This is a genomic window from Mucilaginibacter pedocola (assembly GCF_002013915.1).
GTDB classification, from domain to species: Bacteria; Bacteroidota; Bacteroidia; order Sphingobacteriales; family Sphingobacteriaceae; genus Mucilaginibacter; species Mucilaginibacter pedocola.
Map to the genome: position 1 here is coordinate 1 of NZ_MBTF01000008.1, position 57671 is coordinate 57671.

The following is a 57671-nucleotide window of genomic DNA, read 5'->3' on the forward strand; positions in this document are numbered from 1 at the left end:
CGGCGAGTTGACTCACCCCGACACCGCTATCGCTTGTCGACCCTCCTATGTTTGCTGTTAGAATATAAGCAAATAGATTTGTATTCGAAAGTGAGGAGGGATGAGAGCAGATGACGACCCAAACAACCTGTTGGTATGTTGACAGAGAGAAGCTGCCTCATTCCTTTTTACCCATTGGCGCTTGAACAGAATGTAAGGAATATTGCATAGCGGTATATCCAGGATATCCAGCAGGAGAAAAGGCGAAGTTGGGTTTTCACTTTTAATAATTTATTAAAAGGAAACGATGGCAAACATTTTAAAACAGGTTGTAGGGATAGACGTAGCACAAAACGAACTAGTAGTTTCCCTTGGCAGGATGGATGAAACTGCGGAGAAAGAAGTTTATGCATTCAGGCAGTTCGCAAATAAGCCCTCCGGCTTTAAAGCGCTGGAGTCATGGGTAAAGCAAAGGGCAAACAAAGAAGTCCCGGTACGTTATGTTATGGAAGCGACAGGCGTTTACCACGAGAAACTGGCTTACCATCTATCAGGGCAAGGGCATGAGGTAAGCATATTGCTGCCGAACAAGGTGAGCAACTATATGAAGAGCCTTGACCTGAAGACCGTTACTGATAAAACGGCATCGCAGGCTATCTGCCAGTTCGGGCTGGAGAGGAAGTACGAACTATGGCAACAGCCAAAAAAGGTATACCGCGACTTAAAGCAGTTGACGCGCGAACGGGACCAAATAGTAGCAGAGCGTACAGTAAGCAAGAACCAACTGCATGCAGAGCAAGCCGAAGCTTTCCCGAATGAGAATAGCATTGCCAGGCTTGAACAGCGAATCGGGCTATGCAACATTCAGGAAAAAGAGATAAAGGTAGAGATAGCAGGATTGATAAAACAAGATAAGGAACTGGCAGCAAGGATAAAGAACGTTGCTACAGCGCCGGGAATAGGCTGGCTTACCGTGGTAATAGCAGTAGCCGAAACGAATGGGTTCGACCTGGTACGGAACAAAAAGCAATTGATAGGCTACAGTGGGTTGGATGTGGAAGAAAAGGAGTCGGGGACATCTGTAAAGAAGAAGCCTAAGATATCAAAAAAGGGGAACCGTCATTTGCGTAAAGCAATGCATATGCCTGCTTTAACAGCCATTCGTGTAGATGAACGCTTTAAAGCTATCTATGTAAGGCTGGTATCGAAACATGGGATAAAAATGAAAGCAGCAGTAGCGGTCCAAAGACGGCTATTGGAACTCGTTTATACGCTATGGGTTACCAACAAGCCTTATGATAAAAAACACGTACACCGGTCTGTTGAAAATATCAAAACCCTATAAATGGGTTAGGGCAGCCATCAATGACGGACTGCCCTAAACAGGCTGGCATAAAGCCGCCTTAATGAAACAAAATTAAAAAGAATACTTGACAGTTAACACAGAATCTCTCTGCTTCGCAAAGAGGGTTTTAGAAAGAGAATGCAACTCACCTTCTTTTCCGCAGGAAGAGAGGGTCGGGCAGCGATAGCGAACCCGGGGTGAGTAAAATAGCGACGCGGGGCGCGATGTGAAGCTTCGCCCTGTAATGACGTAGAATTTTAATAAAGTAAATAATAATATATGAGCATAACATGGAAAGGGGTTTTCCCGGCGGTAACAACCAAGTTTACCGATAACGACGAATTGGATTTTGACGCATTTGATGCAAACATTGAGGCGCAGATTGAGGCAGGTGTAGACGGTATCGTACTGGGCGGTTCGCTTGGTGAAGCAAGTGTGCTAAGTGATACTGAAAAAGATGCCCTGCTGGCACATGCTGTAAAACTGGTTAACAAGCGTGTTTATGTGATCATGAACATTGCTGAGCAAACTACCAAAGCTGCCTTGCAATGCGCTGCCAATGCCGAAAAATTGGGTGCCGATGGTTTGATGATGCTGCCGCCGCTGCGTTATAAAGCAGATGATGCCGAAACCGTGAAATACTTTACCGATGTGGCTAAAAGCACCAAGCTGCCTATCATGATATACAACAACCCTTACGATTACAAAATTGAGGTTACGTTGGATATGTTCGAGGAACTTGCCAAATACGAGAACATACAGGCGGTAAAAGAATCAACCCGCGATGTAAGCAACGTTACCCGTATGATAAACCGCTTCGGCAACAGGTTCGCTATCATGACAGGTGTAGATACCCTGGCGCTGGAAAGCTTGTTTATGGGTGCCGATGGCTGGATAGCCGGTTTGGTTGATGCCTTCCCGAAAGAGACCGTTGCTGTTTACCGTTTGGCTAAAGCCGAGCGCATGAAAGAGGCTTTGGCTATTTACCGCTGGTTTTTACCGGTGCTGGAGCTGGATATCCACCCTAAACTGGTACAATACATTAAATTGGCGGAAAGCGTAACCGGCTTAGGTACCGAAACCGTTCGCCTGCCACGCCTTAAAATTACCGGCGAAGAGCGCGATAGGGTATTAGGCGTTATCAAACACGCTGTAAAACATCGCCCGGAATTGCCTGTTGGTAGCTGGGGTGTAGAGGTTGAGGCCGAAGTGGATGTAACCGGCGTTAGTTAAGCTTTAGCTTCAGAGTCAAGAGATAAGAATCAAGAGACAAGAGGCGCTCTGCCCAATACCACAAAACTTAACCATCATGTCATTTCGAACGAACAGAGGGGGAGGCATAGCGGGAAAGGGTGAGGAGAAATCTTGTTCAGTATGAAAGGCGGTCGCGCAAAGTCGTTACGCATAGGCACAATGCGTAACTGCTCATCGCTCGTACAAGATTTATCTTCGCCCCCTCGCTCATTTTCCTACCCGCATGCTCATCGAAATGACATGGCGGGTTATTGTTATTAGATCAACCATATGAACACACAAAACATAATAGGCTACAGCTTTTTGCCGGCGACAGGCAAAAGCTTTAAAGCGGTAAACCCGTCTACGAACGGCCAACTGGATGGCGATTTTGCTGTTGCCACCGTTGCTGATGCTGATGCAGCCATGCAATTGGCCGCAAAGGCATTTGAAACCTACCGCCATACCGATGCCAAAACAAAAGCCGCCTTTTTACGCAGCATCGCGGAGGGTATTACCGCCCTGGGCGACGAGCTGCTTAACCGTTGCTCTGCAGAGAGTGGTTTACCTATTCCGCGCTTAACGGGCGAACGGGGCCGCACCACAGGCCAGCTAAATATGTACGCCAACCTGCTGGAAGAAGGCAGTTGGGTAGAGGCTGTAATAGATACCGCTATTCCCGACCGCACGCCGCTGCCACGTATAGATATCCGCAAAATGATGGTGCCAATTGGTCCGGCAGTTGTTTTTGGGGCGAGTAATTTCCCTATGGCGTTCTCGGTTGCCGGTGGCGATACCGTTTCTGCGTTAGCTGCAGGTTGCCCCGTGGTGGTAAAAGCACACCCTGCGCACCCGGGTGCCAGCGCATTGGTTGCCGAAGTAATTATGCAGGCCGCTAAAAAGCACAATTTGCCCGAAGGTGTTTTCTCGCATTTATTCGACGATGGTTACGCCGTTGGCGAAGCATTGGTGAAACACCCTCAAACTAAAATAGTAACCTTTACCGGTTCGCTTAAAGGCGGTATGGCATTGGTGAAAATGGCGCGCGAACGCGATGAGCCAATCCCCGTATTTGCCGAAATGGGCAGCATAAACCCCGTGGTACTATTACCGCAAGCATTGCAGAACCGCGCCGAAGAATTGGCCAAAACCTACGCCGAATCTATCACCATTAGCGCAGGGCAGTTTTGCACCAATCCGGGCTTGCTGCTGGCGGTTAAGTCGGAAGGTTTGGATAGGTTTAAGGAAGCCCTGGCGCAAGGTATTGCTAATGTTGGCTCTGCCACTATGCTTACCGCGGGTATATGCAATAATTACCAAAAACTGGCTACTGAAAGGCTGGGCGATGAGGCGGTTACCGTTATCCGTAAATCGGACAAACTGAATACCGAAAACGTTAACCAAGCTTTAGCGGCTGTCAGCGAGATATCTGCTGCCGATTTCCTTGCTGACGAGAAATTTAAAGAGGAAGTGTTCGGCCCATTCAGCATACTGGTAGTGGCCGATGATATAGCGCAACTGGAGCAGGTGCTTGATAGTTTGCAAGGGCAACTTACCGCTACTATTATGGCGGAGAAAGAGGAACTGGCTTTATATGGTGAGGTCATCAATAAGCTATCATTCAGAGCCGGCCGCGTTATACTGAACGGCCCGCCAACGGGTGTAGAGGTAGGTAATGCTATCCAGCATGGTGGCCCATTCCCGGCAACATCTGATAGTCGTTTCACATCGGTAGGTACCGGCGCTATCAAGCGTTTTGTACGCCCGCTGGCCTGGCAAAACTGGGATAACGCCCTGCTGCCCGATGCCCTGAAAGAGGGTAATCCGCTTGGTATTTGGCGCTTATTTAATAATGAATGGACGAAATAGTGAGTGGTGATTGGAGAGTGGTGAATGGTTGTAAAATCGCATATCATTCACCACCACACCAACCACTCACCACTTAACCATTTACTACTCACCAACCATGAATAAAACATTCTTCTGTATAGATGCACACACTTGCGGTAACCCCGTGAGGCTGGTTGCCGGTGGCGGCCCCAATTTAACGGGTGCCAACATGAGCGAAAAACGCCAGCACTTTTTAAAAGAGTACGATTGGATACGCAAAGGCCTGATGTTTGAGCCGCGCGGGCACGATATGATGAGCGGCAGTATACTGTACCCGCCGCACGACCCTGCTAATGACGTTGCGGTATTGTTCATCGAAACCAGCGGGTGCCTGCCAATGTGCGGGCATGGTACCATAGGCACCATCACTATCGCGGTAGAAGAAGGGCTCATCACTCCAAAAACTCCCGGTATTATCCGTATGGAAGCGCCGGCGGGTTTGGTACTCATCTCGTATAAACAGGAGGGTAAAAAGGTAAAGTCGGTAAAGCTGGTGAATGTACCTGCTTATCTCGATTCGGAAGGTTTAGAGGTAGAATGCCCCGACTTAGGTACCTTAACCGTAGACGTTGCTTACGGCGGTAATTTCTACGCCATAGTTGACCCACAGGAGAATTTCGGCGGGTTAGAAAACTACACTGCCGACCAGCTCATCTCCTGGAGCAGGGAATTGCGCAAGCGTATCAACGAGAAATATACTTTCGTTCACCCCGAAAACCCAACTATCAATACCTGCACACACATCCTTTGGGCAGGCAAAACCATATCGCCGGATGCCACTGCTCGTAACGCGGTGTTCTATGGCGACAAGGCGATAGATAGGTCGCCCTGCGGTACAGGTACATCGGCACGTATGGCGCAATGGCATGCTAAAGGTAAACTAAAGAAGGGCGATCAGTTCGTTCACGAAAGTATCATCGGCAGCCAGTTCATCGGCACGGTAGAGGATGAGGTAACATTAGGCGGCAAGCCCGCCATCATCCCCGGCATAGAAGGCTGGGCGAAAGTATACGGCTACAATACTATCAAAATTGATGACGAAGACGATCCGTATGCGTTTGGGTTCCAGGTGATATAAAGGCGCAAGCCCCACCCAAACCCTCTCCGCTGGCTAGCGGAAGGGCTTTAATAATAAGCAACATAATTAATAAGTAAATCAAAAAGTTCCCCCTTAAGGGGGGAGGGGGCTGAGCATGAGATCGATCATCATAGGCGGAGGAATAATTGGGCTGTTTTCGGCGTATTACCTTAAAAAAGCAGGTTGGGAAATAGAGATTTTAGACCAGGGCGATATGCAGGATAACTGCTCGTTCGGTAATGCGGGGATGATAGTGCCGAGCCATTTTGTGCCCTTGGCAGCGCCGGGCATGATAGAGCAGGGCATCCGCTGGATGTTCGATAGCAAGAGCCCTTTTTATGTAAAGCCATCACTAAACAGCGAACTAATAGGCTGGGGACTGAAGTTTTTAAAAGCAGCCAATAAAAAGCATGTAGAGCGTTCGGCAACCGTGCTGCGCGATCTTTCGCTGCTTAGTAAACAACTCTACAACGATTTCAACCAAACAGCAGGCTTCGATTTCGAACTGGCAGAAAAAGGCATTATGATGCTTTACAAAACTGCTAAGGTAGAGGAAGAGGAACACCATACCGCCGATAAAGCACGTTCTCTGGGGCTGGATGTACAAAACCTTACTGCTGCCGAATGCCGCGCCCTGCAACCCGATGTAGAACTGGATGTATTAGGTGCCGTGCTTTACCATTGCGATGCACACCTCTACCCAAACAAGCTGATGCCGGGGCTTACCAAATACCTCGAGGCAGCAGGTGTCAAAATTCACCGCAACACCCCTGTAACCAATATCGAACGTGAGAATAGTAAGGTAACTTCGGTATATAGCAACGATAAGCAATTTAAGGCGGATAAATTTGTATTAGCAACAGGTTCCTGGTCGCCGGCGGTAGCTAAACTGGCAGGCGTAAATGTACCGCTGATGCCGGGTAAAGGCTACTCGTTCATGTTTCCCGAGCCGCAGGGGCGCCTTACTATACCCGCCCTGCTTTGCGAGGCAAGGGTATCGGTAACGCCTATGGGTAACAACATCCGCTTTGGTGGTACTATGGAAATAGGCAAAATGAACGACAAAATAAACATGAACCGTGTAGCGGGTATAGTAGAATCTATCCCGAAATACTTCCCCGGCTTTCAACCAGCTTTGCCGCAGCAAAAGGATATCTGGTACGGTTTCCGCCCATGCTCGCCCGATGGTTTGCCTTATATAGGGCAGTCGGCAAAGTACAGCAACCTCACTGTAGCCACCGGCCACGGCATGATGGGGCTGAGCCTTGCACCGGCCACAGGTAAGCTGGTAGAAGAAGTGCTGAATGAGAAACCAGTATCAACGGATATCAATTTATTTTCGCCAAACAGATATTAAGCAACAAAACTAACCTCTGCTCACCACTCACTAATCTCTAATTGAAAGTCCTCCCATTTACCATACCGGTGCCGCATGGGCAAACTATTATAGTGCAGGAGGAACTGTTGCCGCATTTTTACCCGCACCTGCATCGCCATGCCGAAATACAGGTTACTTGGGTGCAGGAGGGTGAGGGCACTTTGCTGGCGGGTAACAGCATGCATCCTTTCAGTGGGGGCGAGGTGTTTTTATTGGGTGCCAATCAGCCGCACTTGTTTAAAAGCAGCCCCGAGTATTTTGCTGAAGGAAGCGAGAAGCAGGTAAGAGCCGTTAGTGTGTTTTTTAACCCTAACGGTAAATTGTTATCGCTTTTTAACCTGCCCGAGATGCAAGGCGTGCAGGCGTTTATATCCCAATGGAAGAACGGGTTTAAAATCCCCGACGCTGCGGCAGAAGCATTTGCCAAAAAAATAGAACAGGTGCAACATGCCACAGGTGCCGGGCAGTTAGCTTTGCTGATAGATATGCTGAACGCCATGAGCAGTACCGAAGACCAGGTACCCTTATCGGCAGATAGCCTAACTTACTCTATGACTGACCCAGAGGGGGCACGCATTGCGTCGGTATATAATTATATCATGCACCACTACAGTAGCGCGCTCACCTTGGATGAAGTTGCACGGCTGGCGCATTTAACCCCCAATGCATTTTGCCGCTATTTTAAAAAGCACACCCGCACTACCTTTGTGGCTTTTGTAAACAAGGTGAGGGTGAATGAGGCTTGCAAAATGCTGTTGAACGGTAACCTCAATAACATAGCCGATGTGGCCTACAGCTGCGGTTTCAGCAGCATCACCAACTTTAATTACGTGTTCAAAAATGTGGCGGGGAAATCGCCGAGGGATTATATTAGCCAGTACTCGGGCGCGGTAAAAGCTACGCGGTAGGTTAATTAGGTGTTGGGTAGTAATAAATAGGAGCGAACACGCCCTCACTGGTGGTGTAGTAACCTTTTCCATCGGGCGTAAAGCCTATAGCTTCGCCTTGTTTCTCCTGTTTGTAGGGCAATTCGCGCGCGGGGCGTTGCATGGCCTGCCAGGCATGCTCGTTAGGCTGGCGGTTCCAGTAATAAACTTTCTCGTAGCTTTTCAGCAGTATTTTCGAGCCGTCTTTTGATATATCGCCGGCGGTTACCCATTTAAACGGCTTTATGCCTTTAAAATAAAGTTTGGCTCTAAAGGTCATGGTAACGGTATCGTCGTACTTGTATTTCAATGGCGAGGTGAAAACTTCTACCGTATCGCGGCGTTTGGTTACAATGTAAAATAGCTTTTCAATAGGGTCGATCATTAATGTCTCACAATCCTTGGCACCGTCGGGGTATTGCAGGTTAATGGGCCATGTTTTGGTATTGGCCACACTGTCGCGCCCCCATGCCTTGCTTTCTTCGGCGCGGTACACGGTTATAAATTTCCGTTGCGAACCGTTATCGCCTACATCGCCTATATAAACATAGCTTTTGCCTTTAGCAGGGCCGGGGCCAACAGCAATGTCCTCAACATCCAGCGCGCCGAGGTGCTGCTTATGCCCCTGGTAATATATAGTGGTGCGTAATTTACCATCAGGTGTAATGGCAAAAAAACGGCTGGTGTCGCCGCTATCGTTATGTACGTAGTAAATGCCGTTGTTTAAGGTAGATGCTGTAATGCCCGATGTTTCGTCCATTTCCTTATCCTGCAGGCGGCCTTCAGGTTGTTCCTTCCTGTCAATAAGCCGGTGCTTGGCATAAGCGCCCACAAACATCAGCACAACCACGGGTATCAGTATATTTAATTTTCGTCGTCGGCTCATGTCTTTTTCGGCATTATTAACAGCTGGTTGCTTCATTTATTATCAAGTTAGTAGCAAATGTTGCAATATGTTAACAAAAATAGCATAAAAATGCCAATGTTATGCAAAGTGCTACGCATAGCGTACTTGTGCTTCAATAAAAAAGCCGTCCGCAGGGTAGCGAACGGCTTTCGAATATTTGGATGCAAAAGCGACCGTTTAGGCTACTGCCGGCGTGTCTGTTTTTACGTTTTGAGTCATTTCAATATCCGGTTTGCTGGTATCGGTAATAGCAACTTTACCACGGTCGCGGCGCAGGATACGGTTGAATAACGATATCTCCCTGTCGAACAAAAACTGGAAGAACAGCTTGGTCCACGAGGTGTGGTAGTACAAAGTATCGTAGAACTCCGGAGCAGCCTTTTTAATTTCCGGCAACTTGTTCCATGGGATAGAAGGGAAATCGTGGTGCTCGTTGTGGAAGCCTACGTTGAAGGCCACTGTGTTCAATGGGCCGTAGTAGCTGTAAGTTTCTTGTTCAACGCTATGGGTAAGGTAATGCTCCTGTATCCAGCGGGCGCCAAGCGGGTGCAAACCAACCGAGAATGAGAAGCTTAGCAGCAGGAAAACCAACGAATGCGCACCCATAAAGTACACAATGGCGGTAGTAAATGCTGCTTGCAGCAACCAGTTGGTTAATATCCAGCCATCAAAAGGGTGAATTTCGCGCAGGCGCGATAAACGGAACAACTGGAAAATAGGGAAGAACAACAACCAAATGGCTTTGCCGAAAAATGAATTGCTGATGAGTTTTGCTTCCCAGCGGTTTGGTAAGTCGGCATCCAGTTCGTGTACGCCCTGGAACGAGTGGTGTTTAATGTGGTATTTCTCGAAAGAGATAGCGCTTGGCAATATTTGCGGCAAGTTGGCAAACATGGAGGCCCAGCGGTTGGCATTGCGGTTTTTGAATAGCAGTTGGTGAGTACATTCGTGTATCATCACAAACAGGGCATGGTCGGCAAAGGCGCCAAGGAAATAGGCGGCTCCAACTACCAGCCACCACGACTGATCGCGCAGGAACCAGGCCAGTATCACCTGGAAAGCTACCAGCCCAATAATGGCAAATATGGTGTTAGGGTTTTTACCTATAAGCTTCCGCAGTTCGGGAAACTTCTTTAGTATTTTTTTCGTTCGGATGCGGTGCGGTTCAGACTCGCTCGAATAAACAAAATCGGTTTTCTTCATGTTAGGGTTAAAACGATGAAGATAGGCAAATCGTGCCATAAAAAACATTTTATTGTAAAATTTTTATCGCTTTAAATTTCCGAAAAGTAATTTTTATTTCGTACGGGGAAAATTTCTACTTCAGTTTTTTCACAGTTTTCCCTGAGATATTTGTATTAACCCGATAATAACAGTTTGTAAAGTTTTAAATTATGTGGTGGATATACGCCCTCTTATCAGCCCTGTTCGCTGCCCTCACAGCCATATTTGCCAAAGTTGGCATAAAAGGAGTAGATACCGACCTGGCCACGGCCATACGCACAGTAGTGATATTGCTGATAGCCTGGGCAATAGTTTTATACAAAGGCGCAGGTGCCGGAATGAACGGCTTAACCAAGCAAAACTGGATATTCCTTTGCCTTTCGGGATGCGCCACGGGGCTATCGTGGATATTTTATTTTAAGGCACTGCAAGCGGGCAAGGTATCACAGGTGGCACCTGTCGATAAGCTGAGTGTGGCGATCGCCATAGCTCTTTCGGTAATTTTCCTGGGCGAGCCATTAACCCTTAAATCTGCATCGGGCGCAGCGCTTATTATAGCAGGCACGCTGGTGTTGATATTTTGATGAAGAAAATGTAGTTGTTCTTAAATTCCCTCCTTGGGGAGGGGTGGGGGAGAAATGTGCGCAAATGCAGGGAGGGGTTTAGCCACAAAGCATAACCGTTGCATTGTTCGCTAAACCCCTTCCTACACCTTCCCCAGGGAAGGAATCGCACATTTCCCCTGCACTTTGCTCGTTTGTAATTTACGCCGTCAATTCCTCATACGCCGCCGTTAAACTGCGTTGTATGCCATCGCCCTGCCAAAGTGTTACGCCGGGGATAGCTTTTGCTGCTAATACTTCATCCTTTGTTTTACCGGCTTTTATGCTGCTTTCTACAAAGGCTACCAGTTTCTCCATGTAGTCCTGCATTTGCTTAACATCTTCGGTGGTACCAATAACCTTTAATGGTTCAAAAGCGTGGCCGAAAACGTATTGCGTGTTTTTGTCGAAATGTTTGGTAGCGGCTTCCAGCGCCAGCGGCCAGTGTTTGCAGGATGCACCTGCCGAGCGGTCGATGTACGGGTGCATTTTGTTGAACACCATATCGCCGGTGTGTACTATGTTGGCATGTTCAAAATGTATAAAGGCATCGCCATTGGTATGCCCCGCGCCAAAGTAATTGCCGCTGATGGTTTCATCACCTACTTTTACTTTCCATTTATCGGTAAAGGTAGTGTCGGGGTAAAGTTGCTGGTCGGCCTTGCCTTGTTTTTCGGCTGCAGCTTTTTGGTTTGTTAACGAGTTGGCATGCGCGGCCACATTTTTGGCAATAACTTTAAAGGCGATGTTGCCGCTGGTATGGTCGCCGTGGTGATGGGTGTTCACCAGCCATTGAAAAGGCTTGTCGCTTTTCTTTTGCATTTCGGCTATCAGGTGCGGCGCCGTGTTCGGGAACTGCGCATCAACCACCACAATACCTTCTTTATTCACCATCCAGGCAATGGTGCCGCCCTGTTCAATAAATATCCCAACGTTGTTGCGTAGGGGGATGATTTGGTAAGCCGGGTCGGCCAGTAAAGCAGCAAAACTGCGGTTGCCAAAAAGCGCCAACGCGCCGGCGGTGAAAGCGGTGTTCTTTAAAAAGTGTCTTCTTTGCATTTTTTGAGTGCTGTTTTTTAGTCCATGGTCCATAGTCGATGGTCCATGGTAAGATATGATGAAAGTTATGGTCCTGCCATGGTCTATGGACCATCGACTATGGACTCACTAATACTGATGAAACGCCTGCGACACAAACTCCAGTACTACAGGCAGCGATGCACGCCAGTAGGTCCAGTTATGGGCGCCGTCGCGTATGCGGTACTCGTGCGGGATGTCTTTCTTACGCATCAGGTTATGCACCAGTCCATTCCCTTCGTACAAAAAGTCGTCGTCGCCGCAATCAATAAACCAGCGAACGGCTTTCTTGTTGGCATCCGTCATGTTGTTTATCAAAGGCAATACGCTGTACTTGTTATAATAGTTGCTTACGGTGCTATCGGCAAGCGTAACATTTGGGTTCATTTTGGTGATCGCTCCCTTGGCATCCTCCAAAGTAAGGAAACCGGTAGCCGCGCTCAGCGGACAAGCAGACGAAAACAATTCCGGGTGGTGCAAGGCGTAAACAAAGCTACCGCCGCCGCCCATACTCAGGCCGGCTATGGCACGGAAACGTTTCTCAGCTTTTACATGGTATTTCTTCTCTACATAAGGCATCAACTCGTTGAAAAAGAAATCCTCGTAATTCCAATCACCTTTTATATCGTTATAATAGCCGCGGCGGCCGGTGTTGGCATCTGGCATTACAACGATCATTGGTGTTGCCACGCCATCTCTGATGGCCTTATCGGCAATGTTTTGTATCTCGCCAAATTGTACCCAGCCGGTCTGGTCGTCGCCGGCACCGTGCAGCAGGTATAATATAGGGTAGCTGCGGCCGCTGGTTTCGTAATCGGCGGGCAGGTAAACGGCAAACTTGCGTTCGCTTTTCAGTATTTTACTGTTTACGGTTAAGTTATCGAAAACCTTACTGTTTTGAGCGAACAAAAAGGCAGGGCAAAGCACAAGCAGTACAGATAGCAGTTTTTTCATCAGGATAAGTTTTTAGTTTGGTTAGGCGCAATTGGGGTTTATTGCGTGGCTTAAAAATAGGGAAAAAATGCGGGAATGCATCCGTGTAGATTTGACAACTTTTTAAAAGTTGTCAAATCTTTTAATGTTGTGGGCGTTCCCTTCGGCCGGGCTATCCGTTGCAACTCCTCGCCCTTTCCTTCGCACCTGCCTTCCCGCGGCTCTGGGGTTTCCACTTCTATCCCTAACGCGGGTTTTCGGGATATAAATATATTTTCCGCTCCCTGTATCATCCTAAAAACCAACCGCGTAATGCTATTATAAACCAGGTGAAAATATATTAATACTGATCTTATGAAACGCAAATTTCCGCTGCTGCTTTGTTTGGCAATTACTGCCCTTGTTTCCTGCAATAAAAACGATGGCATTGATACCAATGAGGGTAAGAGCCTGGCGCTTACCCCCGCCGAGCAACAAAAAGCAGCAGCGGACAATGCGTTCACCCTGAAACTTTTTAAAAACATTGCCGCCTCGGGCGACGAAAACAAAAACCTTTTCCTCTCTCCCCTAAGCGTAAGCTTCGCCGTAGGCATGACGGCCAACGGCGCCAAAGGCGAAACGCTCGATGGTATCAACAACGCCATGAACTTTACGGGTTTCGCCCAACCTGCTATCAACAGCTATTACAATAAGCTCATTACCGAATTGCCCAATCTGGAGCCTAATACTAAACTCAGCGTTGCCAACTCTATTTGGTACCGCCAGGGGCTGGAAGTATTGCAGCCCTTTATCGATGTAAATACCGCCAGCTACCAGGCCAAAGTGCAGGCGCTTGATTTTGCCAGGCCCGAAGCAAAAACCACTATCAATAATTGGGTGAGCGAGAAAACCAATGGCAAAATACCTTCTATCGTAGACGCCATCAGTGGCGATGCGCAGATGTTCCTCATCAACGCCATCTATTTCAAAAGTATCTGGAAGGCTAAGTTTGATGCGGCCAATACCAAAAAGCGTGCGTTCACCCTGCCCAATAACAGCACCGTGCAAACCGATTTTATGTCGGCAAAAATTGAGTACAAGAACAATATTGTAACCGATAACGACAAAACCGTAACCATTGCTGAGTTCCCTTATGCGCACGACAGGTTTAGTATGGTGGCTATTTTGCCTGCCGAGGGTGTGTCGGCCAAACAACTGTTAGCCGGTATCGATTCTGCAAAATGGAACAGCTGGATGGCCGGGCTGGGTACCCAAACCAGCGAGATATTACTGCCCAAATTTAAGTTCTCTTGCTTCACATCGCTAAACGCCCCACTTATAAGCCTGGGTATGGGCAAGGCCTTTAGCAATACTGCCGACTTTACCGGCATACGTGCCGCCGGTGGCCTGCAAATAACCGATGTAAAACACAAAGCCTTTGTAGAGGTAAACGAGCAAGGTACCGAAGCCGCCGCCGTAACATCGGTAGAGATAGGTGTTACTTCCTCTGCACCCAGGCCAACGCTGGAATTTAACCGCCCCTTCATCTTCGCCATCCGCGAGGTTAAAACCGGGCTGGTACTGTTTGCAGGTATAGTAAATAACCCAACGCTGACGGGCGAGGAGTAGGGTTAAGTCTGAAGTCCGCAGTCGGAAAGTCTGAAAGACGGAATGTTTTCACCGCAATTGCGAGCCGCAGTGGGCAGGGTTGGTGATTTGGGGCGGCGTGGCAATCTCGTAGCGGCGGTTGTAGCATGTGGTTAGGCCGGCGAGAGTAAGGGTTAACATAACTTAACACATTTTAGCTTTTTTGTATTATTAAGTATTTGATTATTAGTTATTTAATATTTTTGGTAGCTGTTTTTGTGTTAGTCTTAGTGTTTTTATTCTAAGTTATTGATTATAAATACTTTATGAGATATTGAAGTCTTTTGGTTTTATCATCGTTGTGGTTGGGCACGAGTACGCCCCCGCTTTTACCCCGCGCTGCATACTCGCGCCAGGCGAAGAGTAGTCTTAAGTCCGCGGTCTGAAGTCGGAAAGTCAGAAAGACGAACGAGAGATATGCAAAAAATAAAAGGCCGTAAATCCATCTTCGGGATTTGCGGCCTTTTTATCTTCCGGACTTTCGGTCTTGCCGACTTCCCGACTTAAGACTTAATACTTCGGACTTAAGACTTCCTGTTTACACCACCCCACCCATCAACGGATCGGTAAAGCTATGCCTGCCGGTTTCTACACGACCGGCGTAGCGCTTCTCGAAGTTGGCGAAGCCTTTTACGCGGATGGTAAAATCGTACCAGCCGTGGCTTTTTTGCAGGTTGAGCACCAGCGGGGCAAAGCGTGCTGCATTGAATACATTGCGGCTAAGCGGCGCGGCTTTGTAGGCGTTATCAATAATTTCTACCGTGAGCGGTTTGCTGCTGCCCGAGCTTAGCATTACCTCGATATTGCCTGTAAGCTTTTTGCCTGTAACGTCTTTTTGGTATTGCACATCAATGGCCACATCCGGGTTTTGGGCACTGCCTTTGTATTCGCGGAAGAAACCGTTGGGGCCATAGGTGCGCAGGTGGTATATGCCGTTCTCAAAATCGCTCAATGCCCATTCGTCGTTAAGGGTATCGCCGGCAGTGAGGGCATAGCTCCAGTTGCGGGCGGTTTCCATGGTGCCGGGTTTCAGCAAGCTGGTGTGCTTGCCGGGTGCGTATACGTTGAAAGGTGCGCCAATTGCTTGTTTACCAAAGGCTGCATCGCCTGCCTTAAACTCAATGCTGAAAGTTTTTTTATCGTCGCTCAGGCGGCCATCGGCATACAATTCGTAAGGCAGTGCGTACGAGTGTTTAATGCCTGTTTCCTGTTTCGGCATCAGCGACGATGCGTGGCGGTTGCTTTTAATCAATGCGACGTCGGCTGTGTTCAGCTTTTTATAGGTTGGTAAGCCTTTAAATTTCGCTTTGTGGATGCCTTCCGCAACTTTATCCCTGTCTAAAAACACAGGGTTGGTTATCGGCTCGCCGTTATATGGGCGGAAGGCCGAGGTAAGGTCGCCGCAAACGGTACGGCGCCAGTCGCTGATGTTGTGTTCTTTTACTTCTTTACCGGTTTTTACTTTCAGGAATTTCTCCAGGAACTGCAGGCTCGAGGTGTGGTCGAACACTTCCGAGTTCACCCAGCCGCCGCGGCTCCAGGGCGAAGCTATCACCATAGGTACACGGTAGCCCAAACCAATGGCGCTTTCGCGGTCGTAATGCGTCGGGAAATCTTTGCGTTCCTGTTCTTGTTCCAGCGTTACAAATTCCACGCGGGTATCTATCCCTTTTGATACTTTGCCGGTACCTTCTTTATGGGAGTGCGGCGCAACGAATGGCGGAATATGGTCAAAGTAGCCATCATTCTCGTCGTACGTTAATACAAATATGGTTTTCTTCCATACCTCTGGGTTTTGGGTAAGGATATCTAATACTTCTGATACATACCATGAGCCATACCATGGCGCGCCGGGGTGGTCGGAGAAGTTTTCGGGTGCTACCAGCCACGATACTGTAGGCAATTTGCCCGTTTTTACATCCTCCCTAAACTGGTAAAGTACATCGCTTTTGGGCACCTGCATTTCGCGGGCGGTGCCGTTATCATCGTACTTCAGCGTAGTTAGTTCGCGGTAATGCGCATCGTTGCGGTTGGTATCAAACCCCTTTTGGTGTATGGCTTTTTCTTTGGCCGATAGTTTATCAAAGGCACCCGGCTCCATCAATTTTGGATTTGCCTTGATATCTGCCAGTTGTTCCTGCATCCATTGCAGCTCGCGTTTTAGTTGTTTGGCTTGCTTATCATCGGCAGGCAGGGCGCTTATTTTCTTTTCGGTTTCGGCAATTCTTGCGGGTAGCATCTCCGCCATTTTCTTACGGAAAACGGTATGCTTATCGTGCAGCTTTACATTGTATTGTTCAAAAAACTCCAGCGGGTTATCAGTAAAGTTCGATAGCCACGAATCTTCCTCGCCCTCAAAACCGCTTGGTATGCTCAGTTCGTTTTGGTAGCATTTCCAGCTAATGCCGGCCTCTTCCAAACGCTCGGGGTAGGTGGTCCAGTTCAGGGTGCCAAAATCTGCATCCTCGTTCCAAACCCTCGGGCGTACGGTTTCGCTTTGCTTTTCGCGTATGGTGCCCGACCAAAAGTACAGCCTGTTGGGCGTAGTGCCCGTAAGCGACGAGCAGAAGTTTTGGTCGCACACGGTAAAGGCATCTGCCAATGCATAGTTAAAAGGCAGGTCCTCGCGGGTGTGGTAACCCAGGGTGAGCGGCATATTCTTATACTCCGGATTGCCCGACTTTTTCTCCTGCAGCCATTGGTCAAATTTGCCATCGTTACGGGCATTCACCTGGTTGGTCCAGCTATGCGGCAACGAACTCATCCAGGTAGATTTGGTATTCTTAATATCCAAATGGAAAGGGGCGAAGGTTTCGCCCTTCTCGTTAGTTTGCAGCCAAACCGGGTTTTGGTTGGGCAGGGTAATGGCCCGCGGGTCATTATAGCCGCGTACGCCTTTCAGCATACCAAAACAATGGTCGAACGAGCGGTTCTCCTGCATCAGGAAAACTACGTGCTCGGCATCGTGCCAGGTGCTGCCCACAGCAGGGTTTATTGCCAATGCTTTTTGAATAGATGGGGGTAGCACGCTGCTAAGGCCCGCCGCGCCGGTAAGCAGGGCGGCCTTCTTTAAAAAATCTCTGCGAGAATCTATCATGTGGTAAATATATCAAACAAGTTTAAGGATACTAAAAATTCCCTCCTTGGGGAGGGGTGCGGCGGGAATGAGCGCAAAGGCAGGGAGGGGTTAATGGATATGCAATGCGTTTTTGTATTGTGGCTAAACCCCTACCTCCTCCTTCCCCAAGGAAGGAATCGCACATTTCCTTCGCTCTTTCATCCTCGTATCATAGCGATGGGTTTCAAACCCATCGCTACCAAAACAATTCCAGCCACAACATTACCTATCCACTATTAACTACAAATAATATAAACGTAAATCTTACGCTTAAACATAAAATACCTAAATTCCCTGCCTAAAACAAAATACACTATGCTACGGAAGATTACCCTCGTTGCCGCCCTGTTTTTGGCGCTCAATGCAAACCTATTTGCCCAAACCGCGCCATATCAGCCCACTGCCGATAACCTTGCCGCCCGCAAGAAGTTTCAGGAACTAAAGTTTGGCCTGTTTATCCATTGGGGTATTTACAGTATACTGGGTGCCGGCGAATGGGTAATGTACGAGAAAAAGATACCTTACGATAGCTACAAGCGCCTGGCTGGCTTTTTTAACCCGCAGGACTTTAATGCCAAAGAATGGGTTGCATTTGCTAAAAAAGCAGGGATGAAGTATATCACCATCACTTCGCGCCACCATGATGGTTTCAGCATGTTCGGCACTAAACTATCGCCCTATAATATTGTGGATGCCACGCCTTACCATAAAGACCCATTGATGGAGTTGGCCAAAGAGTGCGAGAAAGAAGGCATCGAACTGCATTTCTATTATTCGCTGCTGGATTGGGGCAGGCCCGATTATGCTTTTGGCAGCAAAATAGTGAACGGCAAACCCGAGAAAGGCGATTGGGATAGCTATATCAACTTTATGAAAGGGCAGCTTACCGAGCTTATTACCAAGTACCCGGCCGTAAAAGGCATCTGGTTCGATGGGCATTGGGAACGCAAGGAAGTTAACTGGCACTACAACGAAATTTATGGCTTGATACATAAACTGAACCCTGCCATATTGATAGGTAACAACCACCACGAGGCGGTGATAGACGGCGAAGATTTCCAGTTATTTGAAAAAGACCTGCCCGGCGCCAACACCACAGGCTTTGCGCCCGACCAAAAAATTGGCACCCTGCCACTGGAAACCTGCGAAACTATTAACAATAGCTGGGGCTTTAATATTACCGACCGCAGCTTTAAATCATCCAAACAGATCATCCATTACTTAGTGAACGCCGCCGGCCGCGATGCTAACTTTTTGCTGAACATTGGCCCAATGCCAAACGGCAAAATACAATCGGAATTTACCGATACGCTGGCCATTGTGGGCGACTGGATACAGAAGAACGGCGAAAGCGTTTACCATACCCGCGGTAATGCCATACCACCACAACCATGGGGTGTAGCTACTGTAAATGGCAAAAACATGTACGCCCACGTAACAACAGCACCCGCCGAGCCTTACGTATTTATTCCGCAGATAAAAGAGAAGGTGGCTTCGGTAGCTTTGCTGAATGGCGGAACTGCACTGAAGTTTAAGCAACAACCCGAAGGGATATTTGTGTATACCAACGGCGTTAAAATGGACCCGGTGGATACGATAATAAAACTGACGGTGAAGTAGGCGTTGTGTTGGTGGTTATTTAACCGCAAAGTGCGCAGAGAGAGAACCGCAAAGTTCGCAAAGCCTATCATGTTCATTTAAAGAAAAACGCCAAGTCGCGTGAAGTTTTAACTTCTTTGCGGCTTGGCGTCTTTGCGTGAGATAAAAAAACTTTGCGCTCTTTGCGTTAAACGGCACGCAAATTCTTTGCGGCCTTTACGGTTAAATAGCCACTGCTATTATCGAACGCTATTATCTTCCACCACCATCACCCTGTGGCATATTGTTATTATCTTCCCCTTTGTCTTTATCCTTTTTAGAGAACTCCAGCTTGCCGAATTTATAGCTCAGCGTTATGCCGAACGACCTCAGCGGCATCTGCCTGATGTTTACCTGGTTAAAGTTGGTGCCGTAAGTTGTGCCCTGTTGCGTTATGTAGCGGTTGAAAGGGTTAGCGGTAACAAAGCCAATACTTGCTTTTTTGTTCATGAATTGCTTGCGGACGGCAATATTATAGAAGAAGAAATGCGGGCGTGTTCCCTGCAGGTTCTTCTGCGATGAATTGTAGTTGGCAAACGCCTCGGCCATCAAATCGTGCGGGAACTGGTAGCTGGCATTCAGGTTTATGCGGTAGGCAAAGCCTGTTACTTTTGCAATGCCCGGGTTGGTGTTGGTACGGCTCACAAAAAACATATTGGTACGCAGGTTCAATTTCCCTATAGGCAACGAACCCGAAAGGTTACCGCCAATGCTGGTTTGCGTGCCTATGTTGCTGCGCTGGTTCAGCAATACGTTGGGGTATACCCGCCCGTTAACGTCCAGCGAATCGAAAGGAGTGGTGTACTGCTGTATATCGTCAATATTGTGGCGGTAAAAGCTACCGATGTAAATATTGCCCCCGCTATCGAAAGATCGGTTGTAGCCCATCTCTATGCCATGGCTTTTCTCGGGCTTCAGGTTGGGGTTACCCGTGCTGATGTTGTGCGGGTCGCTGATGTTGAAGAAGGGGTTGAGGTCGCCATAGTCGGGGCGCTCTACGCGGTAGCTGTAGCTGGCCTTGATGGTTTGCGTGGCGCTTAGTTTATGCGATAGCGTTAACGATGGTACTATGGTGTTATAACCCGGAATAACCACACCCGGAAAATCTGCTGAGGTATTGGTGTACTCGTCCCTGAAGCCCGCCTTTACATCTAAAAACTCTTTGAATAACGAGGTTGAAACCGAAAGGTAACCCGCGTAAACCTGGCGCTTGTAGTTGAAACCGTAGGTTTGGTCGAGGTTGTCAACAAAGCTGCCATTGTTCAGCAGCGTATCAGTATTCACCACGTTTTTGATGCTTTGCAACACTACCTTGGCACCGGTTTCCAGCGTGAATTTTTTGCTGAAGGGCTGCACGTAATCTATCGAAATATTGGTTTCACGGTCGTTACCCGGGTTGTTACTTTGCGAGCCGCTGGTAGGGTAGCCACCTGTTAAATATTGCTGCTGGTTAAAGTACGAGAAGGTGTTTTTGCCATAGCTGGTGGTGTATAATACATCCAGCTCCTGCCCCTCGGTTTTAAACTGTTTTTTGTAGCCGATGCTGATATCGGTAGCGTTCACTTTAAAGCGACTGTCGGATGTTCGCTGGCTGAGCAGTTGCGATATGGTGCTGCCATCGGCCATAAACCTTTGCTCATCCTGGTTGCTTAGTCCGCTGTTGTGGTTGCCAAAGTGGTTAAAGCCAATGGTAGCGGTAAGCTCATCTTTTGGCGAAATGCTCCAGTTAAAGCTTAAGCCCGATTGGTAGCCGCTGCGTGTTTGCGTATTGTTGCCGCTTTGGGTCAAATTGGTAAGATTGCCCTGCGAATCGGTAGAAGATCGGAAGTTTCTGTTCAGCCCTGTAGTTTTCAGTTGCGCATTGCCGCTAAAGAACGCATTCACCCCGAAGTTGCCTTTACGGGCGTTGAGGTTAAAGGAGCCATTCTCGAACCTGGTACCTGCCGAGAGGTTCACGCTGCCGTTGATGCCTTCCACCTTGCTATCTTTCAGGATGATGTTTACGATACCGCCTGTACCCGCAGCATCGTATTTAGCACCGGGGCTGGTAATAACTTCGATGCTTTTTATCTGGCTGGCGGGAATAGCTTGTAGCGCATCGGCCAGGCTGGCACCGAAGATGCTTGATGGTTTACCATTGATGAGAAAGCGCACGTTGGCATTGCCCTGCAACTCCACGTTGCCATCAATGTCGACAGAAATTTGAGGTACTTTCTTTAATACATCCAGCGCAACGCCACCCTGTGCGGTAAGGTCGTTAGCGGCATTGTACACCATTTTGTCTATGCGGTTTTCAATGATGGGGGCTTTAGCCGTAATGGTTACACCTTTTAGTTGTGTTTGCAGTGGTTCCAGCAAAATGTTGGCCAGGGCAGGTGTTCCGGTACCATCGGTAACTGTTACATGATCTATGGTAGTGCGTTTGTAGCCAATAAAATCAACTGTAACCTTATAGTCGCCTGCCGGTATATTATCTATACTGAATGTGCCTTTGGCATCGGTGCTCATGCCGTTGAAGGGGCTGGTTGCGCCTTGTTTATATACCGCAATGGTAGCGTAATCAACAGGGAGCTTGGTAGCGGCATCGGTAACTTTGCCGTTTATTTTGCCTTTGCCGGTGCCTTGTGCAAAGCTTGTTGCCGAAAATAAGAGAATGAAAAGTAGTGATAATACCGTTCGCATGCAGATGTTGTGTTTTTTAGAACCACAAATCTGACAAACAAAATTGGATTAAAACTGAGTTTAAGCTTGCGTTACGGAATTGTTACAGAGCCCGTAGCGGTTAATAAGGTACGTATTCCTTTTGTTCTATCACCACCGAGCCTTTGTTTTCGGTAGTGCTGATGTACATTTTTACATGGTAAAAATCGTTGTCGAACACATAGATATTATTATCTGCATCTGCCCCCTGAAACTTCAGTATCAAATGGCTGCCTCGGGTTTGGGCTATCAGGTTCAACATATGCTTAGGGCTGCGCGTAGTGTAAGTAACACTTCGCAGCACAGCACCATTGCCCAGCGTTTTGCTTTCGCCAATGGTAACGGTTTGTTCGGCCACCGAAGGGCTTATGGTACGGAAATGCTCTATTTGCATCCCATTTTTTTCTTCGATGTACTGGTGCTTAAATACTCTGCCCAATACCAGGTAAGTACGTGCCTGCCCTTCCGATAGGTTGGTTAGGTTAGTAAGATCGTAAAAGGTGATGCTTTGCGCATTGGCACTCGCTCCCAGGCAAAACAAAGCTACAATAAACAGGTACTTCTTCATTGCTCAATAAACTCCTCACCAAATATAATTTATTTTCGGCATTGTTTGTTTAGCACAGGTTATAGCTTTAAAGAATATGGTTTAACCCTTTTTCAATACAATGGGCTCGTTTAGCAATTCGTACATGGTTTTGTAGAACCGGTGTAATTCCGGGTAGTCATCCCGGCTGTATTTGGTTTTATTGAAGGCGATGGTATAATTTATAATTACAACACCATCAAGTTCGCCGGCACTTCGCCTTAGGGTAATGCCCTTGTTTTCGAGGGCAAGCGTGGTTGATTTTGGCAGCGCTTCTATCTTATACCCTGCCGGCACCTTGTAACGCCCGTTTATGGAATAAGTATTGCGGTAAATAAGATCTATGTCGGTTAGGCGGGTATCGCTGCTGAATGGGTTTTTACCCAGCCCTGTAAAAAGATTAGGGTTAATAAAGGTGTAACTACTGTCTGATGCGGCAAGGTCGAGCTTAAATCTAAAATCTTCGCGTAGCGGGATGGTGTCTGTCTCGGTGCCCGAGAACCGGTGCCCGGTTATAATAGCATTCAAATTGCCCTCTTTTAATTCGTTGGCCACGTATTTTTGTTGGCCCGCCCTGTCGAACGTTTCCAATTTGCTGATGCGTTTATAGTTGGAACTGGTTTTTTGTACACTGCCTTCCAGTTTGCCATCGGTGGTTATTTCGGCATCAATAAGTACCGCTTCTGCCGAGGGGGTGGTAGTTTTAAGCGCTATGATATCCGTTTTTCTTGCCTCCGGGTCAATTATGAGCATAGTGACGCCAAGCAGCGAATACGGTACGGTATTATAGGTATTGTACTTGCCTGTTGCATCCATTACGTAGTAAGTAGCCGAATCGATAGGTACCCTTACAATAGTTTTGTTGAGGCGGCTGAGGGTAGGGTTTTCGGGCTCAAGCTCGCCTTCGTTACGTGTGCCAAAAACCAGTAGGCTTGCCTTTATGCCGGCCTCTTTCAAAAAATGATAGAGAAGAAGGTTTATTTCGCCGGAGTTGCCCGTTTTATTTTGCCATGCCTTTTTCAGCCCATCCTCGCTATTCCAGCTATCAACCCTATTCCATTTCATGGTATTTTTTACCATATTGAAAATGTAGGCTATCTTTTCGTTCCGGTTTTTTATGTCTTTTGCGTTTGCAATAATGTCCGGGCCCTTGTCGAAAGTAAACTTAGGTTGGCCGCTTATATCGGCATCAGCTAATATCTTATCAGCAACTGATTGCCATGTGGCGAATTTGAATGCCGGCTTAAAGCTAATCGACTGCATATTGTCTGCCACAGAATGCATATGTGGCTCGGGCCTGAAGCCCGGTATTTTAGACATGCTGAAGATATGTGTGCTTACTGCCTTGCCTTTGGCAATGTAACTCGTATCTACATCCAGTTTTTGAGTTATTCTTTTTACGAAATTAAACGAATAGCCGAAGTTTACATGTGCTTCTACCTTGCTGTACCTGCTTGGCAGCGGCCCCTGGAAATACCAGTTGGGGTAATTATACCCATAGCCGGTTTTCCAGGTGTACCGGATGTCTAACACCGAACCTGCTTTTACGTTGGGCATAGTAAATACCACTGCGCGGTGCATCTTGTCTATCTTTTCGTTATAAATAAGCTTAGGGTCAAGCGGGGTTACTGTAATGGTTTTGCCTGCCAGGTTTATGGTTTGGGCCTCAATGTCTTTTATTTGTTCTGCATCATATCCGCTAAAATATTCCAGCTTTATGTTGGCCTCGTTGTTAGCTTTATCGTTAAATATCTTGATGCGGGTATGCCTCTCCATTACTACTGATTCTGTTTTGCTGTAGCCTATTTTACCTACATCAAACAGAACCATGGCATTGGCGCCCTTTTCAAAATCGCAGTATGTTAACTTAAGGTCGGCGGTATCAACCTTACCGAATGTAAACGTTTGGGCATTTGCCTTAGCAACAAATACTGTTAAAATAAGAAGGAGGCGGAGAGTTTTCACAGGATCCGGTTTAGTGCAGCTAAGTTACCAAAAAGGGGGTAATTAAGGATGATAAGTTTTTACCGCATGCTTCAGCACATCTCCCTTGTAGAATAACACATCCTTAAATTTCCCATCAATAAAGCCTTGCGCCTGGTCGGTATAGTTAGGGGAGCTGGCATCATAGGAGTGCCCGCCGGGGATAATGCTTTTTGCTTTAACCACCGGGCCAAACTCTACGGCAGCAATAAAGCTATTGCCCGAGAAGCCATAGCGTTTTTGCGTGCCGGGCATAAGCTTACTTTGAAAGGATGGCAGTTGCCCCAACTGAGATGCTGTAGCGCCTACAGGCAAGCTGGGTAGTTTATCATCAAAAGTAGCACCATCTGCGGGGCGCTGAAAACGGTTTATGTCGCCCCAGGCTATCTTCCAGTTACCGTAACGGCTTTGCAGGCCGGTTACCGTTTGGTTAAACATGCCCAGCAAGGTTGCCGGTGGGGTGGTTTGTAAAAACTCGTGGAAGCGTTTAACAAGGTAGCTGCTTTCGCCGGGTGCGGGCGGTTTAAGGCTGCGCAATACAACAGCGCCCCATTCTGCTGCAAGCGTTGTGGCAACCGATGTTGCCGAAGAATTTTTATCCCAGGATGTTAGTATGGCTATAGGTTCGGCCAGTTTAGTTTTAAGGCTGTCGGGCGCGGCTTTATATGCATCAAATAGGGGTGGCAGCAAATCGTCAAAGGCGGCTAAGTAATGGTTGTAACCTATGGTTATCAGTCCATCAAGCGTTAATTTATTAGCATCTTTTAGCAAGCGGGCTGCAGTTAATCCGCGGTAATTCTCATCATCGGGAGCCATATAGCGCGGGTATTTGGTTTTATCGGGGCTTGCCGTGCCCGATGCCGTGTAAACCGACGAATTGCAGTTTTGTATATAGCCGGTAGCCGGATTTACTACTTGCACTATCTCGCTTAATGGATGCAGCCCTTGCCATTCGGTAGCAGATGTGCTGCCATCTACCGGGTTGTTCCAATCATATTTGGCATCGCGCCGTGGCATAAAATTGCCGTACCAAAATATAGTGTTGCCTTGTGCATCGGCATAAACGGTGTTATTGCTGGTATTGGCCAGCAAGTCCATTGCTTTTTTGTACTGCGGCAAAGTGTTGGCTTTGGTGATCAGCCATGACTCGAGCAGCGCTTTGTACGAGCGGTTGTAATGTTTAAGCGCAAGCCATTTGCCGTTGCGAGCACCTAATACAGGGCCGTGGTGGGTATAATAGCCGGCGATGATTTTGTTTACCAGGCTATCGCCCTGTTTTACCTGCAACGAGAGTTTTTTCACGGTAACCGGGCGTTGTTTGCCATCGTACTCGTAATACCATTTGCCATCTTTTTTACTCACCTTTTCGGCATAAACATCGCCTACGTCGCCATAGCTGCTGGTGTGCATCCAGCCGCAGTTTTGGTTAAAACCCTGGTAAATAAAAAACTGCCCCCAGGTAACCGCGCCATAAGCATGCAGCCCTTCGTCGCTCTGCAGCCCAACTTCGCTACGGAAATAAAAAGGTACATGCGGGTTTATGTAGAGCATAGCGTGCCCGCTTGCCGATAGCTTTGGCGATACGGCAAATCCGTTCGATCCAAGCTCGCGGTCGCCACGGGTGTTGGTTATGGTTTGCCGATTATATAGTTGTCCAATAGTGTTGTCGGCATCGCCATAAAAGGCTTGTGTTTCTTTCGGGGTAATATCGCCGGTTTCGGTAGCGGCCACGCTGCCATCGGTAAACATGAGCGCGTACCATGGTTTAAATTTTTTAAATACTACCGGTTTTACTTCGGGGTGTTTGTACAGGTAGTAATTTAACCCGTCGGCAAAGGCATCCAGTAGCTTTTTGAAAAAGGGCGAAGCTGTGTTATAGTCTTTTATGGCATCAGCTGTATCGGCTATTAACTGTAGCTGCACATCGGTGTACAAGGGCGTAGCGCCATCGGCCTCGCTTTGGCGGCCCATTTGGTAAAGGTAGTTGCGTTCAATACCCTTAAAGTTTTCTTCGCACTGGGTATACATTAAACCGAATACCACGCCGGCATCTGTTTTTGAGTAAATGTGCGGTGTGCCATAATTATCGCGGATGATGGTTACCGCCGCTGCCTGTTTTTGATAACGTGCAACCTCGGCAGGCGTGTATTTTTGGGCGGTGGCTAATACAGGAAACAGGGATAGGGCGAGCAGATAGAGTGTTTTCATAGATTGTTTTGCCGTTGTGCGGCCTCTACTGATGAAATGCTTAAGTTTCTAAGATAGCAATAATTAATTATTCCTTTAAAAAGGACAGGCAGAGCGAATTTAAAGGCTCATTGATTTAATTAATTGTTTAATTGACGGTTAAGCGATGTGTTTTATAGTTACAAGTTTTTATTTTTACATATAGTTAAAAAGCTTGAATACACTTGCTATGATAATTTTCTGCGATTTATTGCCCTAAAGTAGTTTAATACAATGTTTTGAAAAAAATACTTTAAAAAGTTTTGTACACTATGCTCCTAAAAATGGCTATATTGCAGCAGATTTGAGAATATGTTACGGATAGCGCTTTTATTTTAAAAAGAAGCAAAATAAAGTTCGCCCACACTGTAACATTTAGCATCAATTCCGCGTCTTTTTTATGAAAAGGATTCGCGCAATAAAACAACGCATTCGGCGTTTGTTGTGCTGTTCTTACATCTGCTTTATGAGCTTGCTAAATCGGTATAGTATTTGTGCCGCAAAAAGTCTCTAAAGCTATTTCAGGGAAATTCACTAACCGCAAGGTTATGTAAATAAAGAACTTGGGTAAACAAGCATGTTATCTGAGATTTAGTTGATTTAACATTATTTGAGAGATGATGTTATTAGGCGTTCCGGGGTGAGATACGGAACGCCTTTCTTTTACACGATTAAATCTTAGCGCGGTCTTTTGACAGGATTTAGCGATTAAGAGATTAAACAGGATTCTTTTACCACCGATTCCACTGATTTTTTTGATTCCACCGATTTTAACAGGATTTAGCGATTAAAGGATTTTGCAGGATTTTTTACGGCAGGTACTGAAATCAGCTTACACTTATTTGTTATTAGCCTGATAGTTGTTTATCAGTACTGATGTCAAGGGAATAGACGATTGAAGAGTTTGGAAGTATCTTCTCCAAATTAAAATGAAGGGGGCACCAATAGAAAATTATCCATCGGTGAAATCGTCTCTCGATGCATGGAATTAAAAAAATCCTGTGCTAATCTTTTAATCCTTCAATCCTGTCCCAATTTCTGCGAGGGTGTTGTTTAATCGTGTTTGCCATTACCAGGTTCACCATTTGGTTATACGTGTCTAAGCCTTGCGGCTGATTGTTAGCTTTCAGGAAATTATCGTAGAAAATTCCGGTTATTACGTTTGCCCGGTTTTGGTATTTCTGCCAGTAAAGGCGTTCCTGTTTAAAGTCGGCGCGTACCTGCGGCGATATACGTTTCTTCAGTTGCTTGTTTACCAAACTATCGGCCATGTATACACTGAACATAAATTCGCGCACAGCCAGTTGGTAAGCCGAGTAGCGCAACAGCCTATCTTTTGATGCAGTTGCCGCCAGGTAGCCTACAAAATTTGCCTCGTCTTCGGCGCCGTAGCCCATTTGGTGGCTCATTTCGTGGCAGGCCACAAAAGGGCGCACAAATACGGGTTGCTGGTAATTTAGCTGTGCCTCGGTACTAAAAGGGTTGTAATAGCCCGATGTGCCAATGTAATTGAGCAGCGGTGTTAGTAACGATGGCTTGATACCGGGGCTGTAGGTTTTAAAATTGGGCGAAGTAGTACCTAATTGCTTTACAGCTTTTATGGCGGTATTGTAAATGGTATCGTTGGGCTGCTGCAAGTCGGCAGGGGTAACGCGGGCACGGGTTGCGTTTGCGCTATCTATCAGTATTGCCGTTACGGTTTGCAGTTGGGCGAAGGTGAATTTAGGGGCTTCCAGGTTTAGCCGCTCGGCAGCCGATGGGCGGAAGTAGTTGAGCCCCCAAAGCGTGTAGAAGAGCAGCAAGGCGGTTTGTACGCCTATCACCACCCCGGTAACCAGCAAACCGGCCTGCAAAAACTTTTTCCGAAATAGGAGTTTAACCAACCTGATAACCGCATAAATGAGATAGGCAACAACCCCTATATAAACTACATCGCCAACACTGAAAGGGAAAATATTGAACACCGGATGCAGCACGAAGCATAGGACGGGGTATAGCCCCTGCGAATAGTATTTTTCTACCGCCGTGGGGTGGGTAGCAAAAAGCATAAGCAGGTATATGGCCAATGCCAGCACGGCAATTATGGCCAGCCTTTTTAAAATGGGTTTGCCGGCAAAATAGTTTTTCATCTGGATTTGGTAAATATAATGCCTTACCTGCGGTTTGGGAAATATCCCCATGTAAAACAAAAGCCCCCCGGTATGCCGGGAGGCCTTGCTATTAAAAATCACAAAGAAATTATTTTACCGATACCGGAACAGATAGTTTATCCCAGTTTAATGAGAATCCTTTTGCTGTTATTTTATATACCAGGCGCTCGTTCATGGCCGAGGCGACCGGTTTTACGGTTACACGCAGGGCATCTTTACTTTCATCATATTTAAATGCGCCCCATTGTTTGGCCACTTTGTTGAAAATGATAGTCCATGTTGTTGCGGTTGGTATAGCAAAAAAGCCGTAGGTACCCGCAGGCAGTGTTTTGCCTTCTACGGTAATATCTTTAGTGGTGGTAAAAGTAGTGGCTTCGTTTGCACCGGCGCGCCATACCTTGCCGTAAGGCTCTAACTCGCCAAATACTTTACGGCCCTTTACCGACGGGCTGCCGTAGTTGATAGTAATATTTGAGCCGGCAACTGCTGCACTAACGCTATCGCGCGGACTGGCGGGTTTTTGCTGCGCAAATGCAAAGCTGGAGATAAACAACGCGAATACAAAAAATGCTGCTGCTTTTAACAGGAATGTTCTTTTAGCCATAATGGTTTGTTCTTTTTAGTTTTTATAGATAAACGCTTACAAGGTTATTTATTGTGCACAAATATAGAAGCCCATAGCTTGTAAATGCCTTTTTACCTCTAAAAACCTCTGCTATTTTTTATAAAAAATATCTTTCGAGTTTAAAAACTTTCGCCGATTGTTAGCGTTCTATATAAAGTAGAATTCGCATTGCAGTTCGGAATAGCCGAAAGGTTAAACAATTGTTGTGAGTTTTTAGCCCTCTTGCTTCAACAGGCAAGGGGGTTTTTATTTCAAAACAATTTTAGCCGTAATAAGCACGTAAGAAAATACATGCTTAAAAATTGCATGGCGCTTCATACGATAAGTAGCTGGTTCAATAAAATTTTCGGAAGAGATAATCCGGGTTTATAATTGGCATATAAATGTACTGGTTTTCAGTTCACTAATGCAAATAAATTATAACATTTATTGCACGCACTATTCCTCGCCTTTAATTTCTTCCCAATAAAGCGTTTCCTGGTAAACGTCGTTTTTAATGGCCACCTGTGCCTTCACTTTATCCAGTTCGGCTTTTACTTCCTCGGGGCTTAACTTTTTGTCGAGCGAGTGGTACTGTATTGCATTGCCGGTGCGGCTGTTAATGCATTTGAAATGTTTGTCAGCAGTATTCATGGTTGATAATGCTTTATAACCTTAATAATATAAACTGCTGCCGTTTTGTTTTAGTATATGTAGGGTAGGGACGAAGAATTGTCAACTTTTCAAAAGTTGACAATTCTATCGGGGTTTTATTAAATACTTCCCATGTCTCCGCAGGGTCTCTTTGAAAAAGGACCCTGTGCTGCCGGAGGTTATTACGCAGTTTCCAATATTTCTATCGGTTCAAAAGTTTCATCGGCGCTTGGGCCGTAGCTGCCGGGGATAGGTACATCAAGCAAACGCAGGTAAACACCCAGTTGCGCGCGGTGGTGTATAATTTGCGACATGGCCATACGCATTACTTCCCATTTAGCATCGCGGCTATAAACCTGGTTGCCGTTGCGCAAAGTCCAGGCTTTATCAAGCACGGCCTCGTTCTCGGGCACTAAGGGCTCTAAGCCTTCCGCCAGCGATTTTTCGAATAGTGCCATCAGGTCTTCGGTGTTGTTAATAACGGTTGGCGTATATTCCATGGCAGCAAAATCCAGTTCGTCGGTATTAATGGCCATGGGTATCCACGTTGGCAGTTCGGCAATGTGGGTAGCCAGGTTGCGCAGTGGCATGCTTTTAGGGTGCGGTTTGTAATCGTAAGCATCGTTTGGTATCCGGGCCAGCATTTTGCGGGTGGTGATAGATTCGTCGTTGAGTTGTTTCAAAAAGAATTCGATAGTTGTCATGGCTTGTTGTTTTAAGTTTACAATTCAAAGAAACAAGGCGCAGATGACAGCCCTATGTCAGTAGCCTGAAAACAAATCGAAAATATTTTCGTTAGAAAAATACTATGCATGCATAGTATTTTTTATTACCTTTACTTCAACCAATTATAGATCTGAATTTTTCTGAAATGAGCCACTTACTAACCGATGCCCCTGCTGGCTTCGACTTTTCGCACAGCGAAAACCAAAAAATGATAGGCCAAATGGCCCGCGATTTTGCCGAAAGGCACATAAAACCGCATGTTGCCGAATGGGACGAGCAACAGCACTTTCCGTTGGAATTATTTAAGCAATTAGGCGAAATGGGGCTAATGGGCGTGCTGGTGCCCGAGGAGTACGGCGGCTCGGGCTTTGGCTATGCCGAATACGTAACTGTTATTAGCGAGATAGCAAAAGTTTGCGGCGGCATAGGCCTATCGCTAGCAGCACATAACTCGCTTGGCACCGGGCATATTTTAGCTTTTGCAAACGAGGAGCAAAAACAACGCTGGCTGCCCAAACTGGCCACCGGCGAATGGCTGGGCGCCTGGGGCCTTACCGAAGCCAATACCGGCAGCGATGCCCTGCGAATGGCCACTACTGCGGTGTTGGATGGCGACGAATACGTTATTAACGGTGCCAAAAACTGGATAACTCACGGCAAAAGCGGCGATGTGGCGGTGGTGATGGTGCGGACGGGCAATAAAGGCGATTCGCACGGTATATCTGCTTTGGTGGTAGAGCGGGGGACGCCCGGTTTTAGCGCCGGCAAAAAAGAGAACAAGCTCGGCATGCGTGCTTCCGAAACTACCGAGATGATATTTGATAACTGCCGTGTGCCCAAAACTAATTTGCTTGGTGCCGAAGGCGAGGGCTTTTTACAGGCCATGAAAGTACTTGATGGCGGGCGTATATCTATAGCGGCCCTTTCATTAGGTATTGCCAAAGGGGCGTTCGAGGCGGCAGTGGCTTACTCCAAAGAGCGTCACCAGTTCGGGCAGCCTATCAGCAGTTTCCAGGGCATATCTTTCAAGTTGGCGGATATGGCTACTGAGATAGAAGCAGCCGAGTTGTTGGTTATGCAGGCTGCCGACCTGAAGAACCGCCACTTGCCGGTAACCAAGCAATCGGCCATGGCCAAATACTTTGCATCGGAAGTTGCCGTGCGCTGCGCTAACGAGGCGGTGCAGATATTTGGCGGCTATGGCTACACCAAAGACTTCCCGGTTGAGAAATTTTACCGCGATGCCAAGCTGTGCACCATAGGCGAGGGCACATCCGAAATACAGAAAATAGTAATAAGCCGCGAAGTGCTGAAATAAAAGCAGGTACTTCTACTTGCTTTTAACGATAAGCAGGAGTATTCGAATTATTTCAACAGGAAATAACCTATCTAAATAGCTAAATTATAGGGGAGTTTAGGGCGCGAATTTTATATTTGAGGGCGCTAAATTCCCCTGTATTGAAGAAACTTTTATTTTTATTCTACACCCACTACAATAGCGGGCGCCGCCGCTCATCGGCATATGCAAGCGCTTTATGGGCGGCATTAACCCTGGGCATGATAAATGCTTTCTCGATAATGCTCTTTGTTAACTTTACCCTCCTGAAAAAATACAGCTATTTAAACCGCCGCACTTGGGAGCAAAACCTGCTGGTAGCAGTAATTACCTACTTTATTTTAGGCTACCATATTTTATGGATGCTTTACAAAGAGCAGGAGTTGGAGGCTATGCAATGCCCGCCTGATGCCCTTCGCAGCGGCAACCGCAAATTGGTGTTCTACATTATTTTCTCTATAGCTGTGCTGGTTGCAATGGCCGTTAGGTATTATACTTTATAAGCCAGCCGGCGGCGCGTCTACAGCACATCCTTCCACGTAGCTTTGTCTTTCAACAGCAACTCGCGCAGCAGGCCTACTTGTGGCATACCGTTATCCAAAACCGCATCGTGGAATTTTTTGAGCGAGTAATTAGCGCCTTCCTGTTTTTTATAATCCTCGCGAAGCTTTAATAACTCCAGTTTGCCAATGGTGTAGAACAAGTAACCCGGGTCGAATGTGCCGCGGATAGCTTCCTGGCGCGATGGCTTATCGCCCTGGTACCAATTATCCATAAAAAACTTGGTGCCTTCATCTACCGAGATGCCCTGGGTATGCGTTTTTACCGATACGCACAGGCGGCAAAGCCTCAATAATGCCTCGCCCGATTGTGCCAAACGGTATTTAGCAGCCGTTACAGCATCTCCGTTGTTACCATAACCTTCATCAACCAGCATTTTTTCGGTATAGTGTGCCCAGCCTTCTACAAAAGCATAGCTGGCAAATATTTTTTCGAGCCTGTTAGCGTTCGACGCATTCAGGTGCAAAAACTGCGTGTAGTGGCCGGGATAGGCCTCGTGTATGGTAACAATATCGGTTGAATAATAGTTGAATTGCTTCAGCCAGTCTTCTTGCTGTTTGGCGGTCCATTTTGGGTCAACAGGGGTAATGTAATAGTATGCCTCGGTAGCCTTGGTTTCGAAAGGGCCTGGCGTATCCATAGATGCCGTGCTGGTTTCGCGGGCATATTGCGGCGTTTCTTCAGCCTTCACGCGTACTTCCGATGGCATGGTAAGGATACTCTTATCGATCAGGAATTGCCTTATCTTCTCCAGGTTCTTGCGGGCATCTGGCAATAAACTTGCCGCGGTAGGGTGCTCGTTCTGCAGGTCGTTATAAACATCAACCGGTTTTTTATTTGGGTTGATAATTTTAGCAGCCGCGTTGAACGATTCCTGCTCCTTCTTCAGTTCCTTTAAGCCCAGCTCCAGTATTTGTGCCGGTGTTAACGTAATGCCCTCGTTGTAAAGTAGCATTTTTTGATAATTGGCGGCACCTATGGCGTATTTATTGGTGGCTTTGGGCAGTTTCTCTTTAGTGAGGTAGTCGGCATAACCGTTTATAGCAACAATGGCGGCATCGTTAGCCACGTTGAATGCCTTCATCAAAGTATCGTTCTTTACATCCTTTAGCGCAATTTTCAGGTCATTGCCTAAAAACGATGCCGAACCACGCGCTATTAAAATGGCGGTTTCTATAAAAGGCTTTGGCAGGGTATCTTTAAGGTTGGCCTTTGCATCGGCCATTATTTTGCCTGCTTGTTTTTCTATAGCTATTATCGACTTCACGCGCTCCTCAATCGGCGCAAAATCGCGCTTTACGTAAATGCTCACATCAACCGCCCCGGCGTAGGTCATGGGGTTATCGGTAAAGCTGTGCATATCCTCAAATGAAAATATCTCCTGCTTAATGGCCGAGCGCAGCATACGGTAATCGTAAAAAGCGCGGGTGCTCAGCGCGGTAGTATCCGTTGCGGCAAGTTTGCTGTCAAAATCCTTCAGGCGTGCCAATTCCTTATCCAACGATGCCTTGCTCACATCCGTCACTTTACCATCATATTGATGGTAGCCCAGGTAAACGCCATTCGCCGGGCGCATAGCCAGGTAGCCCTCTATATAATCGTCTGCCAATTTTTGGAAAGCGGCATCGCCGGCGGCGGCGCTATCGGTTGCGGTTTTGGGTTTGCAGGCAAAAAGTGCGCAAAGGCTAAATAAGGCAAGGGCTGTTTTTTTCATGCGGATGAGGTTTTATTGAGACAGCCTAAGATAGTTATTTAGGGTGTGAAAAAGAAGTTATTCCGTTTCCCGCAGGGTCCCTTTCAGGAGACCCTGCGGTGACGAGAAGGGACCCCACGGCGACGAAAGCCCGTCCCTCGCAGTCCATTGTTATTCCTGCTGCACCGTTATCCCCTCCATATTCATCATCCTTGCTGCAATGCCCCAGCCGTAGAAATAGGCGGATACACCTATCACCAGTTCGTTATCGCCTTCCTTTAAAGGTATCTCGAATGTGGAGTTGGCAATATCCATCCGCCCGTCGGGGTACTTGCGTATGGGTTGCGGGTATTGGTTTTTATCGGTGTAAATTAAGCCGCCGTTTATAAATACGTATACCTCATCGCTGAAACCCAGTTGCATTTTAACCGTTTGGGCTTTGGCGCAGCGTATTTTGGTTTTGAGCCATACGTAACGGTTTTTGTTTTGCACGCCGCCGCCACGGTTTTCTATACCGCCATATACGCGGGTAAGGTTTATTAGCCCCCGGCGCTCGGCTACAATGGGTTGCCATTTGGTGGTGTCGGTCGGCAGGTCCTCGCGCAGTAATTCGCGCCCTTTTTCAAGGAATTGCGAGGCCGTTACATCCCAGCGGCGGATATAATTAATGTCGTGGTTGGTTAGATCGGCGCCTGGCTGGGGCGAGAGCCATTCGATTTGGTTGGGTTTTATAACCAGGTTGGCAAAGTAGGCCTGCCCATCGAAAGCCAATCCACCAGCCGTGGCATTGCTTTCTAACCGCGGAATTTCTAAAACAGGTTTCTCCATATTGTTGAGGTAAACCTTCATTTGCTGGCCTGAGATAACGAGTTTGAAGTGGTTCCAGTCCTCATTCTTAATAGGTGCCGACCCCTGGTAGTGGGGCATCAGGTCCCAAAGGTTTACGCCGTGGATGATGGGGGCATATTGTATGGCATCGTTACGTTGCGCAGTTTCATCCTTAGCGCAACGCAGGTAAACCAATTCGCTCTCTTTGGCGTCCTGCCTGCGGAAATAAATACTCAGGAAGCCCGATTTGGTAACGTCTACGGGTTGGGTATCAAACTCTATGGTGCCATTGGTGAACGTTACATCTTTTAGCAGTACCTGTTTATTGCCGGGCAATATCTTCATGGCTTTGGCGCCCTTGTAAGTTGTAAATTCTACCTTTTGCATTGTGGTGTCCCATCTGGCGGGTTCAAATGGGATGTTTAAGGGCTTTGCTGTTTTTGTTTGCGCGAAGGTATTTACTGTAATAAGCAGCGCAGTAATTACCATTAGCAGGGCATGTTTAGGGAAGTTCTTTTTCATAATTAATTTTTAATTTTAGGCTAAATTGATGGGTGCCTGCCACACCGCCATATTCAAGTCCATTCAAATACATTCAAGGCATTTTAGCTATGCAAACCGAGGCTTTTTACATATCACGCTGGCGCGAAAAAGTCGAAACGGCACTGGGTTGGGGCGAATGCAGCAACTGGAGCGACCTTGATTTTGAAAAGCTAAGCGCCATGTTTTTGGAGCGTACGGGTACTATGCTTAGCATCACTACGCTGAAAAGGATTTGGGGAAAAGTAAAGTATGATAGTACGCCCAATGCCGCCACGCTAAATGCCCTTGCCCGTTTTAGTGGTTTTGATGATTGGCGAGCTTTTAAGCAGGATGTTGATGTGCAACTTGCCGAACCTGCAGTAATAACTTCGCCGCCTGTTGCTAAGAAAAGAAAAATACTCCCTGTTGCATTTGCGCTGGTAGCCATTTTTGTGGTGATAACGGCTATTTTGGCCTGGATAATAAAGCCCGAAAAAACCATGCGCGTGGCATCAAATGCCCCTGTAAAATTTGAGGCGAGGGTGGTAGCCGAAGGCTTGCCCAACTCGGTTGTGTTTAATTACGATGCCTCATCATTACCCGGCGATAGTGTTACGCTACAACAAACCTGGGACCCCCGGCGCACCGAAAGTATAGCCACTATCGGCACCGAGCATACATCGCTTTACTATTACCCCGGCTACTTTACCGCCAAACTAATAAGCGGCGGAAAGGTGATGAAAGAAACACCTGTATACATTAAAACCAACGGCTGGCAGGGCATAGTTGAAAAAGAACCCGCGCCGGTTTATTTAAGCAAGGCAGATATTAGTTTGCCCGGTGCTATGGGCGTATCAGCCAAAACCTTTGCGGGCAAAACAGGCTCTGCGGTTTTTACGGGCCGCCATGTGAGCTTTTATAACGTAAAAGAGTTCGGTATAGATGGGGGCGACTTTACTTTAGAGGCAACTTTGCGAAATACCTCCACGCCCGAAGAAGCGGCTTGCCGTAATGTGATGATATACGTTTTGGGGAAACGCAATGCCATTATTATCCCGCTTACTAATCCGGGCTGTATATCTAACCAGATCATGTTCACCTCGTCCGACTGGATACGGGGCAAAGACCATGACCTAAGCGCCTTTGGCTGCGACCAAAACCAATTTCAGCATTTTAGTTGTAGCGTTAAAAATATGCTGCTTACCGTAAGCCTGAATGGCAAGCAGGTATTTAATACGCCCATTACCCAAACCATTAAAGAGGTTGCAGGCCTGTGCTTCCGCTTTGAAGGAACAGGCCAAATAAAGCACGTTAAGCTAAGCAACAGTAGCAAAACCGTGCTCGACGACGACTTTACCAAAATCCCGTAAAACAGAAAAGCAGGCTTGGCCTTGCGCTATACCTGCTTTCGTTCAATCTTTAACTAACTATTAACTAACCGGTTGTAAATTCGATTAATTAGGTAGATAACTCTAATTTTATATTTATAGTATAATAATTATATTAAAAATTAAATAAAATTCTGATTGTCAATTTCGTTGGTTCTTCTGCTATGCTTAGTTTGCCGAATTTTAATTTATACAGAGTGTTTTTAAATGATAATATTAAATTAATATTTTGATTATTTATTAATTTATAAAATTTAATTTTGTTATTTCAAAATTTAGATATATTTGAAAGGTGCCTTTAATACACCTTTCATGAAAAATATCCTTTGTTTCCTTTTTTCATTCTTAACCGTCGCTTCGCTAAAAGCACAAACGGAAAAGCAACTGCAAACCATTTTAGAAGATAACGGCTTGCCGGGCATTCAGCTCGCCTGTACTGTTAATGGCAAAACAACCGCATACAACCTTGGCACGGCAAAAGCAGGGCTTAAGAAGCCGGTAACCAGTGCCACTATCTTTCGCGCAGGCTCGTTGGGCAAAACGGTTTTTGCTTATGCAGTACTAAGGCTTTGCGATAGGGGAGTGTTATCATTAGATACACCTTTAATGCGCTACATCGGCAGCTACAACCGCTACGACCCGAAGGACCCGCGCTACAGCATGATCACCGCGCGCATGGTACTTAGCCATACCAGCGGACTGGCCGAGTTCCCCGACTTTGAAACAGGCGAGCCCGTGCGCTTGCTTTTCGCCCCGGGCAGTGGTTATTCTTACTCGGGCGAGGGGTATTGGTTCCTGCAAAAAGTAGTGGAGAAAATTACCGCTATGCCTTTTGAGCAACTAATGCAGCAGGAAGTATTTAAGCCGCTGGGCATGCAAAGCAGCACCTATGTGCAAAGCAACAATATGGATGCCGAGGTGCTTGGCCCCGTAAGCCCCGACCTGGCGCCCATGCTACCGAATGCGGCCTTCAGTTTGTTGACCAATGCACACGATTATAACGTGTTTCTGCAAAACCTGCTTGCCGGCAAAGGTCTAAAGCCCGCTACGCAAAAACTCATGTTTAGCAGGCAAACCAAAACGCCTTCGGCAGCCGATACGGACAAAACTTTTAACTGGGGGCTGGGCGTGGGCCTGGAGCAGGGTAATAAACAAAACCTGATATGGCATTGGGGCAAAACGGATGATTTTATTTCGCTATTCGTAGCTAACCCGGGCAAGGGGCAAAGCCTGGTATTTTTCACACGCGGCAAAGCGTTAAAAGCCGCCGACCAGATCGTTAGCCTGTTTTTGGGCCGACAAACGGCGCTCACCATGCGCGCACAACATTTCCGCTACGATAATCCCGATGCCATGCCCGAACTTTTTGCTGCTTTACGAAAACATGGGTTTGATGATGTAAGCAAGATATTTAATGGCCTGGCCCGCAAAGGCAAGCAATTTTCGGAAGCCGACCTTAATTATTATGGGAATGTATTGCTAAAGCAGGGCAAAAACAGGGAGGCTTTAGCTATTTTCAAACAACAGGCGACGTTATTCCCTCAAAGCCCGCTCGCCTATAGCAGGGTTGCCGCTGCCGCAGAAAATTTAGGCGGGGCAAACTTAGCATTGACCAGTTACAGAAAGGCCCTAATGCTCGATAGCACCAATGTAGCTACCATTAATCATATAAAAGCGCTGGAGAAAGGCGCACCCACTTCAACTGCTCATCTGAAAATGTTTGAAGGCAAGTACAAGCGTGCCGATAACGGGATGTTTTTGGACATAAGCGCCGTAGGTAATAAACTGGTAATAACCCAATCGTGGGATGGCGGGCAACTGGAGTTTTTCAGGGTTGATGAATTTGATTTTTATAACGAAGAGCCGGGCTTTACGCTGAAGTTCACAAAAGATGAACAGGGAAGGATATGGAAGGCATTTGTGAATGACAGGCCGCTGGAGTGGGTGAGGAAGTAGAGGTCTATAGATCTGACAACTTTATAAAGTTGTCAGATCTTTTCATATGCAAGGGCGAAAATAAATCAACACTACACTGGCCTTTTAAAAAAGCAGAAACTTGTTAGTATTTTATCGGGAAAACTCCTGAGTTTCTACCGTATGATACAAACTTCCATTCTGAGTTACATCGTCCTGGTAAATTAGTACAAGCTTATTGGCTGTAATGGATTTTACCTCGAGGTGCTCTGTAAATGCAACCGCAACAGCGCCATCAGGCATAGGCACCTCCTCAAAGTTGAACGTTATGATATTCTCGCTAATGGAGTACGTGAATTTACGTGGCAGCGAGTCTTTCCATAATTTGGTGCCGGTTCCGTCATTCTTAAATGTAAGTGATACGTAGCCGGGTATTGTAAAGGTGTTCCAGTAGGCACCATCTTTTGTTATCACTTCAATATCAGACGTAGAGGCCCATGTGGCTACTATATCATCTTTTAAGGGGATAACAGGTGTTTCATTATTGTTTTTTGAGCAGCCAACAATTAAAAATGCGGCAATTGCGATAAGGAGGTTTTTTTTCATAAAGCAAAAATAATAAATACTATCTAAGCTTAAGCCGTGCCGGTAATATTCTTTGAAAGGCTCCTTCTTGGGTACTTCCATCCTTTGGTGCTTTTATACCGCCTTGGAAATTTGTTTATGAAATTGCTTGTAAGTAAACCACAATCCTAAAATATAAGGCCACGTATTTATTGCTGCCAAAATGAAAGGGTTTTCTATAAGATCTTCAGAAGCCGAATAATCCTGGCTGCTTACCCAGAAGATGAACATATGCCAAGTGGCCGGTAATAAAAACCAGCTTAGCAAGCGTAACAGCGGGTTGCTGTTTATAGAGGGATAGGTATTTAAAAATATCGGCAGCGAAAGAATGCCTATTACAACTGAGTTAAAAACACCGAATATCAGCATATACTTCGCATTTGAATCGGCCGTTTCCCACTCACTTTTGTAATTGCTAAGCCGTGCGTAGGCTATTGCGTAAATAATGTTTGCTAGCAGTACAAATACTGACGGGCCGATGACGGCTTTGCTATAGAATTTAAATAACATATACGAGGTTTAGATATACCGCCAAATATAGCTTTAAAGCGTTTGAAAATAAGATATTACGGGTTTTATCGCCCTCAATTACGACGGAACCGCTCTTCCCAAAAACTTTTTTACGCAAGCCCTTGAAAATCACAAAATAGTACCTACCTTTGCAGTCCCGAAAACCGGGATTAAAAAAGTAATTACAAAAAAGCAAAAATGCCTACTATTCAGCAATTAGTTAGAAAAGGTAGAGTAGCTCTGGTTGACAAGAGTAAGTCGCCAGCGTTGGACAGCTGTCCACAGCGAAGAGGCGTGTGCACCCGTGTGTACACCACTACCCCTAAAAAACCAAACTCAGCAATGCGTAAAGTTGCACGTGTGCGCCTTACAAATGGTAAAGAAGTTAACGCCTACATTCCAGGTGAAGGCCACAACTTACAGGAACACTCAATTGTTTTGATCCGTGGCGGCCGTGTTAAAGACTTACCAGGTGTACGTTACCACATCATCCGTGGTGCATTGGATACATCAGGTGTAGCCGGCCGTAACCAACGCCGTTCTAAATACGGTACTAAACGCCCTAAACCAGGTCAGGCAGCAGCTCCAACAAAAGGCGCTCCAGCTAAAAAGAAAAAATAATTAAAGGAGGATAATTAATAATGAGAAAGTCAAAACCTAAAAAAAGAATCCTTCTTCCTGATCCAAAATTTAACGAAGTTTTGGTAACCAGGTTTGTTAATAACATGATGTTCGACGGTAAAAAATCTACCGCTTACACTATTTTCTATAACGCGATCGAGATTGTTGAGAAAAAAACCAACGAGAACGGTTTAGATAGCTGGAAAAAAGCCCTGAACAACGTAATGCCTGCTGTAGAAGTAAAAAGCCGCCGTGTAGGTGGTGCTAACTTCCAGGTACCTACCGAGGTTCGTCCGGAGCGTAAAGTAGCTTTGGGTATGAAATGGTTAATTAGCTATGCACGTCGTCGTGGCGAAAAAACCATGATGGAGAAATTGGCCGGCGAGATCATCTCAGCTGCTAAAGGCGAAGGTGCTGCTGTTAAAAAGAAAGAAGACACGCACAAAATGGCTGAGGCTAACAAAGCGTTCTCTCACTTCCGTTTCTAAACTAAAAGGATTACACCGATTTAATATTGGATTACACCGATTTTGTTATGATTGCATTATCGGTGTAATCATTTGATAACATCGGTGGAATCAAAAAAAAATTATAATGTCAAGAAATCTTAAATACACAAGAAACATAGGTATTGCCGCTCACATCGATGCCGGTAAAACTACTACCACCGAGCGTATTCTTTACTATGCGGGCGTTAGCCACAAAATAGGCGAGGTACACGAAGGTGCCGCTACAATGGACTGGATGGCGCAGGAGCAGGAGCGTGGTATCACTATTACCTCGGCTGCTACTACCGTTAACTGGAAATACCGTGGCGACAACTACCACATGAACATTATTGATACCCCCGGCCACGTGGATTTTACCGTAGAGGTAAACCGCTCGCTGCGTGTATTGGATGGTTTGGTGTTCTTATTCTCGGCTGTTGACGGTGTTGAGCCGCAGTCTGAAACCAACTGGCGTTTGGCTAATAACTACAACGTACCACGTATTGGTTTCGTTAACAAAATGGACCGTAGCGGTGCCGATTTCTTGAACGTGGTAAAACAGGTTAAAGAAATGCTGGGCAGTACAGCTATCCCATTGCAGTTGCCAATTGGCGCCGAAGACCAGTTCAAAGGCGTGGTTGATCTGATCAACTTCCGTGGTATCGTATGGAATGAGCACGATAAAGGTATGACCTTTACCGAAGTGCCTATCCCTGCTGATATGCTTGACGAAGCTACCGAGTGGCGCGAAAAATTACTTGAAGCTGTTGCCGAATTCGACGACTCGCTGATGGAGAAATTCTTCGAAGACCCAACTACTATCACCGAGCGTGAGGTATTAGACGCATTGCGCCAGGCTACTTTGGCCGGTAAAATTGTGCCTATGACCTGTGGTTCGTCTTTCAAAAACAAAGGCGTACAAACCATGCTTGACTACGTAATGGAGTTGATGCCTTCGCCGCTTGACTCTAAAGGTGTTGTGGGTACTAACCCTGATACCGGTGCCGAGATATTGGTGAAACCGGATGTGAAAGAGCCATTTGCTGCTTTGGCATTTAAAATTGCTACCGACCCATTCGTAGGTCGCCTTTGCTTTATCCGTGTTTACTCGGGTAACCTTGATGCGGGTTCATACGTGTACAACATGCGTTCTGAATCAAAAGAGCGTATCTCTCGTATATTCCAAATGCACGCTAACAAGCAAAACCCTATCCCTAACGTAGGTGCAGGTGATATTGCTGCGGTAGTAGGCTTTAAAGATATCAAAACAGGTGACACCCTTTGCGACGAGAAACACCAATTGGTGCTGGAGTCGATGGTATTCCCTGATCCGGTTATCGGTTTGGCTATTGAGCCTAAAACTCAGGCCGACGTTGATAAATTGGGTATCGCTTTAGGTAAACTGGCCGAAGAGGATCCAACCTTCCGCGTACAAACAGACCAGGATACCGGCCAAACCGTTATCAGCGGTATGGGCGAGCTTCACCTTGATATTTTGATGGACCGTTTGAAACGCGAATTCAAAGTTGAGGTTAACCAGGGTGCTCCGCAAGTAGCTTACAAAGAGGCTATCACCGGTTCTACTCAACACCGCGAGACTTACAAGAAACAAACTGGTGGCCGTGGTAAATTTGCCGACATCCAGGTTGTTATTTCTCCGGGAGAAGAAGGTAAAGAGGGCCTTGAGTTCGTTAACGAGATCGTTGGTGGTGCTGTACCGCGCGAGTTCATCCCATCTGTTGAGAAAGGTTTCAAATCTGCAATGGATAACGGTGTACTGGCTGGCTTCCCGCTTACCAACTTAAAAGTAAGGTTGATCGATGGTTCGTTCCACGCGGTCGATTCAGATGCTTTATCGTTCGAGATCGCCGGCCGTTCGGCTTACCGCGAGGCATTGCCAAAATGTAAACCGGTATTGTTAGAGCCGATCATGAAGATCGAGATCTTAACTCCGGAAGAGAACATGGGTGATGTTATTGGTGACATGAACCGTCGTCGTGGCCAGCTGCAAGGTATGGACACCCGTAACGGTGCACAAGTTATCAAAGCAATGGTACCACTTTCTGAGATGTTTGGTTACGTAACTCAATTACGTACCATCACTTCGGGCCGTGCAACCTCAACCATGGAATTTGACCACTACGAACCGGCTCCGCGTAACGTACAGGACGAGGTAGTAGCTAAATCAAAAGGCCGTGTTAAAGGTTCTGTAGAATAATAACTTTTAAGATTACACCGATTATGAAGTGATCTCACAGATTAATCGGTGTAATTAAAGATAAACGCCATTACCTAATAAATAGCTCTTAGGAATGGTGAATTAAACAAATCGGTGAAATCGCCAGTGAATCGGTGAGATCCCATAAAAAACAATAAAATGAGCCAAAGAATCAGGATCAAATTGAAATCTTACGATTACAACCTGGTAGACAAATCTGCCGAGAAGATCGTAAAAACTGTAAAGCCAACCGGCGCTGTAGTAAGCGGACCGCTGCCTTTGCCAACCGAGAAAAAAGTATTTACTGTATTACGTTCACCACACGTAAACAAAAAAGCACGCGAGCAATTCCAACTGTGCTCTTACAAGAGGTTGTTGGATATCTACAGCTCTAACTCAAAAACTGTAGATGCTTTAATGAAGCTTGAATTGCCAAGCGGTGTTGAAGTAGAGATCAAAGTGTGATAGTACCGGAAGATCTGAAACGAAAGAGCCATTTTTGCAAAGGAGTGGCTCTTTTGTGTTTAATAGAATTTTAATTAAATTTGGATATGGAAGCGTATATAGTTTATCCCACTAAGGAGCAGGAAAGTGCTATAGAAGCATTTTTCGAAGCTTTTGATGTTTCTTTCGATAAAAAGTCTGACGGGAAGTTGCCTGATCATGTTTTAAAAGGAATAGCAGAAAGCGAAGCCGAATTTGACGCCGGACTAACAATTTCGATGGAGGAATTCAAAAAGAACTTTCGTACAATCAAATGATTTATGAAGTAACTTTTACTAAGAGGGCAAATAGTACTTTTATTTCAGTTCAAGATCAGCTGTTTGATAAATGGGGGCAACGTACTTTATCTAAATTTGAGAAGCGCACCGAAAAGGTTTTAAAAACACTTTCTCATTCCCCGTTTAGTTATCAGGCACTCGAGGATAATCCCAATATCCGCAAGGCTTACATTCACAAAAACTGCTCGTTATTTTACAAAGTAAGAGATAATAAAGTTGCGATATTGTTCTTTTGGGATAATAGACAGGATCCTATTTTATAAGTTTATGTCAACTCGGTACGGATTCATCTTCTTTAAAATACTCTTTTGGTTAATGGCGATGAGCGCCATCGTCGCCTGCAACAATAAGAAGCCTATGCTAACCCAGGCGCCTCAAAACCCTGCGGAGACACCCACTTCTCAACAAACCTGGAACTACGGCCAGTTAACCGACACCATTCGCAACGCAAAAGTAATAGCCCACGTTAAAAACGGCATCTACTGCGGCCGGGGAACTTGTGCATCGGTAAGCATTATTGAGGTTGATAAAAAAGATACCATTCGCGTGCTGGAACTATCAAGTATGCATAGCGATTTCGTACAAGGGGAAAAAGTAAGTATCAAGCCTGGGAAGAAGCCGCTTTCGTCTATTTCGTTACCCACCATAGCAGCTTACGATAGCAAGAACTATAAGACTTACTACGGTACCATACTTGCCGCCAATTAATGCAGCGCCCGGGGCAAAGCTAAACACAGACGCTGCTTTAATTATAGGGCCTAATTATTGATGCTGCGGCATGCCATTAGGGTCCATCCAGGCGTACTCCCATAAGTGCCCGTCAATATCCTGAAAACTACAGCTATACATCCAGCCGTAGTCTACTTTATCTTTTGGGGCGATAGCACCTGCAGCCAATGCTTTATTTAAAATTTCGTCAACAGCTTCGCGGCTTTCGGCCGAAAGGCAAATTATAGCTTCTACAACCTTTGTTGCATCGGCTATTTCTTTAGTGCTGAAAGTTTGAAAAAACGGCTCCACAAGTAGCATCACGTAAATGGTATCGCTAATGATCATGCAGGTAGCCTGTTCGTTGGTAAATTGAGCATTAAAGGTGTAGCCTAATTGCGTAAAAAACTCAACCGACTTGTTAAGATCTTTAACCGGTAAATTCACAAAAATTTGAGTTGCCATATTTTAATTTGTTTTGATAAACCAAAGGTAGCGTAAATAAGCCTCGCTGTAATGCGTAATAACGACGCGTTAGCGGTGCGTATGCGACATGATAAAACACATAGGCGCAGATAGAAAAAAAGATTTGCTAAATCGATTTTATAGTTATATTTGATTGATAAACCTATCAACAACCTAAGTTATGAAGCCCTTCTATTTTATAACCTTGTTGGCCATGCTTTGCTTTGGCTGCGGGAAGAATAACCCGGTTACTCCTGTGCCGGAGAAACCTCCTGTTCTTAATATATTATCGGCCCCAACGGGCTTATCTGCAACTAAGGGAGCGTACGACGATAAGGTTGTTGTTAGCTGGGCTAAGGTAACAGGGGCAAAAAAATACCAGGTATACCGTTCTGCAAATGCCGAAACAGGTTTTGAACTTTTTACTGAAACCGCAGATACAACCATAAACGATGAAGCCGGCGAAGCACACGTAAACCGTTACTATAAAGTAAAGATCTACAACAGCGCTGCTGAGTATAGTGCGCTAAGCCCCGCAGACTTCGGTTTCAAGCTATCTAAAACTTACTCACTTTGGTACAGCTTTGGCAGCATGGGGCGCGATTCGGGTAAATTCGTGAGTGCCAAACACGTGGCTACAGATGCCGCGGGTAATATTTTCGTTGCCGATGAGGTTAATTCATTGATACAAAAGTTTAGCCGCGATGGCAAGTATATCACTAACCTGATGATTGCCCCTGTACCCCGCGGTATGTTGGCCTTACGCAACGGAAACTTGTTTACCACCAACGTTTCGCCAAGCACAGCTTCTATTGCCATTTTTAATCCCGAAGGTTTTTTAGTTGGCCGATGGGGCTGGAGTTTTCAGTACGACGAAAAACTGGAGAGCGCCGAGGAAGTTGCCGAAGATGATGAAAGGAAATTATATATAGTAGATGGGCAAACCAATTTGGTAAAAAGGTACGATACAACAGGGCTGGTAACCCTTAAATTTAATGGTGCCATAAAAACTCCCGGGCAGGCCACTGATGCTTATCCTTTTGGCGTTACTTGCCTTAATGGCGAAGTGTTTGTTACCTCGCCCAATAATACCATGGTGAGGGTTTATGATAGGGACGGTAACTTTAAACGCACATGGGATGCAGGAGCGCCTTGCTATTCTGTTAAAGCATACAACGGTTGGTTGTTTATTGCGGCGGGGAATTATGTTTTAAGAACAGATGTTAATGGCGCCGTTAAAGAAAAAATAGGTGAGGGGAGTTTCGTCGGGCATAGCGCAATAGGCCTTGCCGTGAATACTTTTGGCGAAGTTATAGCTACAGATGTTTCGGTAAGTAAGGTGCTTGTATTTAGGCGTTGAGAGCTATCAGTTGCCGCGCTCGCTCAGGAAGTATTGCCAAACGCCTTCCAGTTCGTCTACCAGTTCGGGTTTAATGGAAATACCCGAGCCTTGCGGCGACCATGTTTGCATAGCCAAGTCGCCTGTTTTTAGGATGTCCATACTCAGGATGGGTTCTTTATCAGGATTGAGGAGCGTGTCGATGGATATCTCGATGCGGTGGTAATGTCTGCCTTTGCGGAATGCTACATAGGGTTCGCCCGCTATAATGCCCGATGCAAATATGCCTTTCGGCTCAACCCCAAGCCTAACAATGTAAGCCCTATCGCCGGGGCGGATTGTTTTATGGCTGGCAACGCTCCAGTTGTCTACCAATTGCCCCGTGGTTTTTAACTTCTCAATGTCGGCATCAAGATTTTCCCAGGCAAATTTCTGCGGGTTCCAACCAAATAGATAAGCTTTCATATAATGTATACTGCTCCCCCTTTAGGGGGTAGGGGGGCTTACCCTCTGCCCAGCAACTCATCCAGTTTATTGCGTTCGGTTTGCAATTCGCGGGCAAGTTTCTTTTCTTTCTCGTTGGCTTTGGCTTTGTAGGTTTTATAATCTTCTTCCAACTCGTTGTACAATTTGGTGCGGTAACTGGCCTCGCGGCTGTGCGCGCCCGAGCGGGCAATTACAATAGCAGCAATTACACCAAAACCTATTACCAGCCCCCACATTATCCAGTTGTAAGTGGCTTTGGTAAGCGGCATACCCAGTAGGCTCACGCTATCGGCCACCGCGTTTGATGCTGATAGGTTTTGCTCTTTAGTAGTTATCTCGGTTTGCAGCGAATCGGCTTTTTTTGTTGATACGGTTAATTTGCCATTGGCCTCGTTCAGCTTGCGTCGGGTGCTGGCCAGCGTGTCTGTTACGTTTTTCCACAAGGCCATTATCAGCGGTTGTTGGTAGTGGTAAACCTTGGTAAGCAGGTATTGGTATTGGCCGTTAAGGCTTTTATCCGTTAGTATCGCGGTATTTTCCGGAGCGTATTGCTGCGCTGGTTTTACGGGTGCAGCGCCGGGCGTTACCGGCGTTTGCCCTGCCGGTGTTGCGGTAGTGGGCTTATAAGTTGTTGCCGGTTTGGCAGCGTAAGGGTTATATTTTACGGGAGGCTTAACCGCGGCGGGCTGCGTTGCTACGGGTTTTACAGCTGTGGGTTTGGTCTTTTTCAGGCTATCCTGCGCGTAGCCGTTTGCAGCAATGCCGGTTAGGGCAAATGTTAAAATAAGGGCGGTTAGTATCCGTAACTTTATCATATAACGTTGTGTATCGGGGGTAAACAAGTTTTCAGCAGGAGCGATGTATTACTTTAAACGGTAAAATATAACCCAAAGTTTTCAAAATTAATTTTAAGGAACAAATACTAATAAATATTCTTAAATTTTCTCTTTAGGCAAGTTTCAGATTCTAAAAATATAAAAAAGATGCAATTTGCAGGCAACAACGTGTAATTAGTAAAGCATATATTAGGCCTTTTATTTGTGATATGCATATAGGTTTTATTGGTTTGGGCGATATGGGGCGGTTATACGCCAAGGCGTTTGCGGCAGCAGGCTACACCGTTTGCGGCTGCGACCTGCCCGCCAACCGCGAAAGTTTAGAAGCAGAACTTGCGCCATGGGGCATCACCATGATGGATAATGGCAAGGATGTGTCGCGCGTGAGTACATTTATTATATACTCGGTAGAGGCTGATAAACTGGAGCAGGTGGTGGCCGAGTGTGGCCCATCAACCCGGTTTGGTGCAGTTGTAGCAGGGCAAACTTCGGTAAAACACCCCGAGATAGCCGTGTTCGAAAAATACCTGCCTGCCGATGCGCAGATCATCACTTTTCACGCTATGCATGGGCCGGGTTTTCAGCCCAAAGGGCAGAAACTAATACTGATCCCGCATCGTCATCAGGGCGATTCGTACCGCGAAATAGCAGAACTATTCAACGCTGTTGAAGCCGATGTGGTAGAAATACCCGATTACCACGAGCACGATAAAATAGTGGCCGATACGCAGGCCGTTACGCACGTAGGTTTCGAAAGTATGGGCACGGCCTGGAAATCGGCCGGTTTTTTTCCATGGGAGAACGCTTCTTACGGTGGCGGTATCGACAATGTAAAAATATTAACTACCCTGCGCATTTTCAGCTACAAGGCCCACGTATATGCCGGGCTTGCCATCCTGAACCCTTATGCCAGGCAACAGGTAAAACAATACGCCAATTCCGAATCGGAACTGTTTAAGTTGATGATAAAAGAAGAGGAAGCGGAGTTTCGCGAAAGGCTGTACCGCGCGCGCGATTTTGTTTTCCACGAAAGCCGCAAACCTATTATGTTTACCGAAGAGGTGATGCGGGAGTTTTCGCTGGCCAAGGATGCCGGGCACCAAAAGCCAAACTCGCACCTGAGCATATTAAGCATGGTTGATGCCTGGTACCACCTGGGCGTAAACCCTTATGATAACCTGATATGCCAAACGCCGCCCTTCAGGCTAAGGCTGGGTATTGCCGAATACCTGTTTAAAAACGAGGCCCTGCTGGAAGAATCTATCCAAACAGCCCTATACGATAAAACCATCCGCGGCGACGATTTGGAATTCCATTCCGCAGTGCGCGAGTGGAGCGCCATTATAGGTTATGGCGATATGGAAGGTTACAAAAAACACTTTAACGAGGTGCAGGCCTTTTTCCAGGGAAGGCTGGAGGAGGGCAACAAGCAAAGCGCCGCTATGATACGCCGGTTGATGGAATAAGCAAGGCTGAACTATTTGAAATGCCAATATTGCCCTAACAAATACGTTAGTTTAATAACTATTTGGTGTATTTATTGGTTTTGATGATAGCAAACCGCTCTTTCAGTTTTAAAAATTGCTTCTCGTAAAATTCGTAAGAGACATACGATATAAGCATTGCCAGAAACAAGGCTACCAGGCGAAATGCAACATCTTTTAAAAATGTATCCATTTTTACGCCCGGGAATAAACGCCCTGCTACGTCGGAGGTTATCATTATCCCCATGATGTGCAACAAGTATAAACCGTAGGTATATTTACCCCATTTGCTGGCAAACTTATTGTTAGCCAGGTTAAAGAATGAATTTTCGCAAAAGCATTGTTCGGCAATTATGAAGGCAAAGAACACGCAATTAACAAACCTGCCCAGCGCTGTGAATAATACGCTGTTGTGATGTATTTGAGTAGTATAGAATATCCATAAAAATCCCGCTATATATACGCCTGCTATAACAGCCCTGCTTAAACCTTTTAGCCATAGAATAAATCCTTTTGAGGTATAAGCATAGTAACCTAAAAGCCCCCCTATGGCCAAATCGCCAAACAGGCAAAAGGTATGGAAATACAAAAATAAATTATCGCCTGCATGGGCTATCCTGAATGCGTAGCAGGCAATAATAATAACCGGAAATATGAACTTATAAGCTTTTTGAGGGATAAAGTAAAAGAGTAGGGGTAGTACGAGGTAAAATTGCTCTTCTACCGCTACCGACCATGATGTACCTAATAAACTATATTTAACGGTGCCATGGCGAACGATCTCTAAAAAGTTAAAGTTTGAAAGGAAGGTTATTACATACAATGGCCGGATATCCTTTGCAATGTCCCAGTGTAAATAGTTAGCTACGGTAGGTAATGTGGTATATTCCAAAAACACCAGCAGGAAATAGAGCGGCCAGATACGCAGGCACCGCCTTATGTAAAAATAAAGTACGTTAATTTTCCCGCTCTCGAATTTTTCTTTAACTATTAAGTAAGTGATCAAAAAACCACTTAGTACGAAGAAAAAGGAAACCCCATCTCCTGCTGAATATAAAAATATCTTAATTACCCTCAGCCACACATGGCTATAAAAGTCGATGTTACTAATCCAAACGGAATTACTATGCTGAATGAATACAGCCAAAAAGGCGAAGAATCTCAAACCATCCAGATTTGGGAAAAACACCCGCTTGGGGTGTACAAGGTCAGGTTTCATTAAATGGGGCTTAACTTTTGCTAAAATAGCATTTTTTTTCTTTATGCCCTCCGTGTTATTTGCTTTTCAGCGTGTCTTCAAACAATTATGCGCACCACCGAGCATAGAAAAAAGATTCAGCCCTCTGTAAAACGTTGTTTTTTACGAATAAAGTAAAGCCAGGCTTATTCAAACCCCGGGAAAACTACGCTGAATATGGTCCACCAGTCGTATTCATTAGAGAGGTAAATTTTAAACGGGCCTTTCTTTATCACTTCTTCGCCATTCTCTAATATTGCGGTGTATTTTACAAGCCCTTCGGCGTGGCCCATGCCTGTTTCGCCTTTAAATTCAAAACGGATGTTGCTAATTACATACTCGGCATTGGTAAATGCGCGGTAGGAGTTAAAAATATTTTTGAACCTCTGCACAACCTGCTCTTTATTAAGCTCAATATTACCTGCTACAATAAACCCGTGCGATAAGCCTTGCCCGCCCTTCATATCGCGTTTAAACCATCCTCTCAAAAAATCCTCGGTACGGTTACGGATGTCCAGCTCGTGGTTGGGGTGAAACTCTTCGTAAATAAAATGCGTAGTCATGCCGGGCATCATCATTCCATTGCCTTCGTGCTCAAACAATTCGTCTATAATAAAAGCATATTTAAGGCGGTTGGGGTATTCGCCCAAAAAGTCCAGCGCAATATGGTGTTCTGCCAGCAGGGAGGTCACTTTTTCCAGTTCGGTATCAATGGCACCGTCGCTCAAACTATCTGCGTTTGGGAATTGCGGGTTGCCTAAAATCCCGGCTATTTTTGTGCGCTTGTTGCTGGCCCATGCACTTTCAAATTCCATAATGTTCTTCAGGAAACTGTGCTCTACTTCGGGTGGCAAATTGCCCGAGGTGAACGACTGTGCGCCATGCTCGGCCTGTAGCTTTAGTTTCAAAAACTCATTTTCCATGCGCAGGGCTTCCTGCTCATCGTGGTGGTGGTTTTGCTCGTCCGGGTTCATATTATATAAGGTAAGGTTGTTAATTTTTCATCACTACTAAGTATACTTCCTTTTTATCGGGCATGGCATACCTGGGGTTGTCGCCATCATTATAAAAAGGTTCGGCAATTTTTACATCTTCTGATCGGAACGATCTGCCGATAATTTCCTGCGCTTCGTCAAGCGTGTAAAGCTTGTCTTTTATATTAAATACAAAGCCATAATTAGAAGCGCGCAGTTCTTTCATAGATACCTTGCCTTTTTCAACAGAAAAGCCAATGGGTACATAGTATTGAACTCTTACCGGCCGGCCGCTTTGAAAGCCCGGTTTCCAGTTGGGCGATTCTTGCAACACCTTCACCGCTTCGGCCTCGCAACCTGCACCGATACAGTTAACAGGGGTAATGTCGGTTATTTTACCATCTCGGCCAACAACAAAGCTAAGTATAAGCTTACCCTCAATACCAATCATTCGCGCCACCTCAGGGTACTTTAGGTTTTTGCTGATGTATTTGCTAAAAGCCTCGGTGCCTCCGGGGTACTCGGGCGGGTTATCAACTTCCTTAATAATACGGTTAGGTGGCGCTGGTGGAAGCTCCTTAACAATGGGCGGCGTTTTACCTGTAGTATCGGGAGTAGTTTGCGCAATAGCTACAGAGAATGCTGAGAGCAAAATGGATAAGGCGATAAGGCGTTTCATATTCGTAAAGGTAAAATTTCCCCAAGTGTTTTGCCAGTTTTGCGCAGAAAAATGGATGTGTTGTAATTTAACGCCACACCGCTTGCTTACTTGCCGGCGCTACGGATAGGGCCTAAGATGTTATTAAATGATATTGAAAATGAGCCGAATTAAGGGGTTGTTTCCGTGCTTTCTTTATCTTTTACCCTGTTTCAAATATTTATTTAAAAATAACTTGCTAAGTATTTGAAAATTAATACAAAGTTCCTATCTTTGCCGTCCCTTTAGGGGAGATCATATGCCTTGAACGAAGCCCTACTGCTTCGATGGGCACTAATAAAATAAAGAAAATGTCAGGATTAATTGGTAAAAAAGTAGGAATGACCAGCATTTTCGATGAGACAGGGAAGAACATTCCTTGTACTGTTATCGAAGCTGGCCCTTGCGTAGTAACTCAGGTCAAGTCTGTAGATACAGACGGATACGCTGCTGTTCAGTTAGCGTATGGCGAGAAGAAGGAAAAAAACACTTCCGCACCTCAAAAAGGCCACTTTGAAAAAGCCGGCACCACTCCTAAGCGTAAGCTTGTAGAATTCAAAACTTTCACGGACGAAAAAAATCTTGGTGACACCGTTACCGTAGATATTTTCGAAATTGGTGATTTTGTTGATGTGGTTGGCACTTCAAAAGGTAAAGGCTTTCAGGGTGTGGTAAAGCGCCATGGTTTTGGTGGTGTGGGTATGCAAACTCACGGTCAGCACAACCGTTTACGCGCTCCAGGTTCGTTGGGTGCTTCTTCATGGCCTTCGCGCGTATTCAAAGGCATGCGTATGGCAGGCCAAATGGGTAACGTTCGTGTTAAAGTACAAAACCTTCAAGTGGTTAAAGTATTCAGCGAGCAAAACCTTATCGTAGTTAAAGGTTCCATCCCGGGAGCTAAGGGTTCATTCGTAATATTGGATAAATAAGATGGAAATCAACGTATTAAATCTATCAGGTAAAGAAACAGGAGCCAAGGTGCAACTGCCTGAATCCGTATTCGGTGTAGAGCCCAATGATCACGCTATTTACTTAGATGTAAAGCTGTTCTTAGCTAACCAGCGCCAGGGTACGCACAAAGCAAAGCAACGCAACGAAATTGCCGGTTCAACCCGCAAATTGCATAAACAAAAAGGTACAGGCGGCGCCCGTGCAGGTAGCATCAAATCGCCATTATTTAATGGTGGTGGCCGTGTGTTTGGCCCGCAGCCGCGCGACTATAGCTTCAAGCTGAACAAAAAGCTTAAAGCACTGGCTCGTGTATCAGCTTTATCATATAAAGCAAAAGATAACAACATTTTGGTTTTGGAAGATTTCAACTTCGATGCTATCAAAACCAAAACTTACGTAAAAATGCAGGAAGACCTTAACGTAGCTAACGACAAAACGTTATTGGTGCTTGCAAACGTAGAGAACAACAACGTTTATTTATCAAGCAGGAACCTGAAGAAAACTAAGGTTATCAACGTAACCGAGCTTAACACTTATGATGTGTTGAACGCCGGCAAACTGATCCTTACTACAGGCGCTGTTAAAACTTTGGAGGAAGCATTAGCTAAGTAATTATGGAAATTTTAAAGAAACCCCTACTTACTGAAAAGGTTGCTCAATTAACTGAGAAGCTTAACCGTTATGCTTTCAAAGTTGATCACAGGGCCAACAAAATTCAGATCAAGAGCGCTATCGAAGCTATGTATGGTGTTAACATTACAGCAGTTAACACAATGAAATACGTAGGTAAACTAAAAACCCGCAACACAAAAGCAGGTGCAGTTTCGGGCCGCTCGGCTACTTACAAAAAGGCCATCATTACGCTGAAGGATGGTGAAACAATAGATTTTTACAGCAATATATAATACGAAGATGGCAGTAAAGAGATTTAAACCGGTAACCCCGGGTACCCGCTTCAGAATTGATGTATCTAATTCGGATATCACCACTAACGTTCCAGAAAAATCGTTAGTAGTAGCAGCGAATAAAAGATCAGGCGGCCGTAACCACAGCGGTAAAATGACCATGCGCTATTTAGGCGGTGGCCACAAGCAAGCATACAGGTTAATTGATTTTAAACGTAATAAGTTTAACATCCCTGCAAAAGTTGCAACAATTGAATACGATCCAAACCGTTCGGCACGTATAGCCTTGCTACACTTTGTTGATGGTGAGAAACGATACATGATAGCTCCGGAAGGCTTAACTGTTGGTACAGTTGTAGTATCGGGCGAAACTGCTGCACCAGAGGTTGGTAACACCCTTCCTTTGAAAAGCATCCCACTGGGTTCTATCATCCATAACATTGAGCTTAACCCTGGCCAGGGTGGTGTTATAGCACGCAGTGCAGGCACTTACGCTCAACTATCAGCGCGAGATGGCAAATATGCTATCATCAAATTGCCTTCAGGCGAAACCCGCATGATACTGTCAACTTGCTTGGCTACTATCGGCACCGTTTCAAATGGCGAAAAAGCAAACGCTGTATTAGGTAAAGCCGGCCGCAAACGCTGGTTAGGCCGTCGCCCAAGAGTTCGTGGTGTTGCCATGAACCCGGTAGATCACCCTATGGGTGGTGGTGAAGGCCGTGCCTCGGGTGGGCACCCACGCTCGCGTAAAGGTTTGTTAGCTAAAGGCTACAAAACTCGCGACAAGAAAAAAGGGTCAGATCGTTACATCATTGAAAGAAGGAAGAAATAGTAATGGCACGTTCAATTAAAAAAGGACCTTATATAGATCATAACCTGGAAAGAAAAGTTCTGACCTTGAATGATACTAATAAAAAATCAGTTGTTAAAACATGGTCGCGCCGTAGCATGATCTCTCCTGATTTCGTTGGTCACACATTCGCAGTACACAACGGTAATAAATTTATCCCGGTGTACGTAACAGAAAACATGGTTGGTCATAAGCTGGGAGAGTTTGCACCAACCCGCACATTCCGCGGTCACGCAGAAAAGAAAAAATAATTAGGCAATGGAAGCAACAACAAAAATTAAAAAGTCTGTACTAATCAGGCAACAAAAAGAAGCTGCTAAAGCTATTGTTGGCGGCCAAGCAGTTGCCAAGTTAAATGACTGCCCAACTTCACCACGCAAAATGCGCCTGGTGGTTGACCTGATCCGCGGCGAGAATGTATTTAAAGCTTTAAACATATTAAAGTTTACCAATAAGGAAGCTGCTGCCCGCGTAGAAAAGCTGTTATTCTCGGCCATTAAAAACTGGGAAGCTAAAAACGAAGGCAAGAGTGTTGACGAGAGCAACCTGATAGTGAAAGAAGTTTCAGTAGGTGGTGGCCGTCAGCTAAAAAGGTTACGCCCTGCTCCGCAAGGAAGGGGTTACCGTATACGCAAACGCTCTAACCATGTAACACTGATAGTGGATAGTAAAAACGATAACAACTAATTTGAAATGGGACAAAAAGCACATCCAATAGGTAACAGGTTAGGGATCATCCGCGGTTGGGATTCTAATTGGTTCGGTGGAAACAACTACTCCGACAAATTAGTTGAAGACGAAAAGATCCGCAAATACTTATCAGCCCGTATTAACAAAGGCGGTGTATCTAAAGTAGTTATTGAACGTACTTTAAAACGCATCACCGTAACCATCCACACTGCCCGTCCGGGTATTGTAATTGGTAAAGGCGGCGCCGAGGTTGATAAGATCAAAGAAGAGCTTAAAAAATTAACCAAGAAAGACGTTCAGATCAACATCTTCGAAATTAAACGCCCTGAGCTTGATGCTCAGTTGGTAGCCGAAGGTATTGCTAAACAGCTTGAAGCACGTATCTCTTTCCGCCGTGCCATGAAAACTACCATTGCTGCAACCATGAGAATGGGTGCCGAAGGTATCAAAGTAATGACCAGCGGCCGTTTAGGTGGCGCCGAGATGGCACGTACCGAACAGTACAAAGAAGGGCGTATACCATTGCACACTTTCCGTGCCGATATCGATTACGCTTTGGCAGAAGCCTTAACTACCTACGGTAAAATAGGTGTTAAAGTATGGATCTGCAAAGGCGAAGTTTACGGCAAACGCGACTTGTCTCCAAACATTGGCGGTACAAGCAGCGCAAGCGGTAAAGGCGGCAGGCCAGAAGGTAATGCCGGTTTCGGTGGCCGTGATGGCGCAAGAGGTGGCGAACGTGGCGGCGAACGCCGTGGCGACCGTAAACCAGGCGGTGACCGCCGTGGTGGTGGCCAGGGTGGTAACCGTGGCGGACAAGGTGGCGGTAACCGCCCCGGTGGCCCAAGGAGATAATAACAATAAGTAAAGAATAAGAATATCCGTGAGGATATAAAAGCTTAATAAAATGCTACAGCCAAAAAGAACGAAGTTCAGAAAGATGCAAAAAGGCAGGATGAAAGGTTTAGCCACCCGTGGTGCTGAACTTTCATTCGGATCTTTCGGTATAAAATCACTCGAAGCAGCATGGATTACCAGCCGCCAGATCGAGTCGGCCCGTATCGCTGTAACACGTTATATGAAACGTGAAGGCCAGGTGTGGATCAGGATATTCCCTGACAAACCGGTAACTAAAAAACCTGCAGAGGTACGTATGGGTAAAGGTAAAGGTGCTCCTGAGTACTGGGTTGCCGTAGTACGCCCGGGCAGGATGATTTTTGAAGCAGAAGGCGTGCCTTTGGAAGTTGCCAAAGAAGCTCTTCGCCTTGCTGCACAGAAATTACCGGTGCAAACCAGATTTGTAACACGTAGGGATTACGTAGAGGCATAAACGCGGAGTTGAGAGGTTGTAGGGTTGAATGTTGAAAGTGATAGTAGCTTTTCAACCATAAAAGAAGCATTACAACTTTAATACATTCCAACATTACAACAAACAGTATAGAAAATGAAGAACTCAGAAATAATAGAGCTATCAACCGAAGAATTAGTAGCCAAGCTCGGCGAGGAAAAGGCCCAGTTGACCAAATTGAAATTTGCTCACGCGGTTTCAGCTATTGAAAATCCAACACGCATTACTAAAGTGCGCAAAGATATTGCTCGTTTAAACACTGAACTGACTAAGCGCAAAGCTGAAGCAGCTTCTAATTAATTTTTAAGCGTCGGAAAACAATGGAAAGAAATTTAAGAAAAACGCGTACCGGCCTGGTAGTAAGCAATAAGATGGAAAAATCTATTGTGGTGGCTGTAGAGCGTAAGGTGAAACACCCTATCTACGGTAAATTCGTAAAGAAAACTACCAAATTCATGGCTCATGATGAAACAAACACCTGTGGTGTTGGCGATACCGTTTTGATAATGGAAACCCGCCCGCTGAGCAAAAACAAAAACTGGAGATTAGTTCAAATTTTAGAAAGGGCTAAATAACATGGTACAGCAGGAATCAAGATTAAATGTAGCCGATAACAGCGGAGCTAAAGAA

General features: G+C 46.0%; 56 protein-coding genes (1 of these 56 running past the window's edge). 33 read left to right on the forward strand and 23 right to left on the reverse strand.

Annotated elements, in window-relative coordinates; translation table 11 throughout:
• Positions 1 to 286: 286 nt before the first annotated feature.
• The 6 genes from BC343_RS10430 to BC343_RS10455 all read left to right on the forward strand — a co-directional run bounded on the left by BC343_RS10430 (position 287) and on the right by BC343_RS10455 (position 7811).
• Positions 287 to 1324 carry an IS110 family RNA-guided transposase gene (locus BC343_RS10430; RefSeq protein ID WP_078347728.1) on the forward strand — a complete coding sequence of 346 codons (1038 nt, stop codon included), beginning with the start codon at positions 287 to 289 and terminating at the stop codon, positions 1322 to 1324.
• Positions 1325 to 1603: 279 nt separating this feature from the next.
• The gene (locus tag BC343_RS10435; RefSeq protein WP_078347729.1) at positions 1604 to 2557 is read left to right on the forward strand and encodes a dihydrodipicolinate synthase family protein; all 954 of its coding nucleotides are present in this window, start codon (positions 1604 to 1606) and stop codon (positions 2555 to 2557) included.
• Between the two features lie 291 nt (positions 2558 to 2848).
• Positions 2849 to 4426, forward strand: coding sequence for an aldehyde dehydrogenase (NADP(+)) (locus tag BC343_RS10440; protein WP_078347730.1), 1578 nt, complete (start codon positions 2849 to 2851; stop codon positions 4424 to 4426).
• Positions 4427 to 4523: 97 nt separating this feature from the next.
• Positions 4524 to 5525, forward strand: coding sequence for a 4-hydroxyproline epimerase (locus BC343_RS10445; protein ID WP_078347731.1), 1002 nt, complete (start codon positions 4524 to 4526; stop codon positions 5523 to 5525).
• A gap of 115 nt (positions 5526 to 5640) precedes the next feature.
• Positions 5641 to 6882, forward strand: coding sequence for an NAD(P)/FAD-dependent oxidoreductase (locus BC343_RS10450; protein ID WP_078347732.1), 1242 nt, complete (start codon positions 5641 to 5643; stop codon positions 6880 to 6882).
• A 41-nt stretch (positions 6883 to 6923) separates the two neighbouring features.
• The gene (locus BC343_RS10455; protein WP_078347733.1) at positions 6924 to 7811 is read left to right on the forward strand and encodes an AraC family transcriptional regulator; all 888 of its coding nucleotides are present in this window, start codon (positions 6924 to 6926) and stop codon (positions 7809 to 7811) included.
• 1 nt (position 7812) lies between these two features.
• Here BC343_RS10455 and BC343_RS10460 read toward each other — a convergent pair whose 3' ends face one another.
• Together BC343_RS10460 and BC343_RS10465 are read right to left on the reverse strand one after the other, a co-directional pair.
• Positions 7813 to 8751, reverse strand: coding sequence for a hypothetical protein (locus tag BC343_RS10460; RefSeq protein ID WP_078347734.1), 939 nt, complete (start codon positions 8749 to 8751; stop codon positions 7813 to 7815).
• A 162-nt stretch (positions 8752 to 8913) separates the two neighbouring features.
• Positions 8914 to 9978 (reverse strand): fatty acid desaturase, encoded by a 1065-nt coding sequence (locus BC343_RS10465; protein ID WP_238381751.1) that lies wholly within the window; start codon positions 9976 to 9978, stop codon positions 8914 to 8916.
• A gap of 152 nt (positions 9979 to 10130) precedes the next feature.
• On the opposite strand from BC343_RS10465, the gene BC343_RS10470 reads away from it, so the two are divergent.
• Positions 10131 to 10544, forward strand: coding sequence for an EamA family transporter (locus BC343_RS10470; protein ID WP_078347736.1), 414 nt, complete (start codon positions 10131 to 10133; stop codon positions 10542 to 10544).
• 180 nt (positions 10545 to 10724) lie between these two features.
• Here the strand turns inward: BC343_RS10470 and BC343_RS10475 are convergent, their stop codons facing one another.
• Both BC343_RS10475 and BC343_RS10480 read right to left on the reverse strand, forming a co-directional pair.
• Entirely contained in the window at positions 10725 to 11621 is an 897-nt protein-coding gene (locus BC343_RS10475) for an MBL fold metallo-hydrolase (RefSeq protein ID WP_078347847.1), read from the reverse strand.
• A gap of 108 nt (positions 11622 to 11729) precedes the next feature.
• Positions 11730 to 12593 (reverse strand): alpha/beta hydrolase, encoded by an 864-nt coding sequence (locus BC343_RS10480; protein WP_078347737.1) that lies wholly within the window; start codon positions 12591 to 12593, stop codon positions 11730 to 11732.
• Positions 12594 to 12926: 333 nt separating this feature from the next.
• Between BC343_RS10480 and BC343_RS10490 the strand changes: the two genes are divergently transcribed.
• A complete protein-coding gene (locus BC343_RS10490) occupies positions 12927 to 14180 on the forward strand; it encodes a serpin family protein (protein ID WP_078347739.1) in 1254 nt (417 codons plus the stop codon).
• A gap of 556 nt (positions 14181 to 14736) precedes the next feature.
• On the opposite strand, the gene BC343_RS10495 is transcribed toward BC343_RS10490, so the two are convergent.
• The gene (locus BC343_RS10495; RefSeq protein ID WP_238381752.1) at positions 14737 to 17295 is read right to left on the reverse strand and encodes a phosphocholine-specific phospholipase C; all 2559 of its coding nucleotides are present in this window, start codon (positions 17293 to 17295) and stop codon (positions 14737 to 14739) included.
• A 336-nt stretch (positions 17296 to 17631) separates the two neighbouring features.
• Between BC343_RS10495 and BC343_RS10505 the strand changes: the two genes are divergently transcribed.
• Positions 17632 to 18936, forward strand: coding sequence for an alpha-L-fucosidase (locus BC343_RS10505; RefSeq protein ID WP_078347741.1), 1305 nt, complete (start codon positions 17632 to 17634; stop codon positions 18934 to 18936).
• 231 nt (positions 18937 to 19167) lie between these two features.
• Here the strand turns inward: BC343_RS10505 and BC343_RS10510 are convergent, their stop codons facing one another.
• The 8 genes from BC343_RS10510 to BC343_RS10545 form a co-directional block, all read right to left on the reverse strand.
• On the reverse strand, positions 19168 to 21636 hold the full coding sequence (locus tag BC343_RS10510; RefSeq protein WP_078347742.1) for an outer membrane beta-barrel family protein: 2469 nt from the start codon (positions 21634 to 21636) through the stop codon (positions 19168 to 19170).
• 100 nt (positions 21637 to 21736) lie between these two features.
• Entirely contained in the window at positions 21737 to 22222 is a 486-nt protein-coding gene (locus BC343_RS10515; protein WP_078347743.1) for a hypothetical protein, read from the reverse strand.
• An 81-nt stretch (positions 22223 to 22303) separates the two neighbouring features.
• Complete coding sequence (locus BC343_RS10520; RefSeq protein ID WP_078347744.1) at positions 22304 to 24205, reverse strand: DUF3857 domain-containing protein; 1902 nt, start codon at positions 24203 to 24205, stop codon at positions 22304 to 22306.
• A 42-nt stretch (positions 24206 to 24247) separates the two neighbouring features.
• Positions 24248 to 26431, reverse strand: coding sequence for a penicillin acylase family protein (locus BC343_RS10525; protein WP_078347745.1), 2184 nt, complete (start codon positions 26429 to 26431; stop codon positions 24248 to 24250).
• 1022 nt (positions 26432 to 27453) lie between these two features.
• A complete protein-coding gene (locus BC343_RS10530) occupies positions 27454 to 28578 on the reverse strand; it encodes a DUF3810 domain-containing protein (RefSeq protein WP_162276852.1) in 1125 nt (374 codons plus the stop codon).
• 109 nt (positions 28579 to 28687) lie between these two features.
• Complete coding sequence (locus BC343_RS10535) at positions 28688 to 29203, reverse strand: DUF2911 domain-containing protein (protein ID WP_078347747.1); 516 nt, start codon at positions 29201 to 29203, stop codon at positions 28688 to 28690.
• A 459-nt stretch (positions 29204 to 29662) separates the two neighbouring features.
• Positions 29663 to 29857, reverse strand: a complete 195-nt coding sequence (locus BC343_RS10540; protein ID WP_078347748.1) for a hypothetical protein — start codon at positions 29855 to 29857, stop codon at positions 29663 to 29665.
• A gap of 182 nt (positions 29858 to 30039) precedes the next feature.
• Positions 30040 to 30561, reverse strand: coding sequence for a DinB family protein (locus BC343_RS10545; RefSeq protein WP_078347749.1), 522 nt, complete (start codon positions 30559 to 30561; stop codon positions 30040 to 30042).
• 167 nt (positions 30562 to 30728) lie between these two features.
• Between BC343_RS10545 and BC343_RS10550 the strand changes: the two genes are divergently transcribed.
• Both BC343_RS10550 and BC343_RS10555 read left to right on the forward strand, forming a co-directional pair.
• Positions 30729 to 31901 carry an acyl-CoA dehydrogenase gene (locus BC343_RS10550; RefSeq protein WP_078347750.1) on the forward strand — a complete coding sequence of 391 codons (1173 nt, stop codon included), beginning with the start codon at positions 30729 to 30731 and terminating at the stop codon, positions 31899 to 31901.
• A 140-nt stretch (positions 31902 to 32041) separates the two neighbouring features.
• Positions 32042 to 32422 (forward strand): hypothetical protein, encoded by a 381-nt coding sequence (locus tag BC343_RS10555; protein WP_078347751.1) that lies wholly within the window; start codon positions 32042 to 32044, stop codon positions 32420 to 32422.
• Positions 32423 to 32439: 17 nt separating this feature from the next.
• On the opposite strand, the gene BC343_RS10560 is transcribed toward BC343_RS10555, so the two are convergent.
• Positions 32440 to 34194, reverse strand: coding sequence for a DUF885 domain-containing protein (locus BC343_RS10560; protein WP_078347752.1), 1755 nt, complete (start codon positions 34192 to 34194; stop codon positions 32440 to 32442).
• 150 nt (positions 34195 to 34344) lie between these two features.
• A complete protein-coding gene (locus BC343_RS10565; protein ID WP_078347753.1) occupies positions 34345 to 35523 on the reverse strand; it encodes a hypothetical protein in 1179 nt (392 codons plus the stop codon).
• An 89-nt stretch (positions 35524 to 35612) separates the two neighbouring features.
• On the opposite strand from BC343_RS10565, the gene BC343_RS10570 reads away from it, so the two are divergent.
• Positions 35613 to 36893 (forward strand): hypothetical protein, encoded by a 1281-nt coding sequence (locus BC343_RS10570; protein ID WP_078347754.1) that lies wholly within the window; start codon positions 35613 to 35615, stop codon positions 36891 to 36893.
• Positions 36894 to 37223: 330 nt separating this feature from the next.
• The gene (locus BC343_RS10575; RefSeq protein ID WP_143822140.1) at positions 37224 to 38867 is read left to right on the forward strand and encodes a serine hydrolase; all 1644 of its coding nucleotides are present in this window, start codon (positions 37224 to 37226) and stop codon (positions 38865 to 38867) included.
• Positions 38868 to 38978: 111 nt separating this feature from the next.
• Here BC343_RS10575 and BC343_RS10580 read toward each other — a convergent pair whose 3' ends face one another.
• On the reverse strand, positions 38979 to 39431 hold the full coding sequence (locus BC343_RS10580; protein ID WP_143822141.1) for a lipocalin-like domain-containing protein: 453 nt from the start codon (positions 39429 to 39431) through the stop codon (positions 38979 to 38981).
• Between the two features lie 93 nt (positions 39432 to 39524).
• Positions 39525 to 39959, reverse strand: a complete 435-nt coding sequence (locus BC343_RS10585; protein ID WP_078347757.1) for a hypothetical protein — start codon at positions 39957 to 39959, stop codon at positions 39525 to 39527.
• A gap of 198 nt (positions 39960 to 40157) precedes the next feature.
• On the opposite strand from BC343_RS10585, the gene rpsL reads away from it, so the two are divergent.
• From rpsL to BC343_RS10625, 7 genes are all read left to right on the forward strand, one after another.
• Positions 40158 to 40580 (forward strand): 30S ribosomal protein S12, encoded by a 423-nt coding sequence (rpsL, locus tag BC343_RS10595; protein ID WP_067190071.1) that lies wholly within the window; start codon positions 40158 to 40160, stop codon positions 40578 to 40580.
• Positions 40581 to 40600: 20 nt separating this feature from the next.
• On the forward strand, positions 40601 to 41068 hold the full coding sequence (rpsG, locus tag BC343_RS10600) for a 30S ribosomal protein S7 (protein ID WP_078347759.1): 468 nt from the start codon (positions 40601 to 40603) through the stop codon (positions 41066 to 41068).
• 106 nt (positions 41069 to 41174) lie between these two features.
• Positions 41175 to 43286 (forward strand): elongation factor G, encoded by a 2112-nt coding sequence (gene fusA, locus BC343_RS10605; protein WP_078347760.1) that lies wholly within the window; start codon positions 41175 to 41177, stop codon positions 43284 to 43286.
• Positions 43287 to 43445: 159 nt separating this feature from the next.
• Positions 43446 to 43751, forward strand: a complete 306-nt coding sequence (gene rpsJ / locus BC343_RS10610; protein WP_078347761.1) for a 30S ribosomal protein S10 — start codon at positions 43446 to 43448, stop codon at positions 43749 to 43751.
• Positions 43752 to 43837: 86 nt separating this feature from the next.
• Positions 43838 to 44047: a hypothetical protein gene (locus BC343_RS10615; RefSeq protein WP_078347762.1), complete on the forward strand. Its 210-nt coding sequence runs from the start codon at positions 43838 to 43840 to the stop codon at positions 44045 to 44047.
• Entirely contained in the window at positions 44044 to 44331 is a 288-nt protein-coding gene (locus tag BC343_RS31210; protein WP_078347763.1) for a type II toxin-antitoxin system RelE/ParE family toxin, read from the forward strand. The genes BC343_RS10615 and BC343_RS31210 overlap by 4 nt, the downstream gene beginning before the upstream one ends.
• Positions 44332 to 44335: 4 nt before the next feature.
• The gene (locus BC343_RS10625; protein WP_143822142.1) at positions 44336 to 44776 is read left to right on the forward strand and encodes a hypothetical protein; all 441 of its coding nucleotides are present in this window, start codon (positions 44336 to 44338) and stop codon (positions 44774 to 44776) included.
• 54 nt (positions 44777 to 44830) lie between these two features.
• On the opposite strand, the gene BC343_RS10630 is transcribed toward BC343_RS10625, so the two are convergent.
• The gene (locus BC343_RS10630; protein ID WP_078347765.1) at positions 44831 to 45241 is read right to left on the reverse strand and encodes a VOC family protein; all 411 of its coding nucleotides are present in this window, start codon (positions 45239 to 45241) and stop codon (positions 44831 to 44833) included.
• 181 nt (positions 45242 to 45422) lie between these two features.
• On the opposite strand from BC343_RS10630, the gene BC343_RS10635 reads away from it, so the two are divergent.
• Positions 45423 to 46601 (forward strand): NHL repeat-containing protein, encoded by a 1179-nt coding sequence (locus BC343_RS10635; RefSeq protein WP_078347766.1) that lies wholly within the window; start codon positions 45423 to 45425, stop codon positions 46599 to 46601.
• 6 nt (positions 46602 to 46607) lie between these two features.
• Here BC343_RS10635 and BC343_RS10640 read toward each other — a convergent pair whose 3' ends face one another.
• Both BC343_RS10640 and BC343_RS10645 read right to left on the reverse strand, forming a co-directional pair.
• Entirely contained in the window at positions 46608 to 47045 is a 438-nt protein-coding gene (locus tag BC343_RS10640) for an EVE domain-containing protein (protein ID WP_078347767.1), read from the reverse strand.
• 38 nt (positions 47046 to 47083) lie between these two features.
• Complete coding sequence (locus BC343_RS10645; protein ID WP_143822143.1) at positions 47084 to 47881, reverse strand: hypothetical protein; 798 nt, start codon at positions 47879 to 47881, stop codon at positions 47084 to 47086.
• 230 nt (positions 47882 to 48111) lie between these two features.
• On the opposite strand from BC343_RS10645, the gene BC343_RS10650 reads away from it, so the two are divergent.
• Positions 48112 to 49368 carry a prephenate dehydrogenase gene (locus BC343_RS10650; RefSeq protein WP_078347769.1) on the forward strand — a complete coding sequence of 419 codons (1257 nt, stop codon included), beginning with the start codon at positions 48112 to 48114 and terminating at the stop codon, positions 49366 to 49368.
• A 58-nt stretch (positions 49369 to 49426) separates the two neighbouring features.
• Here the strand turns inward: BC343_RS10650 and BC343_RS10655 are convergent, their stop codons facing one another.
• The 3 genes from BC343_RS10655 to BC343_RS10665 form a co-directional block, all read right to left on the reverse strand.
• Positions 49427 to 50605, reverse strand: a complete 1179-nt coding sequence (locus BC343_RS10655) for an acyltransferase family protein (RefSeq protein WP_078347770.1) — start codon at positions 50603 to 50605, stop codon at positions 49427 to 49429.
• A 164-nt stretch (positions 50606 to 50769) separates the two neighbouring features.
• Positions 50770 to 51597, reverse strand: coding sequence for a hypothetical protein (locus tag BC343_RS10660; RefSeq protein ID WP_078347771.1), 828 nt, complete (start codon positions 51595 to 51597; stop codon positions 50770 to 50772).
• A gap of 19 nt (positions 51598 to 51616) precedes the next feature.
• Positions 51617 to 52276: an energy transducer TonB gene (locus BC343_RS10665; RefSeq protein WP_078347772.1), complete on the reverse strand. Its 660-nt coding sequence runs from the start codon at positions 52274 to 52276 to the stop codon at positions 51617 to 51619.
• Between the two features lie 329 nt (positions 52277 to 52605).
• Here BC343_RS10665 and rplC point away from each other — a divergent pair, with 329 nt between their 5' ends.
• The 11 genes from rplC to rplN form a co-directional block, all read left to right on the forward strand.
• Positions 52606 to 53223: a 50S ribosomal protein L3 gene (gene rplC / locus BC343_RS10670; RefSeq protein ID WP_078347849.1), complete on the forward strand. Its 618-nt coding sequence runs from the start codon at positions 52606 to 52608 to the stop codon at positions 53221 to 53223.
• Between the two features lies 1 nt (position 53224).
• Positions 53225 to 53857 carry a 50S ribosomal protein L4 gene (gene rplD / locus BC343_RS10675; RefSeq protein WP_078347773.1) on the forward strand — a complete coding sequence of 211 codons (633 nt, stop codon included), beginning with the start codon at positions 53225 to 53227 and terminating at the stop codon, positions 53855 to 53857.
• A gap of 2 nt (positions 53858 to 53859) precedes the next feature.
• A complete protein-coding gene (gene rplW / locus BC343_RS10680) occupies positions 53860 to 54150 on the forward strand; it encodes a 50S ribosomal protein L23 (RefSeq protein ID WP_078347774.1) in 291 nt (96 codons plus the stop codon).
• A 7-nt stretch (positions 54151 to 54157) separates the two neighbouring features.
• A complete protein-coding gene (gene rplB, locus BC343_RS10685) occupies positions 54158 to 54985 on the forward strand; it encodes a 50S ribosomal protein L2 (RefSeq protein WP_078347775.1) in 828 nt (275 codons plus the stop codon).
• A 2-nt stretch (positions 54986 to 54987) separates the two neighbouring features.
• Positions 54988 to 55254, forward strand: coding sequence for a 30S ribosomal protein S19 (rpsS, locus tag BC343_RS10690; protein WP_078347776.1), 267 nt, complete (start codon positions 54988 to 54990; stop codon positions 55252 to 55254).
• 7 nt (positions 55255 to 55261) lie between these two features.
• A complete protein-coding gene (gene rplV / locus BC343_RS10695; protein WP_078347777.1) occupies positions 55262 to 55690 on the forward strand; it encodes a 50S ribosomal protein L22 in 429 nt (142 codons plus the stop codon).
• 6 nt (positions 55691 to 55696) lie between these two features.
• A complete protein-coding gene (rpsC, locus tag BC343_RS10700; RefSeq protein ID WP_078347778.1) occupies positions 55697 to 56548 on the forward strand; it encodes a 30S ribosomal protein S3 in 852 nt (283 codons plus the stop codon).
• Between the two features lie 52 nt (positions 56549 to 56600).
• Positions 56601 to 57023 carry a 50S ribosomal protein L16 gene (gene rplP, locus BC343_RS10705; RefSeq protein WP_078347779.1) on the forward strand — a complete coding sequence of 141 codons (423 nt, stop codon included), beginning with the start codon at positions 56601 to 56603 and terminating at the stop codon, positions 57021 to 57023.
• A gap of 114 nt (positions 57024 to 57137) precedes the next feature.
• Positions 57138 to 57341, forward strand: coding sequence for a 50S ribosomal protein L29 (gene rpmC / locus BC343_RS10710; protein WP_078347780.1), 204 nt, complete (start codon positions 57138 to 57140; stop codon positions 57339 to 57341).
• 20 nt (positions 57342 to 57361) lie between these two features.
• Positions 57362 to 57616 carry a 30S ribosomal protein S17 gene (gene rpsQ / locus BC343_RS10715; protein ID WP_067059745.1) on the forward strand — a complete coding sequence of 85 codons (255 nt, stop codon included), beginning with the start codon at positions 57362 to 57364 and terminating at the stop codon, positions 57614 to 57616.
• 1 nt (position 57617) lies between these two features.
• Positions 57618 to 57671: the 5' end (the start) of a 50S ribosomal protein L14 gene (gene rplN, locus BC343_RS10720; RefSeq protein WP_078347781.1), read on the forward strand. The gene runs 315 nt beyond the window's last position; 54 of the gene's 369 nt are visible here — the first part of the coding sequence; it begins with the start codon at positions 57618 to 57620; its stop codon lies off the right edge, out of view.

Coding starts and splice junctions, on each gene's coding strand:
- rpmC (WP_078347780.1), top strand. CDS start 57,138: ATGAAGAACTCAGAAATAATAGAGCTATCAACCGAAGAATTAGTAGCC.
- BC343_RS10490 (WP_078347739.1), top strand. CDS start 12,927: ATGAAACGCAAATTTCCGCTGCTGCTTTGTTTGGCAATTACTGCCCTT.
- BC343_RS10540 (WP_078347748.1), bottom strand. CDS start 29,857: ATGAATACTGCTGACAAACATTTCAAATGCATTAACAGCCGCACCGGC.
- rplB (WP_078347775.1), top strand. CDS start 54,158: ATGGCAGTAAAGAGATTTAAACCGGTAACCCCGGGTACCCGCTTCAGA.
- BC343_RS10465 (WP_238381751.1), bottom strand. CDS start 9,978: ATGGCACGATTTGCCTATCTTCATCGTTTTAACCCTAACATGAAGAAA.
- BC343_RS10585 (WP_078347757.1), bottom strand. CDS start 39,959: ATGTTATTTAAATTCTATAGCAAAGCCGTCATCGGCCCGTCAGTATTT.
- rpsL (WP_067190071.1), top strand. CDS start 40,158: ATGCCTACTATTCAGCAATTAGTTAGAAAAGGTAGAGTAGCTCTGGTT.
- BC343_RS10545 (WP_078347749.1), bottom strand. CDS start 30,561: ATGACAACTATCGAATTCTTTTTGAAACAACTCAACGACGAATCTATC.
- rplC (WP_078347849.1), top strand. CDS start 52,606: ATGTCAGGATTAATTGGTAAAAAAGTAGGAATGACCAGCATTTTCGAT.
- rpsQ (WP_067059745.1), top strand. CDS start 57,362: ATGGAAAGAAATTTAAGAAAAACGCGTACCGGCCTGGTAGTAAGCAAT.
- BC343_RS10570 (WP_078347754.1), top strand. CDS start 35,613: ATGCAAACCGAGGCTTTTTACATATCACGCTGGCGCGAAAAAGTCGAA.
- BC343_RS10640 (WP_078347767.1), bottom strand. CDS start 47,045: ATGAAAGCTTATCTATTTGGTTGGAACCCGCAGAAATTTGCCTGGGAA.
- BC343_RS10510 (WP_078347742.1), bottom strand. CDS start 21,636: ATGCGAACGGTATTATCACTACTTTTCATTCTCTTATTTTCGGCAACA.
- BC343_RS10470 (WP_078347736.1), top strand. CDS start 10,131: ATGTGGTGGATATACGCCCTCTTATCAGCCCTGTTCGCTGCCCTCACA.
- BC343_RS10575 (WP_143822140.1), top strand. CDS start 37,224: ATGAAAAATATCCTTTGTTTCCTTTTTTCATTCTTAACCGTCGCTTCG.
- rpsG (WP_078347759.1), top strand. CDS start 40,601: ATGAGAAAGTCAAAACCTAAAAAAAGAATCCTTCTTCCTGATCCAAAA.
- BC343_RS10530 (WP_162276852.1), bottom strand. CDS start 28,578: ATGAAAAACTATTTTGCCGGCAAACCCATTTTAAAAAGGCTGGCCATA.
- BC343_RS10480 (WP_078347737.1), bottom strand. CDS start 12,593: ATGAAAAAACTGCTATCTGTACTGCTTGTGCTTTGCCCTGCCTTTTTG.
- BC343_RS10630 (WP_078347765.1), bottom strand. CDS start 45,241: ATGGCAACTCAAATTTTTGTGAATTTACCGGTTAAAGATCTTAACAAG.
- rplW (WP_078347774.1), top strand. CDS start 53,860: ATGGAAATTTTAAAGAAACCCCTACTTACTGAAAAGGTTGCTCAATTA.
- BC343_RS10565 (WP_078347753.1), bottom strand. CDS start 35,523: ATGAAAAAGAACTTCCCTAAACATGCCCTGCTAATGGTAATTACTGCG.
- BC343_RS10615 (WP_078347762.1), top strand. CDS start 43,838: ATGGAAGCGTATATAGTTTATCCCACTAAGGAGCAGGAAAGTGCTATA.
- BC343_RS10460 (WP_078347734.1), bottom strand. CDS start 8,751: ATGAAGCAACCAGCTGTTAATAATGCCGAAAAAGACATGAGCCGACGA.
- BC343_RS10435 (WP_078347729.1), top strand. CDS start 1,604: ATGAGCATAACATGGAAAGGGGTTTTCCCGGCGGTAACAACCAAGTTT.
- BC343_RS31210 (WP_078347763.1), top strand. CDS start 44,044: ATGATTTATGAAGTAACTTTTACTAAGAGGGCAAATAGTACTTTTATT.
- BC343_RS10495 (WP_238381752.1), bottom strand. CDS start 17,295: ATGATAGATTCTCGCAGAGATTTTTTAAAGAAGGCCGCCCTGCTTACC.
- rpsJ (WP_078347761.1), top strand. CDS start 43,446: ATGAGCCAAAGAATCAGGATCAAATTGAAATCTTACGATTACAACCTG.
- rplP (WP_078347779.1), top strand. CDS start 56,601: ATGCTACAGCCAAAAAGAACGAAGTTCAGAAAGATGCAAAAAGGCAGG.
- rplD (WP_078347773.1), top strand. CDS start 53,225: ATGGAAATCAACGTATTAAATCTATCAGGTAAAGAAACAGGAGCCAAG.
- BC343_RS10525 (WP_078347745.1), bottom strand. CDS start 26,431: ATGAAAACACTCTATCTGCTCGCCCTATCCCTGTTTCCTGTATTAGCC.
- BC343_RS10635 (WP_078347766.1), top strand. CDS start 45,423: ATGAAGCCCTTCTATTTTATAACCTTGTTGGCCATGCTTTGCTTTGGC.
- BC343_RS10645 (WP_143822143.1), bottom strand. CDS start 47,881: ATGATAAAGTTACGGATACTAACCGCCCTTATTTTAACATTTGCCCTA.
- fusA (WP_078347760.1), top strand. CDS start 41,175: ATGTCAAGAAATCTTAAATACACAAGAAACATAGGTATTGCCGCTCAC.
- BC343_RS10665 (WP_078347772.1), bottom strand. CDS start 52,276: ATGAAACGCCTTATCGCCTTATCCATTTTGCTCTCAGCATTCTCTGTA.
- BC343_RS10550 (WP_078347750.1), top strand. CDS start 30,729: ATGAGCCACTTACTAACCGATGCCCCTGCTGGCTTCGACTTTTCGCAC.
- BC343_RS10475 (WP_078347847.1), bottom strand. CDS start 11,621: ATGCAAAGAAGACACTTTTTAAAGAACACCGCTTTCACCGCCGGCGCG.
- rpsC (WP_078347778.1), top strand. CDS start 55,697: ATGGGACAAAAAGCACATCCAATAGGTAACAGGTTAGGGATCATCCGC.
- rpsS (WP_078347776.1), top strand. CDS start 54,988: ATGGCACGTTCAATTAAAAAAGGACCTTATATAGATCATAACCTGGAA.
- BC343_RS10580 (WP_143822141.1), bottom strand. CDS start 39,431: ATGAAAAAAAACCTCCTTATCGCAATTGCCGCATTTTTAATTGTTGGC.
- BC343_RS10625 (WP_143822142.1), top strand. CDS start 44,336: ATGTCAACTCGGTACGGATTCATCTTCTTTAAAATACTCTTTTGGTTA.
- BC343_RS10445 (WP_078347731.1), top strand. CDS start 4,524: ATGAATAAAACATTCTTCTGTATAGATGCACACACTTGCGGTAACCCC.
- BC343_RS10515 (WP_078347743.1), bottom strand. CDS start 22,222: ATGAAGAAGTACCTGTTTATTGTAGCTTTGTTTTGCCTGGGAGCGAGT.
- BC343_RS10660 (WP_078347771.1), bottom strand. CDS start 51,597: ATGAACCCGGACGAGCAAAACCACCACCACGATGAGCAGGAAGCCCTG.
- BC343_RS10655 (WP_078347770.1), bottom strand. CDS start 50,605: ATGAAACCTGACCTTGTACACCCCAAGCGGGTGTTTTTCCCAAATCTG.
- BC343_RS10650 (WP_078347769.1), top strand. CDS start 48,112: ATGCATATAGGTTTTATTGGTTTGGGCGATATGGGGCGGTTATACGCC.
- rplV (WP_078347777.1), top strand. CDS start 55,262: ATGGAAGCAACAACAAAAATTAAAAAGTCTGTACTAATCAGGCAACAA.
- BC343_RS10505 (WP_078347741.1), top strand. CDS start 17,632: ATGCTACGGAAGATTACCCTCGTTGCCGCCCTGTTTTTGGCGCTCAAT.
- BC343_RS10440 (WP_078347730.1), top strand. CDS start 2,849: ATGAACACACAAAACATAATAGGCTACAGCTTTTTGCCGGCGACAGGC.
- BC343_RS10535 (WP_078347747.1), bottom strand. CDS start 29,203: ATGGCTAAAAGAACATTCCTGTTAAAAGCAGCAGCATTTTTTGTATTC.
- BC343_RS10430 (WP_078347728.1), top strand. CDS start 287: ATGGCAAACATTTTAAAACAGGTTGTAGGGATAGACGTAGCACAAAAC.
- BC343_RS10450 (WP_078347732.1), top strand. CDS start 5,641: ATGAGATCGATCATCATAGGCGGAGGAATAATTGGGCTGTTTTCGGCG.
- BC343_RS10560 (WP_078347752.1), bottom strand. CDS start 34,194: ATGAAAAAAACAGCCCTTGCCTTATTTAGCCTTTGCGCACTTTTTGCC.